Annotated in this window: 62 protein-coding genes and 2 CRISPR repeat arrays (2 of these 64 running past the window's edge); of the genes, 58 read left to right on the top strand and 4 right to left on the bottom strand. The window is 41.7% G+C overall.

The window, feature by feature from the left end:
• The 22 genes from cas10 to DW650_RS07045 form a co-directional block, all read left to right on the top strand.
• Positions 1-1819 carry the 3' portion of a type III-A CRISPR-associated protein Cas10/Csm1 gene (cas10, locus tag DW650_RS07150; RefSeq protein WP_118209467.1) on the top strand. Its footprint begins 491 nt before the window's first position, so only the last 1819 of its 2310 coding nucleotides appear in the window; its start codon lies off the left edge, out of view; the stop codon is at positions 1817-1819.
• Entirely contained in the window at positions 1820-2212 is a 393-nt protein-coding gene (csm2, locus tag DW650_RS07145; RefSeq protein ID WP_006855567.1) for a type III-A CRISPR-associated protein Csm2, read from the top strand.
• A 15-nt stretch (positions 2213-2227) separates the two neighbouring features.
• Positions 2228-2890 carry a type III-A CRISPR-associated RAMP protein Csm3 gene (csm3, locus tag DW650_RS07140; RefSeq protein ID WP_118209466.1) on the top strand — a complete coding sequence of 221 codons (663 nt, stop codon included), beginning with the start codon at positions 2228-2230 and terminating at the stop codon, positions 2888-2890.
• Between the two features lie 55 nt (positions 2891-2945).
• A complete protein-coding gene (gene csm4, locus DW650_RS07135) occupies positions 2946-3860 on the top strand; it encodes a type III-A CRISPR-associated RAMP protein Csm4 (RefSeq protein WP_243102883.1) in 915 nt (304 codons plus the stop codon).
• Positions 3857-4978, top strand: coding sequence for a type III-A CRISPR-associated RAMP protein Csm5 (csm5, locus tag DW650_RS07130; RefSeq protein WP_118209464.1), 1122 nt, complete (start codon positions 3857-3859; stop codon positions 4976-4978). Before csm4 ends, csm5 begins: the two co-directional genes overlap by 4 nt.
• Positions 4965-5108, top strand: a complete 144-nt coding sequence (locus tag DW650_RS19535; RefSeq protein WP_006855563.1) for a hypothetical protein — start codon at positions 4965-4967, stop codon at positions 5106-5108. The genes csm5 and DW650_RS19535 overlap by 14 nt, the downstream gene beginning before the upstream one ends.
• Positions 5109-5116: 8 nt before the next feature.
• A CRISPR array of direct repeats spans positions 5117-5513; the repeat unit is 36 nt; unit sequence ATTGAAATATAAGAACCCCGTGGAGGGGACGAGAAC.
• Positions 5514-5599: 86 nt separating this feature from the next.
• A complete protein-coding gene (gene cas1 / locus DW650_RS07125; RefSeq protein ID WP_118209463.1) occupies positions 5600-6604 on the top strand; it encodes a CRISPR-associated endonuclease Cas1 in 1005 nt (334 codons plus the stop codon).
• A 30-nt stretch (positions 6605-6634) separates the two neighbouring features.
• The gene (cas2, locus tag DW650_RS07120; RefSeq protein WP_243102882.1) at positions 6635-6955 is read left to right on the top strand and encodes a CRISPR-associated endonuclease Cas2; all 321 of its coding nucleotides are present in this window, start codon (positions 6635-6637) and stop codon (positions 6953-6955) included.
• A 151-nt stretch (positions 6956-7106) separates the two neighbouring features.
• Positions 7107-7307: a hypothetical protein gene (locus DW650_RS07115; protein ID WP_118209461.1), complete on the top strand. Its 201-nt coding sequence runs from the start codon at positions 7107-7109 to the stop codon at positions 7305-7307.
• A gap of 336 nt (positions 7308-7643) precedes the next feature.
• A complete protein-coding gene (csm6, locus tag DW650_RS07110; protein ID WP_243102881.1) occupies positions 7644-8987 on the top strand; it encodes a type III-A CRISPR-associated CARF protein Csm6 in 1344 nt (447 codons plus the stop codon).
• Between the two features lie 105 nt (positions 8988-9092).
• Positions 9093-10331 (top strand): AAA family ATPase, encoded by a 1239-nt coding sequence (locus tag DW650_RS07105; RefSeq protein ID WP_118209459.1) that lies wholly within the window; start codon positions 9093-9095, stop codon positions 10329-10331.
• Positions 10332-10333: 2 nt separating this feature from the next.
• Entirely contained in the window at positions 10334-11032 is a 699-nt protein-coding gene (locus tag DW650_RS07100) for a HEPN domain-containing protein (protein WP_242655460.1), read from the top strand.
• Between the two features lie 145 nt (positions 11033-11177).
• Positions 11178-12239, top strand: coding sequence for a PTS transporter subunit IIC (locus DW650_RS07095; protein WP_118209458.1), 1062 nt, complete (start codon positions 11178-11180; stop codon positions 12237-12239).
• A 124-nt stretch (positions 12240-12363) separates the two neighbouring features.
• Positions 12364-13023, top strand: a complete 660-nt coding sequence (locus DW650_RS07090; protein ID WP_117921982.1) for a GTP pyrophosphokinase — start codon at positions 12364-12366, stop codon at positions 13021-13023.
• Positions 13013-14953, top strand: a complete 1941-nt coding sequence (locus DW650_RS07085; RefSeq protein WP_243006895.1) for an EAL domain-containing protein — start codon at positions 13013-13015, stop codon at positions 14951-14953. The genes DW650_RS07090 and DW650_RS07085 overlap by 11 nt, the downstream gene beginning before the upstream one ends.
• Before the next feature lie 10 nt (positions 14954-14963).
• Positions 14964-15701, top strand: coding sequence for a LytR/AlgR family response regulator transcription factor (locus DW650_RS07080; RefSeq protein WP_055195497.1), 738 nt, complete (start codon positions 14964-14966; stop codon positions 15699-15701).
• The gene (locus DW650_RS07075) at positions 15698-16957 is read left to right on the top strand and encodes a sensor histidine kinase (protein WP_117921983.1); all 1260 of its coding nucleotides are present in this window, start codon (positions 15698-15700) and stop codon (positions 16955-16957) included. Before DW650_RS07080 ends, DW650_RS07075 begins: the two co-directional genes overlap by 4 nt.
• Positions 16958-17137: 180 nt before the next feature.
• On the top strand, positions 17138-17749 hold the full coding sequence (locus DW650_RS07070) for an isomerase (RefSeq protein WP_243006896.1): 612 nt from the start codon (positions 17138-17140) through the stop codon (positions 17747-17749).
• A 12-nt stretch (positions 17750-17761) separates the two neighbouring features.
• Positions 17762-18283 (top strand): LemA family protein, encoded by a 522-nt coding sequence (locus tag DW650_RS07065; protein WP_015521477.1) that lies wholly within the window; start codon positions 17762-17764, stop codon positions 18281-18283.
• Between the two features lie 20 nt (positions 18284-18303).
• Positions 18304-20133 (top strand): InlB B-repeat-containing protein, encoded by a 1830-nt coding sequence (locus DW650_RS20005; protein ID WP_243102880.1) that lies wholly within the window; start codon positions 18304-18306, stop codon positions 20131-20133.
• 222 nt (positions 20134-20355) lie between these two features.
• Positions 20356-21834 (top strand): DUF1846 domain-containing protein, encoded by a 1479-nt coding sequence (locus tag DW650_RS07050; protein WP_117921985.1) that lies wholly within the window; start codon positions 20356-20358, stop codon positions 21832-21834.
• A gap of 49 nt (positions 21835-21883) precedes the next feature.
• Positions 21884-23788 carry an ABC-F family ATP-binding cassette domain-containing protein gene (locus DW650_RS07045; protein WP_117921986.1) on the top strand — a complete coding sequence of 635 codons (1905 nt, stop codon included), beginning with the start codon at positions 21884-21886 and terminating at the stop codon, positions 23786-23788.
• A gap of 41 nt (positions 23789-23829) precedes the next feature.
• Here the strand turns inward: DW650_RS07045 and DW650_RS07040 are convergent, their stop codons facing one another.
• From DW650_RS07040 to DW650_RS07030, 3 genes are all read right to left on the bottom strand, one after another.
• On the bottom strand, positions 23830-25473 hold the full coding sequence (locus tag DW650_RS07040; protein WP_243006898.1) for a sensor domain-containing diguanylate cyclase: 1644 nt from the start codon (positions 25471-25473) through the stop codon (positions 23830-23832).
• Positions 25474-25661: 188 nt separating this feature from the next.
• Entirely contained in the window at positions 25662-26111 is a 450-nt protein-coding gene (locus DW650_RS07035) for a threonine/serine exporter family protein (protein ID WP_117921993.1), read from the bottom strand.
• Positions 26112-26116: 5 nt separating this feature from the next.
• The gene (locus DW650_RS07030; RefSeq protein ID WP_118209457.1) at positions 26117-26890 is read right to left on the bottom strand and encodes a threonine/serine ThrE exporter family protein; all 774 of its coding nucleotides are present in this window, start codon (positions 26888-26890) and stop codon (positions 26117-26119) included.
• An 879-nt stretch (positions 26891-27769) separates the two neighbouring features.
• On the opposite strand from DW650_RS07030, the gene DW650_RS07015 reads away from it, so the two are divergent.
• The 15 genes from DW650_RS07015 to cas6 all read left to right on the top strand — a co-directional run bounded on the left by DW650_RS07015 (position 27770) and on the right by cas6 (position 43791).
• Complete coding sequence (locus tag DW650_RS07015) at positions 27770-27937, top strand: membrane-spanning protein (protein WP_117921989.1); 168 nt, start codon at positions 27770-27772, stop codon at positions 27935-27937.
• Positions 27928-28581 carry a stage V sporulation protein AA gene (locus DW650_RS07010; protein WP_117921990.1) on the top strand — a complete coding sequence of 218 codons (654 nt, stop codon included), beginning with the start codon at positions 27928-27930 and terminating at the stop codon, positions 28579-28581. Before DW650_RS07015 ends, DW650_RS07010 begins: the two co-directional genes overlap by 10 nt.
• Positions 28571-29017 carry a stage V sporulation protein AB gene (locus DW650_RS07005; protein WP_117921991.1) on the top strand — a complete coding sequence of 149 codons (447 nt, stop codon included), beginning with the start codon at positions 28571-28573 and terminating at the stop codon, positions 29015-29017. Before DW650_RS07010 ends, DW650_RS07005 begins: the two co-directional genes overlap by 11 nt.
• Positions 29018-30106: 1089 nt before the next feature.
• A complete protein-coding gene (locus tag DW650_RS06995; RefSeq protein WP_118209453.1) occupies positions 30107-30442 on the top strand; it encodes a DUF3837 domain-containing protein in 336 nt (111 codons plus the stop codon).
• Between the two features lie 276 nt (positions 30443-30718).
• Positions 30719-31371: direct repeats of the CRISPR family, unit length 29 nt; unit sequence GTTTTACATTACCTATGAGGAATTGACAC.
• Between the two features lie 142 nt (positions 31372-31513).
• Positions 31514-32311 carry a reverse transcriptase domain-containing protein gene (locus DW650_RS06990; protein ID WP_117922348.1) on the top strand — a complete coding sequence of 266 codons (798 nt, stop codon included), beginning with the start codon at positions 31514-31516 and terminating at the stop codon, positions 32309-32311.
• Positions 32308-33420 carry a CRISPR-associated endonuclease Cas1 gene (gene cas1 / locus DW650_RS06985; RefSeq protein ID WP_158570891.1) on the top strand — a complete coding sequence of 371 codons (1113 nt, stop codon included), beginning with the start codon at positions 32308-32310 and terminating at the stop codon, positions 33418-33420. The genes DW650_RS06990 and cas1 (DW650_RS06985) overlap by 4 nt, the downstream gene beginning before the upstream one ends.
• A 286-nt stretch (positions 33421-33706) precedes the next feature.
• Entirely contained in the window at positions 33707-34039 is a 333-nt protein-coding gene (cas2, locus tag DW650_RS06980) for a CRISPR-associated endonuclease Cas2 (protein WP_330414608.1), read from the top strand.
• A 19-nt stretch (positions 34040-34058) separates the two neighbouring features.
• The gene (locus DW650_RS06975; protein WP_117922351.1) at positions 34059-34421 is read left to right on the top strand and encodes a hypothetical protein; all 363 of its coding nucleotides are present in this window, start codon (positions 34059-34061) and stop codon (positions 34419-34421) included.
• 11 nt (positions 34422-34432) lie between these two features.
• Positions 34433-35839, top strand: coding sequence for a TM1812 family CRISPR-associated protein (locus DW650_RS06970; RefSeq protein WP_117922352.1), 1407 nt, complete (start codon positions 34433-34435; stop codon positions 35837-35839).
• Between the two features lie 23 nt (positions 35840-35862).
• Complete coding sequence (locus DW650_RS06965; RefSeq protein ID WP_118209452.1) at positions 35863-37395, top strand: hypothetical protein; 1533 nt, start codon at positions 35863-35865, stop codon at positions 37393-37395.
• Positions 37367-39478: an RAMP superfamily CRISPR-associated protein gene (locus tag DW650_RS06960; protein WP_158576216.1), complete on the top strand. Its 2112-nt coding sequence runs from the start codon at positions 37367-37369 to the stop codon at positions 39476-39478. Before DW650_RS06965 ends, DW650_RS06960 begins: the two co-directional genes overlap by 29 nt.
• Positions 39475-40782 carry an RAMP superfamily CRISPR-associated protein gene (locus DW650_RS06955; protein WP_117922355.1) on the top strand — a complete coding sequence of 436 codons (1308 nt, stop codon included), beginning with the start codon at positions 39475-39477 and terminating at the stop codon, positions 40780-40782. Before DW650_RS06960 ends, DW650_RS06955 begins: the two co-directional genes overlap by 4 nt.
• Complete coding sequence (locus DW650_RS06950; RefSeq protein ID WP_117922356.1) at positions 40779-41180, top strand: hypothetical protein; 402 nt, start codon at positions 40779-40781, stop codon at positions 41178-41180. Before DW650_RS06955 ends, DW650_RS06950 begins: the two co-directional genes overlap by 4 nt.
• Before the next feature lie 2 nt (positions 41181-41182).
• A complete protein-coding gene (locus DW650_RS06945; RefSeq protein WP_118209450.1) occupies positions 41183-43066 on the top strand; it encodes a TIGR03986 family type III CRISPR-associated RAMP protein in 1884 nt (627 codons plus the stop codon).
• Between the two features lie 2 nt (positions 43067-43068).
• Positions 43069-43791: a CRISPR-associated endoribonuclease Cas6 gene (cas6, locus tag DW650_RS06940; RefSeq protein ID WP_118209449.1), complete on the top strand. Its 723-nt coding sequence runs from the start codon at positions 43069-43071 to the stop codon at positions 43789-43791.
• A 12-nt stretch (positions 43792-43803) separates the two neighbouring features.
• Here cas6 and DW650_RS06935 read toward each other — a convergent pair whose 3' ends face one another.
• Positions 43804-44865: a WYL domain-containing protein gene (locus tag DW650_RS06935; protein ID WP_118209448.1), complete on the bottom strand. Its 1062-nt coding sequence runs from the start codon at positions 44863-44865 to the stop codon at positions 43804-43806.
• Between the two features lie 458 nt (positions 44866-45323).
• On the opposite strand from DW650_RS06935, the gene DW650_RS19530 reads away from it, so the two are divergent.
• The 21 genes from DW650_RS19530 to DW650_RS06845 all read left to right on the top strand — a co-directional run.
• Positions 45324-45476: a hypothetical protein gene (locus DW650_RS19530; protein ID WP_158576215.1), complete on the top strand. Its 153-nt coding sequence runs from the start codon at positions 45324-45326 to the stop codon at positions 45474-45476.
• A 90-nt stretch (positions 45477-45566) separates the two neighbouring features.
• A complete protein-coding gene (locus DW650_RS06930; protein ID WP_199654214.1) occupies positions 45567-46049 on the top strand; it encodes a SpoVA/SpoVAEb family sporulation membrane protein in 483 nt (160 codons plus the stop codon).
• A gap of 140 nt (positions 46050-46189) precedes the next feature.
• The gene (locus tag DW650_RS06925; RefSeq protein ID WP_008396733.1) at positions 46190-46390 is read left to right on the top strand and encodes a helix-turn-helix domain-containing protein; all 201 of its coding nucleotides are present in this window, start codon (positions 46190-46192) and stop codon (positions 46388-46390) included.
• Between the two features lie 18 nt (positions 46391-46408).
• Complete coding sequence (locus DW650_RS06920; RefSeq protein WP_118209446.1) at positions 46409-46834, top strand: hypothetical protein; 426 nt, start codon at positions 46409-46411, stop codon at positions 46832-46834.
• Positions 46835-47251: 417 nt separating this feature from the next.
• Positions 47252-47404, top strand: a complete 153-nt coding sequence (locus DW650_RS19525; RefSeq protein ID WP_008396729.1) for a DUF6906 family protein — start codon at positions 47252-47254, stop codon at positions 47402-47404.
• A 19-nt stretch (positions 47405-47423) separates the two neighbouring features.
• Positions 47424-48143, top strand: coding sequence for a cell wall hydrolase (locus tag DW650_RS06915; protein WP_243102879.1), 720 nt, complete (start codon positions 47424-47426; stop codon positions 48141-48143).
• Between the two features lie 29 nt (positions 48144-48172).
• Positions 48173-48367: a hypothetical protein gene (locus DW650_RS06910; protein WP_118209445.1), complete on the top strand. Its 195-nt coding sequence runs from the start codon at positions 48173-48175 to the stop codon at positions 48365-48367.
• Between the two features lie 68 nt (positions 48368-48435).
• Complete coding sequence (locus DW650_RS06905) at positions 48436-48807, top strand: hypothetical protein (protein WP_008396723.1); 372 nt, start codon at positions 48436-48438, stop codon at positions 48805-48807.
• Positions 48804-49127: a hypothetical protein gene (locus tag DW650_RS06900; RefSeq protein WP_118209444.1), complete on the top strand. Its 324-nt coding sequence runs from the start codon at positions 48804-48806 to the stop codon at positions 49125-49127. The genes DW650_RS06905 and DW650_RS06900 overlap by 4 nt, the downstream gene beginning before the upstream one ends.
• Positions 49128-49141: 14 nt before the next feature.
• On the top strand, positions 49142-50089 hold the full coding sequence (locus tag DW650_RS06895) for a DNA cytosine methyltransferase (protein ID WP_243102878.1): 948 nt from the start codon (positions 49142-49144) through the stop codon (positions 50087-50089).
• Complete coding sequence (locus DW650_RS06890; protein ID WP_118209442.1) at positions 50076-51026, top strand: DNA cytosine methyltransferase; 951 nt, start codon at positions 50076-50078, stop codon at positions 51024-51026. Before DW650_RS06895 ends, DW650_RS06890 begins: the two co-directional genes overlap by 14 nt.
• On the top strand, positions 51013-51168 hold the full coding sequence (locus DW650_RS19520; protein ID WP_158576214.1) for a hypothetical protein: 156 nt from the start codon (positions 51013-51015) through the stop codon (positions 51166-51168). Before DW650_RS06890 ends, DW650_RS19520 begins: the two co-directional genes overlap by 14 nt.
• Positions 51152-52501 carry a DEAD/DEAH box helicase gene (locus DW650_RS06885; protein WP_008396717.1) on the top strand — a complete coding sequence of 450 codons (1350 nt, stop codon included), beginning with the start codon at positions 51152-51154 and terminating at the stop codon, positions 52499-52501. Before DW650_RS19520 ends, DW650_RS06885 begins: the two co-directional genes overlap by 17 nt.
• Positions 52501-53643: a hypothetical protein gene (locus tag DW650_RS06880; protein ID WP_117483658.1), complete on the top strand. Its 1143-nt coding sequence runs from the start codon at positions 52501-52503 to the stop codon at positions 53641-53643. The genes DW650_RS06885 and DW650_RS06880 overlap by 1 nt, the downstream gene beginning before the upstream one ends.
• Positions 53644-53648: 5 nt before the next feature.
• A complete protein-coding gene (locus DW650_RS06875; protein WP_118209441.1) occupies positions 53649-53867 on the top strand; it encodes a hypothetical protein in 219 nt (72 codons plus the stop codon).
• Entirely contained in the window at positions 53854-54420 is a 567-nt protein-coding gene (locus DW650_RS06870) for an MT-A70 family methyltransferase (RefSeq protein ID WP_118209440.1), read from the top strand. The genes DW650_RS06875 and DW650_RS06870 overlap by 14 nt, the downstream gene beginning before the upstream one ends.
• Positions 54421-54445: 25 nt before the next feature.
• Entirely contained in the window at positions 54446-54964 is a 519-nt protein-coding gene (locus tag DW650_RS06865; protein WP_147403008.1) for a gp33 family protein, read from the top strand.
• Between the two features lie 3 nt (positions 54965-54967).
• Positions 54968-55450: a hypothetical protein gene (locus DW650_RS06860; protein ID WP_118209438.1), complete on the top strand. Its 483-nt coding sequence runs from the start codon at positions 54968-54970 to the stop codon at positions 55448-55450.
• Between the two features lie 3 nt (positions 55451-55453).
• Complete coding sequence (locus tag DW650_RS06855; protein ID WP_118209437.1) at positions 55454-56227, top strand: hypothetical protein; 774 nt, start codon at positions 55454-55456, stop codon at positions 56225-56227.
• 54 nt (positions 56228-56281) lie between these two features.
• Positions 56282-56917: a DUF7768 domain-containing protein gene (locus tag DW650_RS06850; protein ID WP_118209436.1), complete on the top strand. Its 636-nt coding sequence runs from the start codon at positions 56282-56284 to the stop codon at positions 56915-56917.
• Position 56918: 1 nt separating this feature from the next.
• Positions 56919-57671, top strand: the 5' end (the start) of a protein-coding gene (locus DW650_RS06845; protein ID WP_118209435.1) for a DUF927 domain-containing protein. The gene runs 1998 nt beyond the window's last position; 753 of the gene's 2751 nt are visible here — the first part of the coding sequence; it begins with the start codon at positions 56919-56921; its stop codon lies beyond the right edge, outside the window.

Genomic DNA, 57671 nt, shown 5'->3' with positions numbered 1-57671 from the left:
AGAATACATCAATTCCCTGCTGGCTGTGCTTGAGGCAAATCTGACATACATTCCATCTTCTACTTCAAAAAAGGAGCTTGCAGATATTTCTTTGTATGACCACATGAAGATGACCGCAGCAGTTGCGTCATGCGTAATGCAGTTTCTGACTGCGAAAGGCGAAAAAAATTATAAGCAGAGCCTGTTTATCAATGCAGAGAAATCTTATGACGAGGAAATGTTTTTACTGTATTCCATGGATATTTCCGGTATTCAGAGTTTTATCTATACGATAGGAGAAAAAGGTGCATTAAAAGGACTGCGTGCGAGAAGTTTTTACCTTGAAATTATGATGGAGCATATTGTGGATGAACTGTTAGAGAAGTTGTCACTTTCAAGGGCAAATTTAATTTATACAGGAGGAGGACACTGTTATTTGCTTTTAGCGAATACGGATGATACCCGTGATATTTTAGAGCACTATGAAAAAAGTCTGAATCACTGGATGATGGAACATTTTGATACAGCGTTATATGTTGCCTGCGGATATGCGAAAGCAAATGCCAATGCGTTAAGAAATATGCCGAAGGGAAGTTATTCCGATCTGTATCTTACGATATCTAAGATGATTTCTGAGAAAAAATCGAATCGGTATAATGCAGATATGATCCGGAATCTGAATAGCAGAAAACATGAAGGAGAGCGGGAATGTAAAGTGTGCCGCAGGATAGCCCGCCTTACAGATGATAAATGTCAGGTATGTCTGGCATTAGAAAAAATGTCAGGAAGTATTCTGTATGAAAATTATTTTACTGTCATGAGTGAACCGGATAAAGATGCGCTGCCACTTCCGGAAAACAGGTACTTAGCAGCAGATACAAAAGAAAGTCTGTTAAAACGGATGGAATCAGAAAATTATGTCCGGTGTTATACGAAAAATGAAATTTATACCGGGAAACATGTTACTACAAAATTGTGGGTTGGAGATTATACGACAGGTGACACGTTTGAAAAACTGGCAGAACAGGCAAAAGGTGTGGAAAGAATTGGAATCCTTCGTGCGGATGTGGATAACCTTGGAACGACTTTTGTTTATGGACTGCAGAGACCGGATGGAGATGACAAATATGTAACACTTTCGAGAACATCTACATTGTCACGGCAGTTGTCTTTATTTTTTAAATGTTATATCAATGAGATACTTCGGAAAGGAACAGCAGACAATTTTGGTGGAAGTGGGGAACGAAAAGCGGTAATTGTATATTCTGGTGGAGATGATGTGTTTTTAGCCGGAGCGTGGAATGATGTGATCGCAGCTTTTATGGATATCAGAAATGCGCTTGAAAAATTTACACAGGGAACGCTGACAATATCAGGAGGTGTTGGTATTTACGATGCGAAATATCCGCTGAATGTTATGGCAAAAGAAGTGGAAAGACTTGAAGACAGATCAAAACATGTGGAAGGAAAAAATGCAGTTACGCTGTTTGATGAAACATATGCTTATCCATGGAATGTATTTATACAAAATGTTGTTACAGAAAAGATAGGTGTGCTTAAGAATTATTTTGATCAGAATGATGAGCACGGTATGGGATTTTTATATCATCTCATGGAATTGTTAAGGGAAAGTGGGAACAACATCAATTTTGCAAGATATGTTTATCTGTTGTCGAGAATGGAACCACAGGAACATGAAAATAAAGAAAAACGGGCGGCTTACCGGAGTTTTTCAAAAAAGATGTACGAGTGGAGCGGGAAAGAACAGGATAGAAAAGAACTGATCATGGCAATCTATCTGTATGTATATCTGAATCGCAAAAGAGAGGAGCAGGATTAAATGAAATTGACAGAAGAAAATTATGTGGGGATTGCAGAACAGGCAATCAAGGAACTGTGTAGTGAAAAAGACCAGAAAGGGAGACTGGTTGGTCCGGTAACAACATCCAAGATCAGAAATCTGCTTGCCATGACATCCGATATTTACAATGATGTGGTCAATAGTCAGAGCGACAAGCTGAATGCAGAAATAATTGGACGGATCAACTACATGAAGATTCGTTTTATCTATGAAGCAGGGCGTGAACCGAAGGTAAAGAAACTGGTAGATAAAGCAAAGATTTTAGAGCACTTAGAAGAGATCAAAGGCAGCAGAGACCAGTATATTTTATTCAGCCGGTATATGGAAGCCTTGGTTGCATATAGAAAATTTTATGGTGGACGTGATGAGTAGAGGGAGGATGAAATAATGTTTGCAAAGGTTAAAATCAGTGGGGTGTTAGAGACAGTAACGGGTTTACATATTGGCGGATCGAGCGCTTTTTCTGCAATTGGTGCAGTAGATTCTCCTGTCATCCGGGATGCAAGGACGAATATGCCGATGATTCCGGGTAGCAGTTTAAAAGGAAAATTAAGGACACTTCTGGCAAAAAAATATAATCAGACAGTAGCGAAAACACCGGATGAGGATGCGGTATGTCTGACAAGTCTGTTTGGAAGTGCGAAAAAAGGTCAGGTAAAGACTAGTAAAATCCTGTTTAACGATATGTTTCTTGAAAATATGGATGAATTAAAATATGCAGGGCTGACAGGTGCAACAGAGGTTAAATTTGAAAACAGCATCCAAAGAACAACGGCAGTAGCGAACCCCAGACAGATCGAACGTGTGGTAAGAGGAGCAAAATTTCCGATGCAGTTGATTTATGAAGTGACGGATGAATCGGAAATGGTTCATGATTTTGAAATATTAAAAGACGGGTTTCAACTTTTAGAATATGATTATTTAGGCGGCAGTGGATCAAGAGGTTATGGACGTGTCAAAATCATGGATATCCATGTGGAACCTGTGATAGGGGAAGTGTCGGAAGATGTTTTGTCTCAGTGTAAGAAAATCATGAGTGCAGTGGAATAAAATAAATTTGCAGAATTGATTTTTGACTACAGAGAGAAAAGAAATGAGGCGGGACATGGAATATACGATCTATCAGTTAGAATTTAAAACGGGTGTTCATTTTGGTACCGGAATGTTAAATGAAAGTGCCTGCACGTTTAAGGCAGATCAGTTATTTTCAGCACTTTATATAGAAGCTTTAAAATTGAATCTGCAACAGCAGTTTTATGATGCTGTGAAAAAAGGAAATCTGTTAATTTCAGATGCATTTCCATATATTGGACAGCAGTACATGATTCCAAAACCGATGATATATGTGGAGCCGGTAAACCGCGGGGAATCGAAGCAGAAAAAAGCATATAAAAAGATGAAGTTTATCCCGGTAGAATGTTTAAGTGATTTTTTGAGTGGAAAGATGGATCTGTCAAATGATCCGATGGAACATTATGGACATTATTTTCAGCAGACGATGGCAGCTGTCCGCACCGGGGAGGAGACTCTGCCGTACCGGGTTGGAACATTTTATTATGGAGAGGGATGTGGCCTGTATATCATTGCCGCGTATCAAAGCGAAAATGAAAAATGTCTTATGGAAAAATTGCTGACAGCATTGTCCTATACAGGAATTGGTGGAAAAAAATCAGGTGGACTTGGAAAATATAGATACAATGAGGGGCAGATTCCGGAACAGCTTTTAGAATGTCTGCAGAAAAAATCGGACAGATATATGTTATTGTCAGTTGCACTTCCTGCAGATGAGGAATTGGAAAATGCGATGGAAAATGCATCCTATTTGTTAGAAAAAAGATCTGGATTTGTGGCATCTTCAGATTATGCAGAGGAGTGGAGAAAAAAGAAGGATCTTTATGTATTTACAGCAGGTTCCTGTTTTGTAAATTGTTTTGCCGGAGATATCTATGATGTGTCGGAAGGAGGAAAACATCCTGTATACCGATATGCAAAACCGATTTTTATGGGGGTATCATTATGAGGGATTATTTGAAACATTACCGGGTGAAAATAAGTGTATTATCCCCAGTATATATAGGTTCCGGTGAAAAAACAGGAAAAAAAGAGCATATCTATATGCCGTGGAATCATCATGTGATCATACCGAATGTGGAGAAGATGTACATGGATCTGCAGAAAAAAGGACTCGGAAAAGAGTTTGCAGACTATATGATGGATGGGCGGCCGAAGGAACCTTCTCTATCCCAGTGGCTTGGACAGCATAAGATGCAGCGGGAAGATTATGAGAGATGGAAATTGTATGAGATGGATGCAGGGGAAGCATTTGTTTCACAGACAGCCAGACCAAAAGAGATTGAAGCCTTTGTGAAGGATGCATATGGTATGCCGTATGTTCCGGGCAGTACTTTAAAAGGCATGTTCCGCACGGCACTGATTGCAGATGAGATACAAAAATGTCCGGAAAAATATGAAAGAACAGGCAGGGAGATACAGTCTGCTTCCGCAGAACGCGCAAGCAGGAAACAATGCCTTGCAAGAGAGACAAAACGTTTAGAACAACAGATATTTTATACTTTAAACCGTGATGAAAAAAAGCCTGCAAATGCTGTTAATGATAATCTTTCCGGTCTGCATGTAGGTGACAGCCAGCCTATCAGTGTGGATCAGCTGACATTAAGCCAGAAGATCGATGTTACACTAGACGGTACAGAAAAACCGCTGAATGTATTGCGGGAGACACTGATCCCCGGAACAGAGATTTGCTTTGATGTATCAATTGACACGACAATCTGCCCGTATCAGATGGAAGATATCATAGAAGCACTGAATATTTTCCAGAATATCTGTAACCGGTATTTTTATGCAAGATTCCACTGGGAGGCAAAGGAAAAAAATACAGTATGGTTAGGTGGAGGATGTGGTTTTCTTTCAAAGACGGTTTTATATCCATTGCTTGGCAGTAATGCGGTAAAAGTCGTGGATAATGTGTTTAAAAATACACTGGGAAAAAATTATGTTGTGCATAAACATACCAAAGACCTGCAGCTTAAACTGGCACCGCATGTCTGTAAGTGTACAAAGTATCAGGGAAAGCTGTATCATATGGGGATGGGGAGGATTGAATTTGAGGAAATATAACAATTTTGCGCCGATAGGCTTAAAATCAGGCTTTGTGATCGGTATGATCCAGTTTGATATTGAGATTTCTCTCATTTGCGGGTTTGCCCCGCAAATGGGGGATGAAAGCCTTGTGTTTGGAGAGGTGTAAGGGACAGGATTGAAATATAAGAACCCCGTGGAGGGGACGAGAACAATTCAATTACCTTTGCTAACTTCTTCATAGACATATTGAAATATAAGAACCCCGTGGAGGGGACGAGAACATTCCTGTGTCTTTGCATAGTTGTGTTTTGGTTATTTTTATTGAAATATAAGAACCCCGTGGAGGGGACGAGAACATATTCTCCCTTCTGTGCAATAAAAAAGACAGCCTAATTGAAATATAAGAACCCCGTGGAGGGGACGAGAACTATAATGTCCGTATTCATTGGTTTGTTTTTTGAAATTGAAATATAAGAACCCCGAGGAGGGGACGAGAACTTGCCTGACTTATCTGTATAGTTAAAATCGGAGAATTATTGAAATATAAGAACCCCGAGGAGGGGACGAGAACCTTTAGCTGTTTTTGTTATATACTTACACAAGTATAATTGAAAAAATCTTCAGTAAGGGGACAAATAAAAACAAGGGAGGAAACACATGAGTTATCTTTATGTCAGTGAACAGGGTGCGAGTATCGGGATAGAAGCAAATCGTTTTCAGGTAAATTACAAGGATGGAATGATAAAAAGTATTCCAGCTGAGACGTTAGAGATGATCGAAGTATTTGGCAGTGTCCAGATTACGACACGCTGCCTGACGGAATGTTTAAAACGGGGGGTGAATATCCTGTTTTATTCCACAAGCGGGGCGTATTATGGAAGGCTGATCTCAACTTCCCATGTGAATGTGCAAAGACAGCGTATTCAGGCGGAAATTGGACACAATGAAACATTTAAACTGGAAATGTCAAAAAGAATCATTGATGCAAAGATCCGCAATCAGGTTGTTGTTTTGCGCAGATATGCGCGAGGCAGAGATGAAGATATTCATAGAATGATCATTGAGATGCAGAATATGCAGAAAAAACTGCCATATGCGAAGAGTGTGGAACAGGTTATGGGATATGAGGGAACGGCAGCAAAAATATATTTTAAAGTATTGGGGAAGTTAATTGATGAACAATTTGTTTTTGAAGGCAGGTCAAGACGTCCTCCGATGGATCCGTTTAATTCGCTGATCAGTCTTGGCTACTCGATTATCTTAAATGAATTATATGGAAAGATTGAGGGAAAAGAATTAAATCCATATTTTGGAGTGATGCATAAAGACAGAGAAAAGCATCCTACCTTAGCAAGTGATCTGATGGAAGAATGGAGAGCCGTATTAATTGACACAACAGCGCTTAGTATGTTAAATGGACATGAATTGGTAAAAGAAGATTTCTATACTGGAATCGATCAGCCTGGAGTCTTTTTAGAAAAGGATGGATTCCGGAAATATATTCAGAAACTGGAGGGAAAATTTCGTACAGAGAACAGATACCTTTCGTATATTGATTACAGTGTCAGCTTCCGGCGTGCAATGGATCTTCAGGTTAATCAGTTTGTAAAGGCAATTGAAACGGAAAATGTGAATGAATATATGCCGGTGATCATTCGGTAATTGGTTTGATAAATGTGGGGGGAAAGACAAATGGAAAATTATTTTTGGAATACTGGGGAAGAAAATAGCATAAAGAAGCTGTATATTCTCGTGATTTATGATATTGTTGATAATAAGCGAAGAGTCAGGTTTGCGAAGAAAATGAATGGATATGGTTTTTGGGTTCAGAAATCGGCATTTGAGGCGATGATTACGGAAAATTTATATCGACGTCTGTTACATGATATTCCAGAGCTGATTGACCGTAGATCGGACAGCGTAAGAGTTTACAAAATAAGAGGATACGGAGAGGTTAATCTTTTTGGGGCAAGTCCTGAAATTAAAAATGAAGAAGTGATTATTATAGGGTAATATGACAAAAGATATATTATAAATACACTGGGCAGAAATTATGTTGTGCATAAACATACCAAAGACCTGTAGCTTAAACTGGCACCGCATGTCTGTAAATGTACAAAGTATCAGGGAAAGCTGTATCATATGGGGATGGGGAGGATTGAATTTGAGGAAATATAATGATTTTGCTCCGATAGGCTTAAAATCAGGCTTTGAGAATGTTATACACCAGTTTGATATTGAGATTTCTCTCATTTGCGGGTTTGCCCCGCAAATGGGGGATAAAAAGCCTTGTGTTTTAGGAGGTGTAGGGGACAGGATTGAGATAAGAGACCCCCGTAGAGGGGACGAGAACTCTTTAAATTAATGCTTAACTTGTTGTTTTCATCATTGAGATAAGAGACCCCCGTAGAGGGGACGAGAACGTAAAGCCTTTATTCAATTATCAATGTACTTGAGAATTGAGATATAAGACCCCCGAGAAGGGGACGAGAACCAGATGGGTTTGATTTTTCTTGCATCTTCCTGAATTGAGATAAGAGACCCCGCGGAGGGGACGAAAACTTGAAAACCTGCCCCGGATAAATCAAATTAGGGTTTACTGAGATATAAGAACCCCGCTAAGGGGACAAAATTAGAATAAATTTTTACTAAATAACCATGCAGGAAAATTAAATCATTATTACGAAAGATGGAGGTTATTATGAACCAGACGATATTGTTTACACCAGTGGGAGGAACCGACCCGATTTCATTAAATAATTATCATGATGGATCAATATTGCATATTTGCAGATTCTATAAACCGGATAAAGTCATTTTGTACATGTCAAAAGAAATGTTGGATTTTCAGGAGAAAGATGACAGGTATCGTTATTGTCTGGACCGTCTGGCAAAGATGCAGAATCGTTCCATGGTTTATGAGATCATAGAACGCCGGGAGCTTACCAGAGTACATGAATTTGATTACTTTTACGAGGATTTCAGGAAGGTGATCAGCTGTATATATGAGACGATGGATGAATCGGATACATTGCTTTTAAATGTGTCATCCGGTACACCGGCAATGAAAAGTGGATTGCTGGTATTGCAGACATTAGGGGAGTTTCCTGCAAAAGTAATTCAGGTGGCGACACCAGTAGGAAAATTGAATGAGCAGGTGCATGAGGGATATGATGTAGAAACTTTATGGGAATTGGATGAGGATAATCAGGAAGGTACACAAAACAGATGTAAGGAAATACAGTGTCCGACACTTTCAAAGATAAAAAAAGAGGAAATTATAAAAAAACATATTTTTGTATATGATTATCAGGCTGCGCTTGATGTCACGGATTCATTACCAGCGGAGCAGACAGCGCAGTATAGGGATTTAATTTATCTGGCGGCAAGGAGAGTGTTATTAGATTTTGTGAATGTTGATAAGACAATCCAGAAAACAAATTTTCAATGTCTGCCGGTGCGGTCTTCTTCCCAGAGAAAATATTTTGAATATGCACTTACGATCGATATTCGATTAAAACGTGGTGAGTATGTGGATTTTATCAGGTCGATCACACCGATTGTGGTGGATTTGTTTGAGATGATATTAAAAAAACAGTGTGGTATCAAAGTAGACGATTATTGCGACCAGTATAAACGTGCAGGACAGTGGAAGAGAATGTGGTCAGCAAAAAAATTAAATGGAACGGAAGCAGGAGATGTACTGAATAGTCATTATCAGAAAATGGGAAAAAGATTTGAAGCAAAAGATGTGTATTCAGAACATCTGAAAATACTCACCGATCATTTTTCGAGTGATACCCGCTTAAAACAGTTGATGGAAGATCTTAGAAATGTGGAAAGTAATATCCGGAATCTTGCTGCGCATGAGATTGTGTCTGTGACAGATGAGACAATTAAAAACCTGACAGGTTTTTATGGCAGGGATATCATGAGTAAAATCAGGGAGCTTTTTGGATACACGGAGATTTCCATACGAAAAGAGTATTGGGATTCTTATGATGAAATGAACAGGAAAATCCTTGAGCAGATGTCAAATGAATAAAATATACAAACAAAACACAAAAAATGTGAATATTTCACAAAAGCAATGTATAAATTATTGACATGAAATATTTAGAAACATATAATGTGATTGGAGGTGTGGGATATGTTACTTGAATTTTCATGCAGTAATTATAAGGCAATTAAGGAGAAAATAGTATTTTCCATGGTTGCAGGAAGTGATAAATCACATCAGGAAGAATTGTATGAATTTGATGATTACCGGGTGTCAAGAATCACATCTGTATATGGTGCAAATGGTGCTGGAAAAAGTACATTGATTGATGCGGTAGGGTATCTAGGCTTTTTGGTGAGGGAATGTGTGAAATTTCAGGAAGGAGATAAGATTCCGAGAACACCACATAAACTTTCAGCAGAGAAACCGACAGCGTTTGATATTCAGTTTGTTGTGGATGGAATACGTTATGCGTATGGATTTTCCATGAATGATGTTGAGTTTCTGGATGAGTATTTGTATCATTTTCCATCTGGAAGACAGGCGAAGATATTTGAACGTGAAGGTACAAAGTTTTCATATGGAATAAAGTATAAGAAAGAACTGTCTCAACTGGAGAGTAAGACAAAAAGTAATAAATTATTTCTGACTACGGCAGAAGCGTGGTGCAGTTTAAAGGAAATCATTCATCCTTTCAGGTTTTTTAAAGAAGAATTGATTGTTCATGGAATTGGACCTGATAATTGGTTTGAATACTCTGCAGAACAGATTCGGACAAATTCTGGTATGAAACAAATATTAGTTGTGTTCATGCAAAAAATAGGAATTCCAATTAAGGATATCCAGGTAAAAATAGAAAACAGACAATTGACAACACAGGATATGCCGCTTGAATTATTAAATAAGGTCCAGATGTTAACTGGTATGGGTTCATTGCAGACAATAGAAGTAAAGTTTGTATATAAAGATTATATTTTGAATATCAATGAGGAGTCACAGGGAACACAGAAACTTTTTAAATTGCTATGTCCGTTTATAGATGTGCTAGTCAATGGAAAAGTGTTATTTTATGATGAACTTGAAGCTAGTCTCCACCCTGCACTTGTAGATGAATTAATCCACACATTTAAAAACTGGAAAAGTGAAAAAAATCCACAATTAATTTTTTCCTCCCATGATACAAGTTTGTTGGATCTGGATTTATTCCGCAGAGATCAAATATGGTTTGCAGAAAGAAATCCCGGGTTGTGCACGACAGAGTATTATTCTTTAGTGGAATTGAAAAATGTCAGAAAGGATGACAATATAAAAAAAGGATATATCAATGGTCGATATTCGACAATTCCGTTAAAGGGAAGCAGTTTGATCGAAGTTTTGGGAGGTGAATAAATTTGGAACGAAAGCTAGGACTCAGTTCCAGAAATGAAAATTCCAGAAATATGTTAGTGCCGGATATGCACGTTTCAAAACTTGATGAAATGTATGAACAGTTTTGCAAAAATGTGGAAACGGTAAAAGAAAAGTTTCATATTGCAGAACAATTAGATAACGTTCATGAAGAAAAAGCAGTAAAAGATATTTATCGGTCACAGATTGTGTTTTTGGAAAGTGCACTGGATTATTATATGCATTGTCTTGGAATTTATGCGATGGTACAAATGTATAATAATCACTGGGATAAAACACGGGGATATTCCGATTTAAAGGTGCCGATTGATAAGGTAATGGATGCTGTTATGCATCCCGAAAATACAGGGTGGATTGACGCGGTAATTGTGTCTTACCATGCATCAAAAACATATATGAGTGCGAAAGAGATTAAGGGGCAGTTATCATTAATTGTTGGAAAAGATTTTTTTGATAAAATAGCAAATGAAATGTTTTATGACAAGGAGAGCAGAGTGAAACCAGCAGACAAATTGGCAAGAGCATTGACAGATTTGTTTGAACGCAGAAACAAGATAGCACATCAGGCAGATAGAAATCACCAGACGGGAGATTTGTATGATATTAACCGGCAGGATGTGGAAAATGCAATAGGTGTTGTTGAAACATTTGTTACAACTGTTCATAAGTTATTAACGGAATAAGAGTACTGCATGACATAAAAAAGCAAGGGACAACATCCCTTGCTTTTTTCTCCCCTCTGTGCTACACTGTCACAAGCTGACAAGACACATGTTAACCACATGAAAAACAGCAAAGAGGAGTAAGAAACTCCGGATTGGAGAAATTATGGAAAAAGTAAAGGCATTTTGTAAACGGAAAAACATTGAGATATCCGTCAAGCGCTACCTGATTGATGCACTTGGTGCGATGGCACAGGGATTATTTGCATCGCTTTTGATCGGAACAATCATCAGTACACTTGGAACGCAGCTTCATATTCCGATTCTTGTGACAGTCGGAACTTACGCGAAAGCGGCAGTCGGACCGGCCATGGCGATCGCAATCGGATATGCACTGCAGGCAGCGCCCTTAGTACTGTTTTCACTTGCGGCAGTCGGTGCGGCGGCAAATGAACTTGGCGGGGCAGGTGGGCCGCTTGCGGTACTTGTGGTTGCAATTTTTGCAGCAGAATTCGGAAAAGCAGTTTCCAAAGAGACAAAAATCGATATTATTGTCACTCCGTTTGTGACCATTTTTGTCGGGGTCGCGCTTTCTATCTGGTGGGCTCCGGCGATCGGTGCGGCAGCGAGTGCAGTTGGCAATGCGATCATGTGGGCAACGGAACTGCAGCCGTTTTTCATGGGAATCATTGTATCAGTGATCGTAGGAATCGCACTGACACTGCCGATCAGCAGTGCTGCGATCTGTGCCGCACTTGGACTTACCGGTCTTGCAGGAGGGGCAGCACTTGCAGGATGCTGTGCACAGATGGTTGGATTTGCAGTGGCAAGTTTCCGCGAAAATAAATGGGGCGGACTGTTTGCACAGGGAATCGGTACATCGATGCTTCAGATGGGAAATATCGTAAAAAATCCACGTATCTGGCTGCCGGCGACATTGGCGTCTGCAATCACCGGACCGATCGCAACGTGTCTGTTCCATTTACAGATGAATGGTGCAGCAGTTTCCTCCGGTATGGGAACCTGTGGACTGGTCGGACAGATCGGTGTCTATACCGGGTGGATTGCAGATATTGAAGCGGGAAGCAAAACAGCCATCACACCAATGGACTGGATCGGACTGATCTTAGTCAGTTTTATTCTGCCGGGCATTTTATCATGGCTTTTTAGTGTGCTGTTCCGTAAAATCGGCTGGATCAAAGAAGGTGATATGAAGCTGGACTTATAAATCGGTAAAAGTTTAGAAATAAATCCCCAATAATAAGGAAAGTATGGTATACTGTAAATAGTAGTCATTACAGGGACGCTATGTATAAAATTACATTTTGCGCTGCAAAATAAGGAGGATTTTTATGGATAAGCCATTCACCTTAAGTGAGGGCGTTGACAGTTGGAACACGATTATTTTTTTATACAATTCCGCATTGAAGGAGGTACGTACCAAAGTTGAAATCTTAAACGATGAGTTTCAGCAGGTACATCAGTACAACCCAATAGAATATATTAAGTCAAGGATCAAGACGCCTGAGAGTATTGTGAAAAAGTTAAAGCGTTACGGATATGAGTCGTCGATCGACAATATGGTTAATTATGTCAATGACATTGCAGGTATCCGTATTGTCTGCTCTTTTACTTCTGATATTTATAAGCTTGCAGAGATGATTGGAAAACAGAACGATCTGACCGTTATTTCCATCAAGGATTACATTAAAAATCCGAAGGAGAGCGGTTATAAAAGTTATCATATGCTTGTAACTGTTCCGATATTTTTATCGGACTGCGTGATCGATACCAAGGTGGAGATACAGATCCGGACGATGGCGATGGATTTCTGGGCAAGCTTAGAGCATAAGATCTATTACAAATTTGAGGGAAATGCGCCCGGCTATATCAGCAGGGATCTAAGAGAATGTTCCGATATTGTTTCTATGCTGGATGCAAAGATGCTCCAGCTAAATGAAGCAATCATACAGGCGAAAGAAGCACAGGAGGAGCAGACGGGTGCAGTATAATTACGACTTCGAGATTATGTCACTCGTCATTTTTGTGGTTATCAGCGGTCATTTCCTGTTGATCAGACAGTTCCCAACGGTTAAGTCGAAAGTATTTGGCAGACTGCTTTGGGTGTGTCTTGGCGAGTGTATCGCAAATATTTTATCATGTATTGGACTGGCAAATGCAGCAATCGTTCCGCTAATCTGGAACGAATTGTTTGCGTTTGCTTTTTTTGCGTTGGAAGGAGCGGCTTCTTATCTGATGTTCCGCTATATGGAAGAGGTATGCAGCTTTTCCGGAGTAGCAGGTCGGATGATAAAATACATGGGAAAAGTCCCGTTTTTCTTTTTCGAGATCATGCTTTTAGCGACACCGTGGATGGGCTTTTTCTTTTATTTTAAAGATGGCAGCTATTATCAGGGAAATTTTGCATGGTTTGGCTATGTGTATATTGGATACTATTTTTTTATGAACCTGCTTCTTGTGTTTTTGGGGAGAGCGCGTATTGAGACGCGGATCAAGGTAATCGTTATCTTATACAGTATTGTGGCAGTTCTTATGGTGGTGCTTCAGTATGAGAGAAAAGAAATGCTGCTTACCAGTGCGGCAAATATGCTGTTTATTCTGATGATCTATATGGCAATGCAGAATCCGTCTGCTTATATTGACAGTGAAACCAGAACCAGTGATGAGCAGGCATTTCTGATCCAGATGAAAAATGTAACGGAGCAATCCGGCAAAAAAGTATTTTTTGTGGTACATATCAGACAGATGCATCATATCGAAATGCTTTTAGGATATGAAAACAGCAGGCGGCTGTTTGCCGAAGTGGGACATTATCTTACCGCACTGTGTGGAAAGTTCTGTGTGTTTCGCAATGCGGAGGATACATTTACCATTCTGCTGGATGAGGGAAAAGAAGAACACATAAAGGGGCAGATCAAAAAAAGATTTGAACAGGATTTTCATGTGTCTGGCAATTCGATTTCTTTAAATGAGATCATGATCACCCTGCATTATCCAAGAGATTTTTGTTCTCTGGCAGAGTACAGGGCACTGTATGGATATTTGCTGGAAGCGGCACAAAATTCAGGGAAACAGATCTTTTTTGAGGTGGATGAAGCCGTAAAAAAAGACTATTACCGAAGAAATAAGGTAGAGCAGGCGGTGGATCGTGCAATTACGGAAAACAGATTTGAAGTATATTATCAGCCGATCTATTCCCTAAAAGAAAAATGTGTTGTATCATTAGAGGCGCTGGTGCGTCTGAAGGATGAAAAACTTGGAGCCATTCCACCGGATGAGTTTATTCCGTTGGCGGAGCAAAACGGAACGATCACACAGATCAGTGAGATCGTACTTGAAGAGTGCTGCCGTTTTCTGGCAAAACATGTACTTCCAAATCCATCGCTTGGGATACGGACGATTCATGTAAATATTGCTGCAGCGCAGTGCCTGAACCGGAATCTGAAAGAAAGCATACTGCCAGTGTTAGAGCGTTATCATGTGCCGACACATATGATCACACTGGAGCTGACAGAGCGGACAGCGATTGAAGCGCCAAAGCTGATGTTATGGCACATGCAGGAGTTTGGCAAAATCGGCATGGGGTTTGCAATGGATGACTATGGAAACGGCAATTCAAACTGTTCTTATCTGATCCGTTTTCCATTTCGGGAAATCAAGATTGATAAAGACATGACCTGGTCCTATTTTGAAAATCCAACTGCAAAAATCGTGATTGAAAATGAAATAAAGACGATACAAAAACTTGGTATTCCGCTGATCATGGAGGGCGTGGAAAAGAAAGAACAGAGTGATGCCTTAGAGGCACTTGGTGTGGATATGATCCAGGGATATTATTACGGGAAACCGATGCCGGAGACGGAGTGTCTGCGCTATATCAGAAGAATGCATTTTGCCAAAGAGGATTACGGAAAGAGTTGATGGAAAGTTTATGCTAAAAATAGCATTTTGTGATGATGATTTAGAAATATTAAAAGAACTTGGTATCTTATTGGACAAATATAAAAAAGAAAGAGACGAAGACCTTACCTATACGGTATTTCAGAGTCCCTTAGAGTTACTGGCCGCGATTGAGAAAGGGTTTTCTTTCGATATTTTATTTTTGGACATTTTAATGCCGGGGGAAAACGGAATTGAGACTGCAAAAGAAATCAGACAGTATGATAATAATATGAAAATTATTTTTCTTACCTCATCTCCGGAGTTTGCAGTACAGTCTTATACGGTCGGGGCATATTTTTATCAGTTAAAGCCAGTCTGGGAGGAAAGCTTTTTCCGGCTGATGGATTCCGTGCTTGCAGAGTGCACAAAGACACAGGAAAACAGTCTGATTCTGCGGAGCAAAGAAGGAATTACAAGAATTGACCTTGAAAAGTTAGAATATTGTGAAGTGATAGGACGGACGCTCTTTTTTCATCTCGGAAATGGAAAAGTATTTGAGAGTGTCGGCAGTTTAGACGATTTATTTTTGCAGTTAAAGCCTTATGGCAATTTTTTACGGCCACATCGGTCATTTCTGGTAAATATGGATTATATACAGAATATTTCTTACCGTGCAATTAAACTGATAAGTCTTGCAGAAATACCAATCCCGCATGGGAAATGCTCGGAGATAAAGAATAAATATCTCGAGTATGCGTTTAACAGAAAGCAGGTATTTTTATCATGAATCTTCTTTATGTAACAAATGGTGCAGCAGTCGGGATATTCGGCATGGTTTTGTCCGGGGCTTTTTGTGATATTCACTGGACGAAAGAAAAACGGGAATTTCTTGTTGGAAGTATTTTTGTGCTGCTTGCCATACAGGGCGTGATGTATCTGTTGGCCGGGGCAGCGACGATCCGTTATCTTTATCCTGTGATCACACATGTCCCGATGTGTATTGCCCTTTACATTTTAACGAAAAAACGTCTGTGGACAGTGATTTCCGTGCTGACTGCTTATCTCTGCTGTCAGCTTCGCAGGTGGGTGGCACTTTTTATAATGGCTGTGTTTGTGAACAGTGAAACGGTGCAAAATGTGACGGAACTGATTGTTACACTGCCGTTATTATTTCTTTTACTGCGCTTTGTGGCACCCTCGGTGCGGGCAATATCAAATTATCCCGTGTCAATACAGCTTCAGTTCGGGTTGATTCCGGCATTGGGATACGGCTTTGATTACCTGACGAGAGTTTATACGGATTTACTTTCAGAAGGTATACCCGCGGCAGTGGAATTTATGCCGTTCGTCTGCTGTATTGCTTATCTGGTGTTTGTGCTTCGTACTTCAGAGGAGGAGCGGAAGAAAAATGAACTTGAGCAGATGCAGAGCTGTCTGAATCTCCAGATTTCCCAGGCGGTCCGCGAGATTGAGGCTTTGAGGGAGTCGCAGAAAGATGCCAGTACCTACCGGCATGATTTAAGACATCATATGCAGCATCTGTTATCATGTATCGAGAATGGAAAAATTGAACAGGCAGAAGGCTACATTCATGAAGTATGTGCGCAGATTGAGGCAGGCAGGGTAAAAAATTACTGTGAGAATGAGACGGTCAATCTTATTTTTTCCTCTTTTGCAGGAAGGGCGGAAAGTGCTGGTGCTACAATGAACATAAAAGCGGTGGTACCATATATTCTTCCGGTTTCGGAGACAGATTTGTGTGTGCTTTTATCAAATGCGTTAGAAAATGCACTCCATGCGTGTACAGCACAGGAACAGAAGGGAACGATAGATATTTTAGCGTATGAGAAGAACGGGAGGTTCTTTTTTCAAGTCACGAATCCATGCAGAAAAGAAGTAGCATTTGAAAACGGTGTTCCGGTTACCGACCGGCCGGGGCATGGAATCGGCGTACGCAGTATTTGTGCAATTGTTGACCGGTATGGCGGTATGTACAGCTTTCTGGTAGAAGATAATAAATTTATTTTACGCGTTTCTTTATAAGGTGCAGCTTTATGCTGCACTTTAAAAGAAACAATGAAACTACAAGTGAAGAATAAAAAGATGTCGATTGAGTGCACATTATAGTCGATTCAGAACAAGTTAATCCACTGCAGCACAAAATACGGTACATTAATGTCAACAGAGAGAAATGAAAAACAAATGACAAAGGAGAGAAAAATTATGAAAAGAAAAATTTTAGCAATTATGTTGAGTTCAATGCTGGCATTCTCTTTTACCGCCTGCGGGAATACCGAGGAGACTGCTGATGGCACAGTGACAAACGCAGAGGCAGATGTAGATGTGGCAGATACTGGCACTGATGTGGAGACCGATGCGGCAGAGAACGATGCAGCAGATATTGTTGTGGACACAGAGGCAGCAGATGCACAAAGCGAAGATGTGGAAACAGATTCTACCGAAGACTTATTCTGCCTGCTTGATGTGCCGATTTTAGAGATGCCGGACTTAGCAGGAACAACCTGGAGTTTCTGTGGGGGTAACATTGGCGGTGTGCAAATGACACAGGACGATTATGATGCTGCATTAGAGCAGTATGGCGGAAAATTGGAGATCGTGTTTAGCGATGATGGTTCCACTGTACAGATGGTACAGGGAGGTGGAACGTTAGACGGTGTCTGTGAATATCATTATGAGGATGAAGGTGTGCGTTTAACATTTGACAATAACGGCACAGATCTGGTATACGCCTGCGTGTTTGCAGATTTTGACGGACTGACAATGGTAGCATTGTCCGATACTTCCGGATACAATGCAGTATATTTTGTACAGTAAAGGAGTATTTGAATGGAAATCTCTGTAATTGTTTGTTTGCTTGTGATTTTGCTTGCCATATGGATTGTTTCTGTACGGAAAAAATTAGCGATCATGGATGAAAATATCAATCATTCCATGAATCAGATCGGAGTGCAGCTTTCGTCACGGTTTGATGCGTTACTTTCCCTGCTTGATTTTACAAAAAAATATGCAGGATACGAGGCACAGACACTTACAGATGAAGTAAATGAAAAACGGTGTATCATTATGGAAACTTCCACACCGGAGGAGGTTTTGCGCCAGGAAGGTGTGATAAACGAGGTGCTTTTCCGGACACAGACGGTTTTAGAAGAATATCCGGGTTCGACTGATGAAAATGAATACATCAAATGTATGGACGCGGTAGAGTGTTATGAAAAAATGGTGCAGACCAGCCGACTGATTTATAATGATTCGGTGACAAAATTAAACAGAGAGCTTCACATTTTCCCAACCAGTGTACTTGCACATATGCTCGGATTTGAAAAACGGGATTATCTGGTAGAAAATTAGCAGAAAAGGAGATGCAAAGGATGAATAAGTTACACAGAAGCAGGTACATAAATGTAGTTGTATCAATGATGATGGCATTTTTGATGCTTGCTGCAATGGGAACGACACAGGTACATGCAGCACAATATACAACGGGAACGATTGATCCTGCCGAATTGAAAGCTGGAGATGTGGTTTACAGGGGGGTTCAGTTAACGGTAGACAGACAGATTGTGGTTTGTAAAAAGTGCAATATGATATGGATTACGACGGGCACGGATTACGGTACTGGAGACATGAAACGCTCTGAGGTGGTGGCTACGGAAGCCCATAAGGATCATCCGGATAAGGTGGGGTATAGCGAGTTTAACTGGTATTTTAATCTTGACAGCTCCGGCCCATTGTTAAAAAATACGCCATATACGATCGTAGAAAATGCTAACATTAAATATAAGATTATCTACAATACAAACGGTGGCAGTCAGATAGCAGAGGGAAATCAGACGAACCTGCCAGATCCGCTGCCAGCTGCGACGAAAGATGGATATGATTTTGTCGGCTGGTATACAGATGCAGATTTTACGACGATTGCGCGGCCGGGACAGGCACTTACTGCCGATACGACTCTTTATGCAAAATGGGTAGAACACAGGCACACATTTAGGGATGAGTGGAGCAGCAATGATACGTCCCATTGGCATGCTGCCACGTGTGAACACACCACAGAAAAAAAGGATGAAGCAGCTCATGTTTATGGAACAGCAGGTGTGGAAAGATATACCTGTAGTGTCTGCAAATATGTAAGTGAAACAAGAAAAAAAGAAGCTGAGGCTGCAGATAAAAACATTAAATACAAGATTACCTATAATACAAACGGTGGCAGTCAGATAGCAGAAGAAAAGCAGACGAGCCTGCCTGATCCGCTGCCGGCTGCGACGAAAGATGGATATGAGTTTGCCGGCTGGTATACAGATGCAGATTTTACGACGATTGCGCGGCCTGGACAGGCACTTACTGCCGACACGACTCTTTATGCAAAGTGGGTAGAACACAGGCACACATTCAAGGATGAGTGGAGCAGCAATGATACGTCCCATTGGCATGCTGCCACGTGTGAACACACCACAGAAAAAAAGGATGAAGCAGCTCATGTTTATGGAACAGCAGGTGTGGAAAGATATACCTGTAGTGTCTGCAAATATGTAAGTGAAACAAGAAAAAGAGAAGCTGAGGCAGCAGATAAAAAGAATACGGAAAGTAAACCGGTAAAAGTAAAAAGGACAGAGGCAAAAGACGCAGCATTAAATTCGAAATTTAATGTGAAAGCAGGAAAGACGGTCAAGGTAACTTGGGGAAAAGTTAAAGATGCAGATGGTTATGATGTTTATATGGCATACTGCGGAAAAGATAAGGAAAAGGTTGTAAAGTCCGTAAAGGCAGCGGATAGTTTATCTGTTGAGATCAGCAAATTGAAAAAGAAAGGAATCAATCAGAAAAAAAATATAAAATGTCATGTTCTTGCATATAAGATGGTTGATGGCAAAAAAGTAACAGTTGCGAAATCGATCACGATACATGCAGCAGGAAAGAAGAATAAATCAGTAACAGATGCAAAAAGCATTAAACTGAAAAAGACTTCTTATGTATTGGCAAAAGGGAAAAAAGCTGTCGTAAAAGCTTCGATTGTCAAGAAGAATAAGAAACGTCCGATCATTAATCATATATCGGAATTCCGATATGCTACATCAGACAGTAAAGTGGCAGTGGTATCTAAAAATGGTAAGATCACCGCGAAAGGAAAAGGATCCTGTTCTATATATGTATATGCAACAAACGGATGTGCACAAAAAATAAAAGTTGTGGTCAAATAAGAGAGACAGGTATAAAGTGAAAATGAATGTGTAGGAGAAAAGCTGCCAATGATAGTGATAATATCATTAGGCAGCTTTTTATAATGAACAAAGGAAAAAGAAAACGTGTATTTTGACTGGATTATATAGTATAATATATTCCGTGTCTGAGAGAGAAATAAAACATAAGAGGATAGTGCGTGTGAAAAATAAGATTTTTCACACGCAAGAATGGGGATTAAGATGAGAATAGGATTTGATAATGACAAATATTTAAAAATTCAGTCGGAGCATATCAAAGAACGCATCAGCCAGTTCGGTGATAAGCTGTATCTGGAATTTGGTGGAAAATTATTTGATGATTACCATGCGTCGAGAGTATTGCCGGGATTTGCACCGGACAGTAAACTTCAGATGCTGATGCAGCTTTCGGATGTTGCAGAAATCGTAATTGTAATCAGTGCGGCGGATATTGAGAAAAACAAGGTGCGTGGAGACCTTGGCATTACTTATGATGTGGACGTTGTCCGTCTGATCGGAGAGTTTGAGAAAAAAGGACTCTATGTTGGAAGTGTGGTCATCACACAGTTTGCCGGACAAAATGGTGCAGTGCAGTTTCGGGAAAAACTCGAAAAACGTGGAATCAAAGTATATCAGCATTATAAGATCGAGGGGTATCCGTCGAATATTCCACTGATCGTCAGCGAGAATGGTTTTGGAAAAAATGATTATATTGAGACGACAAGACCGCTTGTGGTTATTACTGCGCCGGGGCCTGGAAGCGGAAAAATGGCAACCTGTCTTTCACAGCTTTATCATGAAAATATCCGCGGAACAAAGGCGGGCTATGCGAAGTTCGAGACATTCCCAATCTGGAATCTTCCGTTGAAGCACCCGGTCAACCTTGCATATGAGGCTGCAACAGCAGACTTAAATGATGTGAATATGATTGACCCGTTCCATCTGGAAGCATATGGAAAGACAACGGTAAATTATAATCGTGATATAGAAATATTCCCTGTTTTAAATGCCATTTTTGAGGGAATTTACGGTGAAAATACCTATTACAAATCGCCGACTGATATGGGAGTAAATATGGCAGGAAACTGCATCATCGATGATGAAGCCTGCTGCGTGGCATCTAAAATGGAAATTATCAGACGTTATTACACCGCAGTGAATAAGCTGGTAAGAGAAGAAGCGACCGAAAATGAAGTTTACAAGATCGAGCTTCTAATGAAACAGGCGAAGATTACAACAGACGACAGAAAAGTTACCGTTGCCGCAAAGAAGCGTGCGGAGGAATCAGGTGTTCCGACCGCAGCAATCGAACTTTCTGATGGAACAATTATTACATCAAAAACGTCTGATTTCCTTGGAGCATCAGCGGCATTGCTTTTAAATGCTTTAAAATATTTAGCTGGAATTGAACATGACGAGAAGCTGATCCGCCCGGAGGCAATTGAGCCAATCCAGGATTTAAAAGTACGTTTCTTAGGAGGAAAGAATCCAAGACTTCACACAGACGAGGTTTTGATTGCGTTATCTCTCGCGGCGGTTTCCAATGAAAATGCAAAATGCGCCATTGAGCAGATCCCTGCACTCCGTGGCTGTCAGGTGCATACGTCGGTTATGCTTTCCGAGGTGGATATTAAAATCTTCAAAAAACTGGGTGTGGATCTGACAAGTGAACCGGTACGCAGTGGATTGAAGCTGTACTAAATTTATTTGATGTATCATGAGCCATAGAATAAAGTGAAAGAGGAAATACATGAATCTGATTAATATAGAGAATCTGACAAAGGTCTATACCGAAAGAAAGTTATTTGATGGCGCGTCATTTTCGCTGCAGGATGGGGAGAAGGTAGGTATCATTGGTATCAATGGAACCGGAAAGACAACACTTCTGCGGATGATCATGGGGGAAGAGGAGACAGACGAAGGAACCGTTACGACGGCTAACCATGTGGTCATACGTTATCTGCCGCAGCATCCGGAATTTGATCCGGAAAAAAGCAGTCTGGAATGTGTACTGGAAGGAAATGTGACAGATGAAAACCGCTGGTCTGTTGAAAGTGATGCCAAGGCAATGATGACCCGGCTTGGAATTAAAGATTTCATGCAGCCTGCGGGACAATTATCCGGTGGACAAAGAAAGCGTCTGGCATTGATATCGGTACTTCTTTCCCCGGCAGATATTCTTTTGTTAGATGAGCCTACGAACCATTTAGATAATGATATGGCAGACTGGCTGGAGGATTATCTGAAAAAATGGAGAGGTGCGCTTATCATGGTAACACATGACAGGTATTTCTTAGACAGTGTGTGTAACCGGATCGTGGAGATTGATAAAGGAAAAATTTACAGTTATCAGGCGAATTACTCCGGGTATCTGGAACTAAAAACCCAGCGTCAGGAAATGGAAACAGCCAGTGAACGAAAACGTCAGTCGATCCTGCGTGTGGAACTGGAATGGATACAAAGGGGAGCAAGGGCACGTTCTACGAAACAGAAAGCACGCATCCAGCGTTATGAAGAGCTGAGAGATCGTGAAAATCCGGCGCAGGATTCACAGATGGAATTAAGTTCTATTTCTACAAGAATGGGAAAAACGACCGTGGAGCTGGAAAATATCTGTAAGGCTTATGGAGACAGAAAACTGATCGAGGATTTTTCTTATATCTTTTTGAAGGGAGACAGAGTTGGATTTATCGGACCAAACGGTTGTGGCAAGTCTACTCTGATGAAAATTATTGCAGGTATTATTCCGCAGGACTCCGGACAGGTCATTATCGGACAGACTGTGAAAATGGGATATTATGCGCAGGAAATAGCCTCAGAAAAAAATGAGGATGAAAATGAAATTGATCTGTCATATATGAACCCGGATCAGAGAGTGATCGATTATGTAAAAGATACGGCAGAATATATCCAGACTGTGGACGGAGTGATATCCGCAACCGTTTTATTGGAGCGTTTCCTATTTCCACCGGAAAAACAGTACAGTCCGATTGGAAAACTGTCAGGCGGGGAAAAGAAAAGATTAAATCTGCTCCGGGTATTGGCAACATCCCCGAACTTTATATTGCTGGATGAGCCTACAAACAACCTTGATATAGCTACGCTGACGATTTTAGAGGACTATCTGGACCGTTATGAAGGCATCGTTGTTACGGTATCGCATGACCGTTATTTCCTCGACCGGACAATGAAACGTATCTTTGCCTTTGAGGGAGACGGAAAACTGAAACAATATGAAGGCGGCTATACAGATTATGTAAACCGTCTTGCAGAAGAGGGCAGGACACCGGGAGAAACCGGACTGAATCAGTCTGCAGGTGCAGCAGGTAGTACACCGGGAAATTCAAAAAATCAGGAATCGGGAGAAAATGGAACCGTGAAAGCCGATTCGACTGCAACCTGGAAGCACGAAAAGAAACTGAAATTCAGCTATAAAGAGCAGAAAGAATACGAGACGATCGAGGATGATATTGCAGCACTCGAACTAAAGTTAGAAGATTTAGATAACGAGATGGCAGCGAATGCCACCAATGCAGCAAAGCTGCGGGAGCTGGTTGAGGAGAAAGAAAACGCAGAGAAAATGTTAGAAGAAAAGATGGACAGGTGGGAGTATTTAGAAGAGCTGGCGGCAAAGATCGCAGGGCAGCAGAGCTAGTGTACTGAATCATTGATACAGTACACTGGAAAGCCTGCCTGTCAGTCCACGTTCAGGACAAATGTATTCTTGCCGTTCTCTTTTGCCTGATACATTGCCAGATCTGCCTTGCGGATTAGCTGTGTATAGTCAAGTGTATCGCCCTGGGACATGACAATGCCGATACTGCACGGCACCGGCAGCACCTCGCCGGTCTGTTCGTTTACATGCTGCGTGCGCAGAATCTCAAGAATTTTGCCGGCATTATGCCGGATGCGTTCCGGTTCTAACTCACCGGCATAGCAAAATGCAAACTCGTCCCCTCCGATCCTGCCGACTGCACCGTGTATGTTTTCTTTAAGTGTCTGCGCTACGAACTGGATGACAGCATCGCCCTCCTGATGACCGTAATTGGTATTATAATCCCTGAAATCATCGATATCGACAAAGCCGAATGTGATCTGTTCATGGCTTTCAACCGCCCTTTGCACCATCGAAAGCATCTCTTTTTCAATCGCTTTTTTATTTTTGATACCGGTCAGAGGGTCGTTCTCTGCCATCTGTAAAAGTTTCTGCTGACGCTCTTTTTCTTTCCGGTCTGCCTGTTCCACATAGTCTAACAGCTCGTTGATACCCGCAGCCAGTTCACCTGTCTCATGTTTTTCCTGAATGTGAACGCGCAGGGAATAATCCTCACTTTCCCTGATTTGCGCAAATACCTGCAGAATATGGGTAATCGGTGCGAAAATTTTCTTTGTCATAAAATACTGTGTACAGCACACGCCGATGATGAGTGCAGAAAGACCGAGCGTGATCAGCATGCCATAGGTTCTTCCAGTCTGCTTCTGTGCACTCAGATTTTCAGTCACACGGATGCCCCAGCAGGTATTTTCCACATCGGAATAATATGTAATATAATCCTGTCTGTGATAGCGGTAGCGCACATAACCGGACGGATTTTTCTCATGGTCGATCGCATCCCATTTTTTCTGAAAATCATTGCGGTCGGAACTTTTAGAGACAAATGTCTTTAAGCTTCTCTTGTTTTTTGTGTCACCTGCCGTGATGATCGCCCCATTGCCGTCGAGAAGATAGAAAGTTCCATCTGCAAGCGTGTCCATATTCAGCCGCAGGTCGTCAAAATATGCCGTATCCAGCTCCTCCATCACATAGCCGATCAGTTCATTATTATAATAGACGCCGGTATAGGCGGGCACGACATTTTTCCTGCCGTCATCTGTTATACGCTCATACACGTCACCGATAATAAATTCGCCGGTCTGATATTTAGGATCGACATCTTTCATTGCACTGACAGTGCCCGGTTCGTACTCTTCACTTGAACTGACCACATGAAAATTCCGGTTTACCACAGAGATGCTCGCTACAAAGATACTGTATTTTTTGCGTTCCTTCAGCAGATTGTCTACATAGTTTTGTGCCAGAGGGCTTTCATTTTCCCTTAGACTGTAAAGGATCGCGTTCTGCGTCAGCTGATAACTCGCGATCATGTCCATCTCGTTATTGCGGTCCTGCGTAAAGTTTTTGATATTCATCACCTGATTTTCGCTGATCGCCCGCACATTCTGCTCCGTCAGCTCATCAATCTTGCGGTTCGTTTCATAAATGGAAAATATTCCGAAGATACCAAGCGGTATCAGGGTAAAAAGTAAAAGTAACCCTAAAATACTATGTTTTAATTTCATGTTTGCAGCTCCCCCCATCTGTTATCTATTTTATAGCGAAACTGTTGTTTACGTCAACTGTTGTCCACAACACCTGAAAAGATATTGATATTAGATGTGTATGATAAGACCATAGAGGTATTCCGGGAAACAATTGCAAATGCTTTGATCCATAGTGTGTGGGATGTAAGCGGAACCTTCCTGCGTTGTCAGGTGTGTCTGCTTTTTGTCCGGTGTTTCAATGCATTAAACCATGTCTGCGGCAGGGAGAATCCGAAAATGATACCCAGTACGATCGCACCGGCAACCTTGATCGTTTCCATGCCATAGCGGGAGAAATCTTTCATCTGGTTCATGATAAAGTAATAGGAAGTATAATAAATTCCCGCTCCAGGTACAAGAGGGAAAATACCAGCGATCAGATAAATAGTTACCGGATTTTTCCGAATGGCAGCGACAGTTCTTGAAAAGACTGTGAGAGCAAGTGTTGCGACCATATTTGCAATGACAGTACCGGTATCAAACTGCAGGCAGATCAGATATACGATCCATCCGATCGCACCGGTAAGTCCGCAGAAAATAAGCTCTGGTTTTGGCGCACAAAACAGTACTGCAAAAGAAAGTGTTGCGATCATACTGACAATAAACTGGATAAACATGGTTGTCATAAAATACCTCCTATTGCAAGATTGTAGATCGTCATGACAGTTCCGACGCCTGCCGCAATACAAAATGCCGTAAGAACAGCGTCAATCATGTGGATCGCACCGGAGAGATAATCACCGTTGAAGAAATCCCGGATCGAGGTCGTCAGCGCAATTCCAGGTACTAAGGGCATGATTGCACCGATAATGATCTTGTCATATAAAACAGGCAGTCCGACTGAAAATGTAATCAGACTGACGAGTGTCACAAAAGCACTGCCGAAAATGTTGGTGATAAATTTTGAGGTTTTCCGCTGTGCAAATTTTTTTAATATCAGATTCAAAAGCGCACCGGCGATAAATGCGATCACGCTGTCTAGCGGAGTTCCGCCAAACAGGTAGGCAAAACCACCGCTTCCAAGCCCGCAGAAAAATACTTCTGTCCATTTCTTACAGGTAGGAATCGCTTTGCATTCATCCAGACGCGTCCAGGCATCTTTTAAGGAGCATTCATGAGAGCAGATCTCTCTGGAAAGTTGGTTTAAGGCTGCAATACGTCCAAGATGCGTCTGACCGAGCGGAATGTGCCGGATCATACTGCACGCGTCATCTTTATTTTCATTTGCACTTGCAAAAATTCCATTTGAAAGTACATAGACATCATATTCTTCGATTTCATATGCTTCTAAGATATGCATTACGGTATCTTCCACACGGTACACTTCCGCACCATTTCTAAGAAGTGCATCGCCGGTCTCCACCGCTAAAGATAAAATTTCCTTTGTGACTGCCATGTTGCAGTTCCTTTCTACTATATGATAGGTCTGATAATGATAGCTGTTAAAACAGGTTTTTTCTTAATAACACTCATGAAAAAATAACATGTTTTTTTGTAAAAAGCAATCTGTCGTGTGAAAAAAATATATATTCAGATTAATATATGAGCTGTCCGCCAAATAATGGTTTGTTGGGCTATGAGTTCCCCGGCGAAGGGTGGCGTCGCAGTTTTGTGAGTGGCAAATTGCATCAAGCCGGGAATGTTTTGTTTCCGTTGTCCGAAAATAAGACAATCTAAATATGCCTGATGTAGGTTTTCTCGGAGTGACGTGTGCGTCTTAAATGCCCCATCCAGGGGCATTAAGACTTGTGCTGCCATCCGTGGCAGCACAACACTGTATTACGAACAGGCATATTAAGATTGTCTAATTTTCTTCCAAAGTCACAAAACGAGTCCCGGCTTGATGCGATTTGCCAGCCACTAAGTTGTGAACCACCCTTTGACGTGGAACTCATTTTATAACCTTGGCGGGTGCGTAAATTTTTAGGGTTTTGTGTCTGAATCTGATTAAAAAAATATTTCCAAATAACTATGTTTAATAGATTATTATTGGTTTGATAATACTGGCAAAACCGCAATGTATCCCGTTATGCCCGTGTTTATTGCCATACATATTTGAAAAAATATTCTGTGTTATTTGGTCTGGCAATTTACGCCCCCGATTTTGCGCAAGACGCCACTCACAAGCCTACGAAACACCATTTGGACGGGCGACTCATGTCCATACATAATATCCCAAAAAAGAGAAATAATAATTCGCATAGTCGGTGAAATATCAGATTTGCACAAAGAACGCAGAGTATGAAAAATTTTACAGGAAAAATGGAGGATTATGATGAATTGTAAAAAATACAGAGCTGTATTACTCGGAGTGATTGTCATGGCGCTGGTGGTCGGAGTATGTTTTTACACGAAATACAGGAAAGAAAATGAGATACCGACAGATGGCATATTGGTATATGACAGTTTGAACGACGGGGATGTGGATGAAACATGGGCGTAAATAACGAGACACTTTATTTAAAGATCGAGCAGAACACGATCGTTTTTGACCGGCATGTTGTGTTAAACGACATTGCAAAAATGGAGTGCACGAACGAGGCAGTCCTTCGTCAGCTGAAGCAGAAAAAAATATATAGTTTTACAGACCGGAAAGATGAAAAAAAACAGAAAAATCAGATGCAGGTTTTTTCGGTGTTAAAGATCATTGAGCAGATTCATGAGGATTATCCGTCATTGACAATCTCCAACGAGGGTGAAAGTGATTTTATCATAGAATACGTACCGGATCCGAAAAAGCCAAAGGTGATAAACGCGGTCAAAACAGTGCTACTTTGCATTATCATTTTTTTTGGTTCGGCATTTACGATCATGGCATTTAATAATGATATTTCTGTAACGGACGTATTTGATAAATTATATGGTCAGGTGATGGGAACAAAAGCAGGCGGTGTGACAGAGTTAGAAGTTTGTTACTGCATCGGGCTCGGACTTGGCATTATTTTATTTTTTAATCATGTGGGCAGGAAGAAGATCACACCTGATCCGACACCAATTCAGATCGAAATGCGTAAATATGAGAAAGACGTGGATACCACATTTATTGAAAATGCAGGAAGAGGAGGGCACAGCATAGATGTTTCTTAAACATATTCTGCTCGGCTTTTTAGGACTTGCATTTGGCGGTGCAGTTGCAGCAGGAACATTTGCTTTTGTGATCGTCATCGGTGTGGTGCCGCGTATGATCGGAAAGTGTAACCGTGCAGCAGGAACGCTCTGCTTTGAACAGGCGATCATCCTTGGTGGGATACTTGGAAATATTGTTTCTGTATTTTTGCAGATGCATCTGGCGTTTGGTCAGGTGTTTGGACATATTTTTCTTGGATTGTACGGACTATCTGCGGGAATATTTGTCGGCTGTATCGCAGTTGCCTTAGCTGAGATTCTGAACACATTCCCAATCCTGTTCCGCCGGGCAAAGCTGAAAGTCGGACTGCGGTGGATCATGTGGGCAATGGCAGCCGGCAAGACCTGTGGGGCACTTTATTACTTTGTAAGGAAGATCGGGGAAGGTTTGACGTAAGATGGATTTCAGATTAGAATAAGGTGTGAGCTATTTTTATGGGATGATCGACAAATGCTGTTTTGTGGGTGACATGAGTTTCCTCGTGTAGGGTGGTTCTGGGGGGTTACGATTGGCAAATTGCATCAAGCCGGGACTGTTTTGTTCCGTTGTACGAAAATAAGGCAAGTCTAAGTCAGCCTGATTTAATGTTTCTCGGAGTGACGTGTGCGTCTTAAACGCCCCGTCCGGGGGCATTAAGACTTGTGCTGCCGTCCGTGGCAGCACAACACTGTGTTACGGACAGGCAGACTAAGATTGCCTAATTTTCTCCCAAAGTCACAAAACAGGTCCCGGCTTAATGCGATTTGCCAGCCACTAAGTTGTGAGCCACCCTTAGCCGGGAAACTCATTTTACAACCTTGGGGTGCGTAAATTTTTGTGACGTTCATTTTAAAAATGTCGAAAAATCTCGACGAAATCTGTTATATCTATGCTTTTAACCATACATACTTGGAATAATAATCTGCATTATTAGTCTGGTAATTTACGAAATGATTAATGTAATGCAACATAGCAGATGAAACTTCAGACAAGTCATCAGGCTGAATATCCGTGATACAGCACATTAGGATTTTAAGCATATTTCCATTCGTGCAAATGTCAAAAATTCACACCCGCGCCCCCATTTTGAGATGAACCGCCAACCCAAATGGTGTTCACAACCTGACGATTGGCATCTTGCGCAAAGCCTGAGCTGATTTTGTGACTTTGGGAGAAAATTAGAAAATCTATCTCAATCTGATAATGGTCAGATTGAGATTGTGTGTCTGTAGATACACAGTGATGTTCTGCCACGGATGGCAGAACAAGGCTTCACGAGCCACGGATGGCTCGTTGAACGCCGGTCACGTCACTCCGAGAAAATCTAACTCAGACACACTTAGACTTTTCTTATTTTCGTACAATGGAACCAAAATTAACTCCGGCTTTGCGCAAGATGCCACTCACAGACCTGCGACACACCATTTGGACGGGCGACGCATGTCAACCACAAACCAGCATTTGGAGGATGCTTATTTTTACAATGAAGAAATGGAGAAATGAATCATGGTTACATCTATCGCACGCCAGAGTGTTATCATAAAATGCAACATGCAGAAATCTGTCCTGACCGGTAATTACGAATTTTACTATGCGGCAGGTCTTGTCACAAAGTTATCCGGAATCGGGTTCTCAGAGGATATCAGACCGGTTGAACTGGCAAATTTGTTACATGAAGAAATGAAAAAGACAGAACCAAAGGACGAACAGGAGAAGTATCTGTTTTCCATGTTGAAGGATTACAAACCGACAGAAGAGTACGATGAACAGATGAAAGAACTGCTGCTGTGGGGAAAAGGGGAGCAGTATCTGTGGACGGTGACAGTGCCGGAACAGGGATAGACACAGAAAAAAGTCCGTCGACCTCAAAGCCACTGTTTATAAGGCATGAGGGGATTTTTTTGTAAGTAAAATCACGGATTTATCAGGAAAAAAAAGAAAAAATCGTTCTAAAAGTCCGTCGATGTCAGTAGGTTTTTTTAAAAGAGCAGGAAATATTGGATTTATGCGGATTGCATGGTTTTTTAGAAAATAGGTCGACGGACTTTTTTGAAAAAAATGGGTTGAAATAAGGAAAATTTGAGAGTATGATATGTAAAGAAGCTGATAAAATCAGTTGTTTTACATTACCTATGAGGAATTGACACTTACAGCGTCCAAATTTTCATTGAACATTTCAAGTGCGTTTTACATTACCTATGAGGAATTGACACTTATGTGACAGATTCGTAATACTATTTTTAGCAGCATCTAATTTGTTTTACATTACCTATGAGGAATTGACACTTTTCCAATCTTTCCATCAAGATGGAATCTTAACTCGTTTTACATTACCTATGAGGAATTGACACCTGTTGCCAATCCCTGAAGATCTACATCGACAGTTAAGTTGTGTTTTACATTACCTATGAGGAATTGACACTACTTAGAGGCATATATATAGGTGTCATGCACATACCTAGTCCCGTTTTACATTACCTATGAGGAATTGACACATTTAATATTTCTACTGTGTTATCATGATTGGAATAGTTTTACATTACCTATGAGGAATTGACACCATCAATTATTTGCAGCATTGCATTTTTCGACGCAGCCACTTCAAGTTTTACATTACCTATGAGGAATTGACACTATAACCACTTATGAACATCATCATCCGTCCAATCTCCACGAGTTTTACATTACCTATGAGGAATTGACACCCTATGCCACAAATTCCCTTTAATGTTCCTAAAATACGTTTTACATTACCTATGAGGAATTAGCACATAAATCCGTGACGGTTGTTTTGCCTTTGCAATCTTATATTTACATGTATTACATTACATAAGCAAAATTGATACTGAAAATATTGAAACGAGTTTTACGTTCCTAATTAATGTTTATCCCTGAACAAAGGAGGATTGACGTATGGAATTAAGTATTGGTGATGTCCTTTCAGATGATAATATAAATACTGCTATGGAATCTCTGATGGAAAAAAGAGATAGTTGTGGCGTTGATGGGGTAAAGTTATCGGAATTGCCAGTATATTGGAGCGCAAATGGAGACAGAATAAAAAAGGCGATACTGGATGGAATCTATGTACCGGGCATGATCAATCAGATTGAAATTATAAATCAAAAGGGAAAACATCGTAAGATTTCTTTGATGAATTCGGTTGACCGTCTTATTTACCGTGCATTATTTCAGAAAATGAACCTTCTTTGGAAAAATGAATTTTCTGCCTGTTCATATGCTTATCAGGATGGAAAAGGGGTATTGGCGGCTGTAAAACAGGCAGCACAATACATAGAAGAGGGGAATATATGGTGTATTGAACTTGATATACACAATTTTTTTGACAATATAAATCAGGAATTACTGCTTGAAAAAATTCGGGCAGAGATTTCAGATGAAAAAGTGATGAATCTGATCATTGTATATTTAAGATGTACAATACTGGATGATCACATTACATATCAGAAAGAAGAAGGAATACTTCAGGGTGGACCTCTGAGTCCGCTGCTCAGCAACATATACATGGATGCGCTTGACCATTATATGGAAGAGAAGAAGTATTCCTTTTGCCGCTTTGGAGATGATATTAATGTGTATGTAAAGACTTATGATGAGGCGGCTGCCTGTCTGAATACTGTCAGGGAATATATTATAAATGTGGAAATGCTTCCACTGAATCAGAAAAAACGGGAATATTTCAGGGCTTGAACCGCAAATATTTAGGATACCGGTTTGAGGAAAAGAATAAAAAAATTCTTATAAAAAAAGAAAAGAAAGCGTATCGGAGTGTTTACAGAGACTGGTATACGACAGGAATACAGAGGGTTGATAGTAACTACCATCTGATCAATGAGGGAATCCTTACGAAAAGAGATTTTAATGTCTTATTTGAAAGTAATGAGGGGAAAAAATATATTCCGGTAGAAGCAACCGATGCATTGTTTATTTATTCGAATGTAATAATTACCGGTGGATTTCTGGAGTTTATGAATCAGGTGGGACTTAATGTCTGTCTCATAGACAAATACGGGGAAAAGATAGGCAGTTTTGTCCCTCAGAATAATCGAAGAAATATCAAAACAGAATTAAAACAGTTAAGGATATATGACTCAGAAACAGAACGACTTGCCATGGCGAGAAAAATTGAAATAGCTGGGATATCGAATATCCGTGCAAATTTGAGATACTATGAAAGACGTAAAACATCAAAAGAACTGCAGGAAAATGTAGATGTGATGTCTGCCTGTATCAAACAGATGAATGAGGCAAAGAGTATCAACGAACTGATGCTGATAGAAGCGCAGGCGCGTCAGAGATATTACCAGTGTTTCAATTATATATTGGATAATAAAGATTTTCATTTTGAAAAAAGAACCAGACGTCCGCCACAAGATTCGATCAATGCAATGATAAGTTTTGGCAATACGTTGCTTTATCAAAGGATTGCCAATGAAATTAACAGGACAAGTCTTGATATCCGAATTGGAATAATTCATGCAGCAGGAAGCAGACAGGAAAGTCTGAATCTTGATCTTGCTGATCTGTTCAAACCGATACTTGTTGACAGGGCAATATTTACATTGATAAATCGTAAGGTGATCAGCAGTTCGGATTTTATTGAAGTGGAAAATAATGGAATATACCTTAGCAAAAGTGGAAAAAAGGCATTTATCAAAGAATTTGAAAATAAAATTTATCAGAAAGTAAAAATCGATGGAATTGATAGAACGTATGATTATATTATCAAAAGAGAAATACAAAATTTGAAGCGTGAGATTGAAACCGGCGAGGTGTATAAACCATATAAATATGTATGAGCAAAAAAGTCCGTTGACTTTAAAGTCGCTGTTTACAAGGCATCAAGAGAAAATTTCTGGTGTAAAGTCATTGATTTTCGTGGGAAAAATGGGTTGAAATAGAGGAATTTTAAGAGTATGATATATAACAAAGCTGATAAAATCAGTTGTTTTACATTACCTATAAGGAATCAACACAAGATGAGCCTTTATCACTATTACACAATAAAGGCTTATTTTTGTTGCGCTTATTTGCTGATTATACCTGTTGAAACCTTGAAAGATCAGAATAACTAAAGTATAATAAATGAATACAAATGTTTTACCAGGTGGAATTTTTATTAACCAGTTCATTGCCACACAGAGGATAAGGAACCGCATGTTTGTCATTCTTGTCTATGATGTAAATGTAAAAAGGACAAATAAGATACTGAAAATCTGCAGAAAGTATCTGATTCATGTTCAAAAATCTGTTTTTGAAGGAACGATTACAGAAGCTAAGTTGAACAAACTTAAATCAGAACTGGGACGTACCTGTAAAAAAGAGGAAGACAGCATTATGATATACAGGTTTGATTCTCTGCGTTATTCCAGCAAAGAGGTAATAGGACTATATACAACGGACGATAATTTTTTATGAAAGTGCTTTGATAAAACTTATGGACGATATATTTATTAATTTGACAAACCATCCTTCTGAAAAATGGGAAGAAAGTCAGCGGGTGGAAGCTCAGAAATATGGGAAGATCGTAGATATCCCCTTTCCAAATGTGGATGCATATGCGACAGAAACACAGGTTGAAGATTCAGGCAGAAAGATTGTTGAGAAGGTGTTAGAATACTCACCGGCGGCAGTGTTGTGTCAGGGAGAGTTTACACTGGCATTTCAGGTCATAAATATGCTGTTGGATCAGGATATAACAGTTGTAGCTGCATGCAGTGAACGGATTGTAAAAGAGGTTGGAAATAAAAAAGAGTCGTATTTTAATTTTAAAAAATTCAGAAAATATACGAGAAGATAAAGGGTGGAAATATGAATATTTTGCTGTTGTCCATGAGCAAACTGTCGGTAAGAGAGGGAATTATAGAAGAGAGTAAATGTAAATGGACAGATGAAAATAATACTGAGCATGAAATTGAATATTACAGTCAGTTAGAACCGATCACAAGAATGCTGATAGAAGCGGGCGAGATACCGGATGAAGTGATCATGCTCTGCACACGGGAATCTGTGGAGCAGGTGTCATTTATGCTTAAGGATGAGGAAAAAATAATGTCTCCGTGTGAGTTTTATCAGGAACGGATCAATCTCCAGTTGAAAAATGAAAAAGAGATCCATTATATAACGATGCCCCAGCGAAGAACGTTAAATTCAACCGATCTGGAAAGCAAAAGACAGGCGATTGCAGAGATCGCAGAATATGTTCTGAAAAAGAAAAAAGAGGCTGGAGATTTGAATCTCTGGATTGACACACAGGGCGGGCTGCGTGATATTTCATTACTTATGAATGCGGTTTTTTCATTATTGAAGACCAGCGATGTTGTTCCAAAAGGAATCTACTCCATCAATTTTGAAGGTGGAAAAGGAACAATTCAAAAGCAGAATGTTACCTATCAGATTTTTGATTTTGTCTCCGGAATGAATGAGTTTATCGAGTATGGACGGGCGGATCAGCTTCTGACCTATTATAAGAGTATTAAAGAAGAGATTCCGCCGGTAGTGCAGACAATGAATGATCTGTCTGAGGCGATCATGCTTTGCAATACAGATGAATTTGACAGACAGTTAATAGAACTCAGAAAGCAGATCAGAAAGGCAGATAAAAGCGACCCTCTATTTTCAGTTTTTATTGAGCAGATTAAAAATGATTATAAAAAAATATTAGATGATAATGCCACAAGTCTGGATATTGTTGAGTGGCTTGTGTCAAAGAAACTGTATCAGCAGACACTTACTTATATCGAGTCGAAAGTGCCGGCAGAATGGGAAGAAAAATATATCATACATTTTGAAAGTAATAAGGAAATACCAGAAGAAGTATTTCCGAAATATAATACGAACCCGTTTCCAAACGAATTGAACTATTACATAGGCATGTTACTGGATGTCAGTAAGCTGGATAAAGCTGAAAGTAAAATCAGTTTGATCAGTTCAGTGAATGAAATTCTTAAAATGAGATGGATGCAGATAGAAAAAGGATCCGATGCAACCTTTGATTATCCGAAGAAAGGAAGTCCGTATGTGATTACGGTAAGTACGAATGCGAATAATAAAAAGTTACTTTCGAAACAGATTTTAATGTACCGGATTATTAAGGATGAACGGAATAAATGGAATCATATGATGAATACAAAGCGCATGACACGGAAAGAATTAACTACCGTCATCAATGAATTCATTCAAAATGGCCGCAGACTATATGCGGATATACAAGCGTAGCACTGGATACAAAAGGAGAATGTATGAGGGAAGAACTATTAGATAAAGAAGTATTGGCAATGTATGATGTTAGGGGAATACAGTCTTATATTTTTAAGACAAATAAGGCAAAAGAAATCATTGGGGCATCTGTACTGGTTGCAAACATTATTACGGATGGATTGGAAAAATACAAAAAAGAGTTAGATACTGCAGAACAATCCCACTATATGACAGACTGGCAGAACGATGATCCGACGGCATTTCTGAAAGATTTGTCCATAGAGATGCAGGTCATGTTTATCGGGGGAGGCAATGCATATGTCTTATTCCGGCATGGCGCGGTCTGCCAGAAGGTAAACCGTTTTCTTGCAAAGCATGTTCTGGATGAAACTTATTCTTTAAATCTTGCAGTTGCCGTCATCGAAAAGACGGAGTCTTATAACAAGGATTATAATCATATCAATGATGAAATGCGGCGTATCAAAGCATACATGCCGCTTGCACAGCCGGTTGGTGCAATGCCGTTTATGGCAGTCGATTCTATTACCGGATATCCCATAACTTACATGGAAAATAATAAATATTACTGTACGGAATCAAAATTAAAACGTCAGGCATTCCCGAAAGACGAGCGTGAAAAGGTGTTTGACGATATGGTGACCGGAAAAGGGGATAATTCGCTGCTTGCAGTATGCCATATTGATGGAAACAGTATGGGAAAACGTATAAAAAAAATCATGGGAGGGGAAGGTAAAAAACACAAAGTTATCGAATACTATGGAGAAGCAATTTTGACAATGCGGAGTCTGTCGAAAGAGATCGCAGATACATTCCGTCATACGTTCGATAAAATGACAGAATATATGGAGCGTTTGTCGCCGGAGGTTAAAAAAACGCAGCACAAGCTTTACCGGGAGATCATTGTTGCTGGAGATGACATTACATTTGTCTGCAATCCGAAGCTGGCAATACCGGCAGTCCGGTATTTTCTTGGGAATATCGGTAATGACAGCGAATACAGTGCGTGTGGAGGTATCGCTTTTTTCAACAGCCATTTTCCATTTTCAGATGCTTATCAGGCTGCGGAAGAATGCTGCGGCAGTGCAAAGAAAAGAGCGAAACAGAAAGAAAACCATGGCGTAGATGATGAAATTGGCAATTTTTTTGATTATCAGATGTGTTCAAACATAAGAGCTGCCAATCTATCTGCTTACAGAGACAGACAGTATTGTTCTGATGCCGGATCATTTATGGCACGTCCGTATTATGTACCGGCAAAGAATGACCGGTACGGACTGAATCAGAAGAACCAGCGATACAGTATCAGCCGTTTTGATGAATGGAAGGGGCAGATATTGTCCATGCCAAGAAGCAAGGCAAAGCAGCTGCGTGATGTGATCACGATGGGAAAGAATGCTATGGATGAATATGTTTCTTTTCTGGAATCAAGGGGGTACGGCAGTTACCGCGCCAATATAGATCAATATCCGGTCTGGTATGATGTGTTAGAGGTTATGGATCTTGTCATGGAAGGAGGGAATGAAAATGAAGATAACGATCAGGCTTTTAAGTGATCTGTCAACAACGGCGGGAGAGACTTATAATAGTCTTGTGGATACGGATGTTGTTTATGATAAATATGGTATTCCTTATATTCCGGCAAAGAGGATCAAAGGATGCATCAGAGAGGCTGCACTTGAAATGTGTGAGATGGGAATCATGGAAAAATCACAGTATACAAGGATTTTTGGGGAGGCAGGTTATCAGTCTTGTGAGTTCTGGCTCTCGAATGCATATATCAGGGATTATAAAAAGACGGTAGAGGATCTGGAAGCATTTGAAAGCGAGCTTACGGCACCTCAGAATGTGCTTGCACAGTATGCATATACAAGGACGCAGACAGCAGTTGACCAGAGAACCGGTGTAGCGGATGAAAATTCGCTGCGGACAATACGAGTGGTACGGAAAGGACTTGTTTTTGAAGCGGATTGCGGAATGGAAAACAGGGAAGATGAGGAAATTTTGAAAAGTGCAGTTTCTTTGGTAAAACATATTGGTATGGCAAGAACAAGGGGACTCGGGCTCGTTACCATGCGTTTGGAAGATGGAGATGAGCAGGAATGTAAACATGTGATGTTTCCTTCAAAGCAGTTTTATGACAGAAATAAAATCTCTTACACGATCCATTTAAACTCTACGCTGATATGTAAAACGGAAAACGGTAATCAGGCAGAAACAGAAGATTACATTGCGGGAAGCAAAGTATTGGGACTGATCGCAGGTGCGATGGGACAGACTGCATATCGCGAGATGATGTCAAAAGAAAATATGGTAGTTTCAAATGCTTACATTAAGTGCGGTCAGACCAGATGTATACCGGGGCGTGCATCCTGGCAGAAGGAAAAAGATCAGTCCTATGATGCAGACGGAAAGATGATGATATTTGATCTGTTGTATGAGCCGGATTGTGGCAGCCGTCAGATGACATCTTCCGGAATTGATTATATAGCAGATGATAAAAAGGTTATGACGGTTGATACAGAGATCAGCTACCATCATCAGAGACCGGAGGATAAATCAATCGGAAGGGCAACCGGAAATGAGGATGGATCAAGTTTTTATCAGCTGGCAGGCATCAGTGAGGGACAGTCGTTCGGAGGCTTTATTTATGCTGGAAGAGAGGTTGCAGAAAAGATCATTGAAGCTGTCGGAACTTTGAAACATGTCCGTATGGGATATGGAAAGTCCGGTGAGTTTGGAGACGTTGACTTTACATTAGACAGCTTGGAAGAAGTTTGCGATAAAAATCCGCAGGATACGGTAAAGGATGCCGTCATAACGGTATTGTCTGATCTGGTTTTATATAATAAGCAGGGAATCCTGACAGCAGAGCCAGAGGTCTTAAAACAGTATTTGGAAGATATACTTTCGGTATCAGATCTTGAGATCAGGAATCCTTTTTTTAAGTTTGATACGGTCGGTGGATTTAATGTTACCTGGAAGCGTCGCAAACCTGTCTTTTATGCGATCGGGAAAGGTAGTTCGTTTATCCTTCATTCTGAGTGTGGATTTGACATTCAGCTGTTAAAGAACTGTTTTATTGGTGAACGCACCACAGAAGGTTATGGTGAGATTATTGCAGAAAAGTTTTTGAGAGGAAAATCCGCTTCGGAAGGAAAGATATATATATCGAAGTATTCTGATGAAGCAGATCATCGGAAATTGGATGGTAAAACAGGAATTATTTATACACTGCTGCAGGATGATTTTGAAAAAAAAGCGGAAAAAAATATCCGTGAGAAAGCTGGGGAATTTACCAGTGATATCAAAAATGAATCCGGCATAAATTTGTCGGTATTGAATGCAGCTGTGGCAAAGATCAGGGTACTTTTCCGGACAGAAAAATCATACGAAGCCATGTCAGAACAGATCAGACAGATTGAAGATGAAAAGAAAAAGAACATTTGCATTAAGATTCTGGAAAAAGCAGATCCGAAGAGTATTGCAGCTGAAACAGAACGGGAAATCCAAAAGAACTATGGAATAGAGTTCCACAGTGACATGGATGATAATGAGAAGTACAGGTTTATGTATCGCAGTTACATCATAGATCTGAAATACTGTGTAAAGATATTGCAAAAGGAGCAGGATGCATGAGTAATAGGATTTTAAAAAGAAAAGTTCTAAGAATACAAGTACGGTTTACCGCTCCGCTTTGTGTTTCGTCAGGAGAAGAAAAGTGGACGGATTCAGATGTTTTAAAAGATGCAGATGGAAGACCGTTTGTCGCAGGAAGTTCTGTTGCAGGTGCTATGAGGGCATATCTGGAAAAGGAAAAAGACTCTCCGTGTATGATGGGGTATTTAAGTGCGGATGGAAATGGCAGGATGAGTTCTGTCTATATATCAGATATGGTTTTTGACGAAAAAACAGTCGCGTTTTCCGTTCGCGATGGTGTTTCGTTAAACGATAATAAGACTTCGAAAACGGAGAGTAAATATGATACAGAGATATTGGAGACCGGAGCGGAGGCATATTTTTTTATAGAACTTGTAATTCGCGAAGCGGATGACGAGCCTGAAATGGCAGGTGGGATAAAAGCTTTTATTTATGGAATCGATCAATCAGAGATCCGTCTTGGAAATAAAAAGACCAGAGGGTTTGGTACATTTGAAGTAACAGTTGTAAACAGCAGATGCTATGATAAAACAAACTATCTGGAATATGCACAGGCTTATGATGATAAGACATGGCTTGATGTCCAAAATGAGATTGAAGAATATAAAATGTCTGTTGATCCTCTATATGCAAAGACGATAAAAATTGAAATTCCTCTGCGTATGAAAGGAGGAATCAGTATCCGTCAGTATGCTGCCAGAAAGGGAGAACCGGATTATGTACATCTGACAGATCATGGTATGCCGGTCATACCGGGAACAAGTTTTGCAGGAGCGATACGGCACAGGGTAAAAGAAATTTTATGGGAGTTAGAAAAAAATGGTACAAAAATGCCGTTAAATATCGCAGGTATCATGGACTATGCGTTCGGTTTCGTGGATAAAAAAGAAGCATGCGCATCTAATATCATTATCAATGAAGCGGTTATTTGGCATGCCAGACCGCTTACGATGACAAGGACAGGAGTAAGCCGTTTTGAAGGAGCAGTCAAAAAAGGCGCATTATATACAGACAGAACTTATGTTGATGGAGACCTTACACTTAAGATGTCTGTCCGTATCAAAGAAAATCCGGCAGATGCCAGATGGATCATGGGTATTTTAATGCTTGCCGTCAAAGATCTGCAAAATGGTTTTCTGGCAGTTGGTGGTCTTACCTCTATCGGGCGTGGCATATTTTGCGTAAATGGTCCGGTTCTGATCAATGGTGAAGCAGGAAAAGAGGATGGATATATCGCAGATATTTTTAAAAATATGAGTCCAGATGGAGGTATGAGAGCATGAATTTAGCAAAAGCACCGGAGCATGGGATAATGTATGCTCTTTATACAGGGCGGGTTGTTTATGAACCATATGACCGCGACCGTCTTCCATCTGCAGAAGAGATGCAAAAGGGACTCTTAGAACTGCATTTGTTTGATGAGTACAAAGAATACCGGTTTATCAGATCAGCGCGCGGGGATATCGAATTGTGTGTGGATGATAAAATCATCAGTTATTGTGACCGGGATGAAAAAAATGTTCATTCGGATACATACACAGAGGGAAAAATAATCACGCTTACAAAGGGACAGGAATCACCGGATGAGAGTAAGGATTATGTGGAGATTGTAAATTATATATCTTATGATGAAAACGATCTTATGACTATAAATAATTATAGGCTGAAAGAGGTGAGATAAGTATGAGGGGATTTGTAAATCCATATAATTTTATTCGTTTTCCAAAGGAAAAAGCGAAAGCATATGAAGATACGGACATCCATACTGGCGTGATAGAATATACGGTTACAACCAAAACACCATTGTTTATTCCAAATTCAAGTTCGGATCACGCTTTTAAGGAATCCGAGGTAAAGGATCATAAATCTTATGACTTCTTTTCTTATACGGAGCTTGAGACAGATCGCACATATGATAACGAGTACCATGTTCCGGTAATACCGGGAAGTGAGATCCGCGGTGTTGTAAGGCAGGTATATGAGACATTGACGGATTCTTGTATGGGAATATTAAATGTAGATGCGTATCCGGTAAAAAGAACGATGGGACAGTTTAAGCCTGCTTTGATCCACCGTACGATCAATGGAAAACTTGAACTATTAAATGCAGATTCTTATCGTATCGAAATGGCTTGTGGAGAAAAAGAAGACGGGTCTGAAAGATACAGTAATGGAACGATAGTATATTTTAATAGGATAAGACCGGGTGGATTGATAAAATATTACAGCTTTTCAAAGGACGGAGATTTTAACGGCAGCGGCTGTCTGATCAAATGGGGAATGGGCTGCAGAAAGAAGCGGTATCATATTTTTGCCGGTAAAAACGCACAGAGTCCGGAAGAAAGATCGTTATCGAAGGATGTGATCGAAAGAAAACTGCTTCCAGTGATAGAGTCATATCTGTCGCAGCCAAATGTATCTTCTTTGAATGAGAAGGCATATCAGGAATACAAGCAGGATCTGCAGCTTTTTTTGAAGGAAAAAGGAGAAGGGTATTTTCCTGTCTGCTATTCAAAACTGGGGAATGAAATTCTGTATTTAGCTCCTGCAGTATTTTCCAAGGAAATATCAGATCATAACATTGAGACACTTGCAGGTTCGTTTTCACCATGTAAGGAAGAGGTATGTCCTGCATGTGATCTTTTCGGATATGTGAGAAAAAATAATGAAAATTGCAAGGGTTCTAAAGTGAGATTTTCAGATATGTATGTCAGAGAAAAATTGGATGTGAAAGAATACTATCTCAATTCCCGGATCACTTTGCAGAATTTAGGAGAGCCTAAGCTTGGAAATGTAGATTTTTATCTGAAAAGACCAGCAGGGGCACAATTCTGGACATACGATTATTACTATGCAGATCAGAAGCTTAGCGTTTATCCGGGTGAACTGCGGGGACGTAAGTTTTACTGGCATCACCAGAAGGTCAATCTGCCAAAAAATATAGTGCCTGTAAATCTGAATAAAACGGTGCGGATGGTAAAAGAGGGAATTGAATTTTCAGGAAAACTATATTTTGAATCAATCTCGCAGAAGCAGTTAGATCAGCTGATCTGGATCTTAAACAGTGGTACGGAGGAACTTGGACTGAAACTTGGTGGAGCAAAGCCGCTTGGAATGGGAAGCATTATGTGTTCCGTTGACAGAGTGACAGAGCGCAGGATAACAGTGGATGACGGAAAAATAAAATATATACTGGATGAAGCAGACCAGTTTGATGATATTACATATGAAAGTGTTGGCTTCAGCAATACGGTAAAAAAAGAGTTTTATAAGATCGCAGGATTAAAAACTGTTCCTGCTGATGTGGAGATCACTTATCCGAAAGAAAATGAACAAAAAGGTAAGCTGTTAGATGAAGGGTATAAATGGTTTACGAATAACCTTACATTTGTAAAAGGTGGAATGGTAAGAAATCGTGAGAGTATGAAAATAAGTGAAGCATTACCACAGATTCTCGACCAGGACTTTTCGCTGCCGTATAATGACAAACCAGTGAAAAAGAATAGTTATAAAAATAATGGAAGAAACGGAAAGTATGGTACACGGCCAGCAGGCAGAATAGGATAATTATGCAGTTATTAGTACATATCCGGCTTGACAGACCACTTGTATTGCCGATCAATTATAATCATATTTTACAGTCGGTTATTTACCGGGCAATCTCTATTGTGCCGGATTTTGGTGATTTTGTTCATGATTGCGGGTACAACAGAGGTGGTCGTCAGTATAAGATGTTTCAGTTTGGACAGTTAAATGGCTCCTATCAGATCAAAGCCCGGAAAATCATTTTTGATTCACAGGTATCTTTTGAGGTAAGAAGCCCGGAGCCACTATTGATAAGGCTCATGGCAGACAGTTTTCATTATTATGGGATCACATTTGGAAAAACACTGTATCGTGATGTGGAACTGGAACTATTTGATTATACAGTGGAAGAGTCAGAACTTGTGATCCGGATGAAGTCTCCGGTAACAGTTTATGCAACGGATCCTGTTACTGGAAAAACATATTATTATGATCCGGATGAAGCTGAATTTTATGGCAGGCTCAATGACAATTTTTATCGTAAATATCAGGCATATTATGGAATTGCGCCGTATAAACCACTGGACATTTCAAAAAATGAAGGAGTAAAAACCAGAAAGATCGTCACAAGATATCAGAACAGCTATGTGACAGCATGGTTTGTACAGCTGAATTTAGCAGGTGAACGCAGATATCTGGATTTTTTGTATCAGACGGGGCTGGGAGCAAAAAACTCCCAGGGGTTTGGAATGTTTGAGATTGTGTAAGTAAGAAAGCAGTTATTTTGCTTGATAGAGCTTTGAAACCGCTGCATAGGAATCTGCGAACTTTTGTCTTAGGGATGGAGGAGAAAGAATTTCGGCATCGGCTCCAAAGGAAAAGAAGTAATTATATGCCTGGAGTTCAGAACAGTCGAATACATACTCGTATTCCGTGGATTTTTCTTCATTTTTTACAGGCCGTGAGTGAAGTTTTTTTAAGAAAGTCTGCGTTCCTTTTTCGGTTAGTTTTACATGTATTTCTTCCCCTTCACCAAGCAGATAGGCAGGTGAATATTTAGCCAGTTTATCTTCAATGTCCTTTATCTCTTTTTGGTTCAGATGAAAAGTGCGGCTTCTGGAAAGCCGTGAGATATTAATTCTCGACATGGAAAATGAAGCAATGACTTTATTCTTTTCGCTGTATTCTTTTTTTCTTGAATAGCAGACCAGATAGTCTTGTGTGGACATTGGATCTGCAACGATTTTATAAGGATAGACACAAAAAGTCTGTTTTGTGTCATTAATGGAAACAATAACATCTAAGATGTAATTGTTTTCACATGCAATATTTATCTGGTCATAAATATCTTTTCTAAAAATCTGTTCTCTTTTTATAAATGGAAGAGATGCGTACTCTTCAATCAGGCATTTTATATACAGCCCTGAACGATCACCATATGGAACTGATTCCATACATTCATCTCCGAATAAAAAATCTGCATTTTCATCATTAATATAATACAGTTTCGAGTGAGCCTTATTTTTTTTGAATTTTTCGATGTGGCATTTAAGCTCAGTTTCCTTTTGGGCAACAAGTATATCGATGACTTTATTGAGTTCAATTTCAGGAAAGCCAGATTTGGAATCTTTCAGACATCCGGTAAGTTTTGAGCGGTATTTTTCCAAATAGGTAAATATGGATGAAGCTGCTTCATCATGGAAATTTGTTATAACGGTATTGATGAAAGCTGTCATGGATGTAACACCAAACACAGTCATATCGTCTTCTATCGTAAATATAGCTTTATCGCTAAAAGAAATTCTTATTTTTTGCGCATCATTTATAGCAGTAAATCCCATATAGTACCATCTCCCTTTTTATATAAAAACTCTTGTTGTTCCTATCATCGTAACATTTTTTTGAAAAAAATACAATTATACAAGCTAATTTCGTAACAGTTTGATGAAGAAATGATTCCGTTGTTTATTGCCATATGAAGAGTTATAATAAACTCAGTCAAGGGGAAAAAGAACAGATTCGCAGGGAGGTGATAGTATGGAAGAGCTTTTTAAGGTTATCGGTTACGCTGTAGTCGATATTCTGGTTGAAGCTGTTGCCAGTGCTGATGAGTAGCAGCTGCCAGGAATGTTTTGACTGTGAGGAGGTGATAAGTGATGGAGGATTTTGATTTCCGAGTGTTAGGTCATGTGCTTGTCGACATTTTTGCCGATATTTTTGAGGGATAAGGCATAGCCTTATTTCTCTCAATGCTGGATGAAACTGATGGTTTGTTTTTCGATTACAGGAGGTAATGGAGATGGAAGGGATGAGAAATGATATGGTTAATTTTGGTATCAGTGAGCTTGTACCTGTGAAGGTTACAAATGTTCAGCGGGAGATCATCAAGACCAAGAGCAGATGGTTCCTGCTGGCGGAGGATGCATTACCTTTAGCGGAAAGAAGTGCGTGATCCGCATAAAAAACAGACTACCGTGTCATACTAATCCGGTAAAATTCAGATTATTTTACGGGAGGGAAAAACATGGAGAAGCAGAAAAACATGGAGAAGCAGAAAAACTTATCTGAAGTATCAGCCGGTGCAGATAAAAAGGTAAGGGATCAGGCATACAATGAGTATGTGGAATCAGTAACACCCAAACATAATCTTGCTGCGAATATGGCAAAAGCATTTGTGATGGGAGGGATTATCTGCTGCATCGGACAACTGATCTTAAATACCTGTAAAAATTTAGGACTTGATAAAGAAATGTCAGGGAGCTGGTGCAGCATCCTGTTGATCTTATTATCTGTGATCTTAACCGGACTGAATCTGTATCCGTCACTTGCGAACTGGGGAGGAGCAGGAGCACTTGTGCCGATCACAGGGTTTGCAAATGGTGTTGCAGCACCGGCGATTGAATTTCAGAAAGAGGGACAGGTTTTTGGAATTGGCTGTAAGATATTTACAATCGCAGGACCTGTTATTTTGTATGGTATTTTTTCAAGCTGGGTTCTGGGACTTATTTACTGGCTGCTCTCGTGAAGTAATAAGATAAATGCGAAATGAGTGATATAACTCACTTCGCATTTTTAATTTTTATAAGAAATTGATAAATGCGTTAGAGTGAATAATCACTCTGGCGCATTTATTTTTTTGCCTAAAAACAGAGGAGGTGGAGAGCAATGGCAACCAATAAGCGACCGAGAAAAGCGTATAAGCGCATCGGATTCGAGGACAGAAAGAAAATCGAAGCACTGAACGCACAGGGCAAAACAGTAGATGAGATGGCGATGGCAATCGGTGTCCACTCGGCTACCATGTACCGTGAACTCGCCAGAGGTGGAGAACCGTACAAGGCAGAGGTCGCACAGCATTCCATCTAACAGAGAGGAGCAAGTGGAATGGAAGAACTGGATATCAAGACTGCCATACAGATAGCAAAAATACTGGCAGCGGCCCCGGATGAAAGAATCCCCATGATACTGGATGTGTTCAGCAAGGCACAGGTTGATATCAACGGACTTGATGAACTGGCAGAATGGAGAGCACTGGACAAGCAGGCCGCACTGATTGACACAGATGCCTTTGTAACAGAACTGACCAAGGGTAAGGAACTAGAGGACGGAGAATACCGCATCAGAGTTCCGGAGTTTAATCACTTCTGTAGCACAAAGGGAGTGAGTGCCAGATACGCAAGGAAGCACCTGTACGAAAGCGGAATGCTCCGAAGCAGCACTGACAATGGCAAAATCAACTACACCTGCCCGGTGCAGGCAATAGATACCAAAAAAACAGAACGATGCGTATGCATCACACCTAAAAACTGAATACCGAAAAAACACACTGGCAAGCATCGACCAGGATAAAAACCGATAGGTAGGAGCGAGCCGCCGCAGTAAATCGCTCCGGCAGCAGGACATGAGCCTGCATGAATAGCTGTCGTAATTGGGGTAGGGAACGCAGACCCAAGTAAAACAACAACGGTTCGGAGGCAGATGAGAAACACGCAGAGAGAGAATACCGAGAGCATGGATGCGTGGGTGCGATTTAACACTCGGTAGCGGGGAATGAAAAAGACCGCACTGCAGGCGACTAGTACAGCTACCCCAAAGAATACTCAGGGAGCATGAACGGAACAGTTACTCTTCAAAGCCTTGGAGAACCTGTTCCATGCCAGACCCAAGAAGCCTAGAGAGCATAATGAGGTACTGGTAAAAGTCAAGTAAGTATAAAGGAGAGAGCATATGAAACAGCCAAAAAAACTGACAAGAAATCAGAAAGAGATACTGGTCAAAAAGGGAATGAATCCAGATGACTATATGCTCCATTCAGAGGATGAGAAAGAGATGATCCTCTACAACAGGAAGGAAAAGAGACTGGAAGCAGTCGAGAAGTAAGCAGGAGGTGCATGACGATTTGAAACTCAGTAGGAGACAGAAGCGAATTCTGAAAAGAAAGCTGAAGCGCATAGTAGGGGATGCAGTAGCGGTAATAGTGGGAGCGGGAATGTTTGTCGGATTGTTTATCGCATGGGCAAACGAACCGATGTCGGACTGGAGCGAGTACATAGAGGAAAACCACATAGGCATGGTGCAGGTGGAAGGCTCGGACACATGGCTGACGCAGGAAGAATATGAACAGATGTGTAAAGAGCGTGACGCATACAAGGCAGCAGAGCAGGCAGAGGAACAATCCTACTACAACGCAATCCTTCAGAGTACTGAGACACCAGTACCGACAACGACCGCAGCAATCGGCAGTCTGGACTGGGATGCAGATGACTCCTACAGATTAGCGAAAATCGCCATGGCGGAAGCAGAGGGCGAGGACACCGAGGGCAAGGCACTGGTCATACTGGTAGTGCTGAACCGAGTATGGAGCGATGACTTCCCAGATACCATCGAGGGAGTGATCACGGAGGATACCCAGTTCGCAGCATATGAAAATGGAAGATACGACAGGGTAGAACCAGACGCAGACTGCTACCGGGCACTGGAAATGGTGCAGGTAGAGCACTGGGATGAGAGCCGGGGAGCGACATACTTCGAGAGAACCACGGATGAAACCACATGGCACAACACCACACTGAAAAAATTATTCACACACGGTAACCACACATTCTACACGGAAGAATAGATGAACAGTTGCAGGAAGGGGAAGCAAGCATGGACAATATAACAATGTCGCTCGGAATTTACTTCGAGGTAAAGGACGCAGAGATATATGGTGGAGAAGGCACAGTCGGATACGCAGCAACGATTGTAGATATTTCACTCAGCGGATTACAGAAGGCTGATTTCACGAAATACGCAGAGAGCCAGAAGGAAGGCATGGCGCAGTTCTGCCACGTCCCGGTTTAAAAGGTAAGAGTAATATCCAGAGACGAATACGAAGAAAACACGGACTAACAGGAAGGAAGTAACCAACAATGAAAATGGCAATGAAGGACGGACAGATACTCATAAGAGAAGCAGACAATGTCCAGTTCACAATCATAAAGAGTTGGGGAAAGATGAAGTGGAGCAGGCAGACGCAGACACTAAGCGGACCGGCTGACATCGAACTGCTGAACAGACTGGCAGGACTGGTAAACTTGCCACCGTCCATCGAAGCAGAGCGGAAGAAGCTGAACGAAGTAATGGCAGCAGTCGATCGAGAACGCATGAACCCGAAGCCAGAGCCACTCATCCCACCGCCAGTCAAAGTGTCGCCATTCACGCACCAGGTGCGAGGATACAACATGGCACTCATGACATTCGGACTGGTAGACCCACCGAAACCAAAGGAGGCGGAGAAGTGATACATATCAAGGAAACGGAGATCATCCCACTTCTTAAGAACGCAAAGGCGGAATACTCACAGAAGATAACTGAGGGAGATCCGAAAGATGCGGAGATGGCAGAAAGAATAGAGGAAGCACTCACACAGGCGATGGACATCGTGTACGACTACCAGAGCATGGCAGATGAGCATAAGCGGATGGTCGAAAAATACGAGACAGAAGCACCAGTAATCAAGAGAGGTATGGACTTTTACTGCTGCCCTGCCTGCGAAAAGAGAACCTCCCGAAATCATACGCACTGCCACTGGTGCGGAAAGAAACTGGGGTGGAGCAGATGAAGCAGGAAATAACAATGGGGTCTTTGTTCTCCGGGAGCGGTGGCTTTGAACTGGCAGGATCGATATTCGGAATCAGACCAATATGGGCAAGCGAGATAGAGCCATTCCCGATACTGGTAACCACAAAGAACTTCCCAGAAATGAAACACCTCGGAGACATCAATAAATTAAACGGCGCAGACTTAGAGCCAGTGACCATCATCGCAGGCGGCTCTCCATGCCAAGACATGAGCATAGCCGGAAAGCGTGAGGGTCTGGACGGTTCACGAAGCAATCTGTTCCGTGAGCAGATACGGATCATAAAGGAGATGAGAGAAAGTGACAGAGCAGCAGGCAGAACAGGAAAGCAGATCAGACCGAGATACATGGTCTGGGAGAACGTGCCCGGAGCATTCAGTAGCAACAAGGGCAAAGACTTTCAGGCAGTCCTCCAAGAAATCGTCAGCATCACAGACGAAGAATCCAATGTACCTCTCCCTCCGAAGGGAAAATGGCAGACAGCCGGATGCATCATGGGCGACCATTTCTCCATCGCTTGGCGAGTGCTTGATGCCCAATACTGGGGAGTGCCCCAAAGAAGAAAGCGTATCTACCTTGTCGCAGATTTTGGAGGAAACACCGCACCAAAAATATTATTTGAGCGAGAAGGCTTGTCTGGGAATTTTGCGGAGAGCCGAGAAGCGTGGCAAAGAACTACCGGAGATATTAAGACTGGCACTCATAAGACAGGCACAGATGATGTCGAGTGCTATGACATCAGCGACAGACGCAGGGTAGCTGATAAGAGCGAGGTATCGCCCACGCTCACAACAAAGATGGGGACCGGCGGTAACAATGTACCCATTGTATTGGAAAACCACCCACAGGACAGCAGAGTGACGATAGCAGAGGACGGCAATGTACCAACGCTGACCAGTCGAATGGGAACAGGGGGGGGGCAATGTGCCAATGATAATGAATGAAGTTAGAGCAGTGGATCAGAGAAACCTCTCACTGGGAAACGATAAATCGGAGACGCTCCATGGAAGCGGTCACGGGAGTTCGGTTGGAACAATCATCGAGCCAATGGCACTTCATATCACACAAGACCCGACTGTATTCGAAGGAAAAACTCCATGCCTTACACAGGGCAATCCAAAGACCGGACAAGCGACAGTTGGAGTCGCTATTCCGATAGCAGATAAGGCGACCCGATACAAGGGTGGTGGGAGCACCAGAAACAATGACGGCTCTGCAAATGGACTTGGCATTGGAGAACCGGGAGCACCCGCAAACACGCTCACGGCCGCAGACAGGCACGCAGTGGCATACGCAATAGACCGTGCAGCATTCAACCAGGGAATGAATGCACAGTACGATATCAGCGTGCAGGAAGAAACAGCACAAACTCTGGTCGCAAGAGGACCGGGGGGGGTATGCCACAAGATGCAGATGGAGAGGAGCGTAGCAACGATGACGGAGAATATGGGTAGCGTAGGAACATACCAGAAAGTGAGTGGACCGCTCATGGCAAACTCGCATCCCGGAAGTTATACAGGACAGGACGCATTCAGCGATATGCTCGTGGCAACAGAATACATCGTCCGCAGGCTCACACCATTGGAATGCTGCAGACTGCAAGGCTTCCCAGATAACTGGGCAGAGGAGTTGGGAATACCAGAACCAACACAGGAAGATATCAATCACTGGCGAAAGGTGTTCCGAACGCAGATGGAAGCCATGGAAGAGAGCAAAAAGGAAAAGACAGACAACCAGATCCGCAAATGGCTGAAAGACCCGGAGAGCGACTCAGCCAAATATAAGATGTGGGGCAACGGCATAGCACTTCCGTGTGCAATGTTTGTGATGGAAGGCATCGCCATGATACTAAGCGAGGAGGATGCAGATGAGCAGCAATAATAGAGATTACATATCCTGTCGAAACCCCGCAACAACCAAGCAGCAGGAGGCAGGTTGGAACAGGATGGTGCGAGATTTAGAGCACCGCAAAGCAAAAGAAAATCACAGGAAGGAGGTAAAAAACAATGGCAGAAACGCATAAAGGCTTCGGTCTGCTTTTTGAAATGGGATGTGGAAAGACGCTAACAGCAATCATGATAGCAGGCACAGCTTACCAGATGGGTAAGGTGGAAAAGGTACTGGTGGTAGCACCAACCTCCGTCTGCTCCGTATGGCCCAAGGACTTCGCAGAATTTGCAGACTTCAAGGCAAACATCAAGGTACTGCTCGGAGACAAGAACCGCAGGCTGAAGCTGTTAAACGATCTCGACAACTTCCCATTCAAGGCATTAAAGGTAGCCGTTATCAATTACGAATCCACATGGAGAGAAGGCATCTTTGACGCACTGTATGAATGGAACGCAGACATGATCATCTGCGATGAGAGCCAGAGAATCAAGAGCCACGATGCAGAGCAGTCCAAGGCAATGCACAAACTGGGCGACCAGGCAAAGTACAAACTTATCCTGTCCGGAACTCCGGTACAGAATAATGCAATCGACCTGTATAGCCAGTACCGCTTCCTTGACCCGACAATCTTCGGAACGAACTTCTATCAGTTCCGAAACAGATATGCCATCATGGGCGGATTTAACAGACACCAGATCGTGGGATACAAAGACCTCGACCAGTTAATCCAGAAAGAGCACTCCATCGCATACCGAGTGACCAAGGACGAAGCACTCGACCTGCCGGAGCAGACATTCCTGCAGAGATACATAACGATGTCGGCAAAGGAAAAGAACATCTACGACCGCATCAAGCGTGAGAGTTTCGCAGAACTGGAAAGCGGCGGGCAGATCAGCGCAACGACCGTGCTGACAAAGCTGCTTCGCCTTCAGCAGTTCACTGGCGGATTTTTAGTGGCAGACGGAGAGGAAAAGCCGGAACTGGTCAGCAAGGGCAAGCTGAACGCACTGGAAGAAATCGTGGACGATTATGTGGTGGACGCAGGAAAGAAACTGGTAATCTTCGCACGTTTCAGACCGGAGATAGACATCATCGGGCAGATGCTGAAAAAGAAGAAACTCCGCTACGGAGAAATCTATGGAGATGTGAAACTGGAGGACAGGGGCGACATCGTCAAGGACTTCCAGACGAACCCGGAAACGATGGTATTCCTCGCACAGATCGATACTGCAGGACTGGGAATCACACTCACGGCCGCAGACACCTGTGTGTATTATTCGGTCAACTTCAACTATGCAGCATATAGTCAGAGCCTTGCCAGAATCCACCGTATCGGGCAGAAGAATGCCTGCACTTATATCCACCTCATCACAGAGGGAACGATAGACGAAGTGGTGCTGAAAGCACTGGCAAAGAAAGAGGATCTGGCAAAAACAGTCGTGGATACATGGAGGGATTATTTTTAATGAAGAAAGATATAGATGCAAAATGCTATGAATTAACACTGACACCAAATTATGTGTCAGATTGGACTTTTAATGATGCGCTTAGAGAATTAATCCAGAATGGCACAGACCAAGAAGTACTGGATAAGGAGAATAAGTTCCAGATCATTTACAACGGAAAAGAAAAAACACTCAGACTTGTAAATCAAAAATCTGTCCTTAAGATAAATACCCTGCTTTTAGGACGAAGCAGCAAAGCAAACAATGAGGACACAGTTGGACAGTTTGGAGAAGGGTATAAAATTGCTGCTCTTGTTTTGAACAGACTTGGGAAAACCTTCACGATTTACAACAATGAAAAGGGGGAAATCTGGGAGTCCAGATTTAAAAACTCTGAAAAATGGTTGGAAAAGATCCTCGCATTTTATGTGTACAAGCATGATACAGATAACTCTGGTTTATGTATCGAAGTTGGAAATGTTACACACGAGGAATTCAATAATTTATACAAGGTGTGGCTTCATTTGGAGAACTGCGATTATAGCAAAGCCGACACAGGGTACGGCGAAATTATCTTGGATGAAGAATATGCCGGAGAAGTATATGTCAATGGATTGTTCGTGGATTGCAACAGTGATTTGAAATACGGGTACAACTTTAAGCCTAAATACATACGACTGGAGCGTGACCGAAAGACTTGCGATAGTTGGAATGTTGAAGAAATTACATCTCTTATGATTGCTGAAGCAATGGTAAAGGGAGACATTCCAATAGAGCAGGTTAGGAAAATGATTGAGGAACGTGCGGATGATGTATATCATTTTGAGTTCAATACTTACAAAAACGATGTGAAAAAAGTACAGGAAATGCTAATAGAATCGTTTGATAGTCAAAATCCACAGCCATACTCCATCCCAGTAGACTCACAGGAAGATGTGAAAAAAGTCAAAGCATATGGTGGAAATCCGGTAGTAGTTCCATCCGGAGTAGCGAAGTTGCTTAAAGAGGAAAAGGAAAAGCGTATTAAAACACTTATGGAAATACCATGCGCCAGTGTTATGACCTTAAAGGATAAATTCAATAGATGGTATGACATTTACGCTGAAAAACTTCCGCCAGAAGCGCAGGTGGAAATCAGAAACCTCATCGAAGAATTGGAGTGATTGATATGGACAAAATCGTAATCTGCAAGCAGTGCGGTAAGCCAGAATACTGGGGAGAAATGAGATGGCTGTCGGGAAGATGTACTTGCAGGAATTGTTACAAAGCAAACTGGCAGGACGAGAATCATTGCTTATACACATGGGATGATTTAGACGGAAAACGTCCAACAATGAAAGAGTACCAGGAACAGCAGGACGAGAGGTATCGCAATGGCAAAGATTGATATTTTTAACCCAGAAAGTAAATACGACATCCTCTACACGGACCCACCTTGGCAGCAAGGCAGGGGAGGAAAGAAAGCGGCCAGACCGAACAGTACCGGAACGACAGTACCATACGAGACAATGGACGTCCCCGGAATTATGGAACTGCACCGCTATGTCACAAACGAACTCATGAATAAAAAGCACAATGTATTCATGTGGACGATAGACAAGTACCTGCCGCAGACAGAGGAAATCATGAGCCTGCTTGGATATAAACTCCACGCAAGGCTGATATGGGATAAGGGCAACGGACCGGCACCCGCCTACACGGTGCGCTTCGCACATGAGTATCTGCTCTGGTTCTACAAGAAGGGAAATATCATCCTCCCAGACAAGGACAAGCGTGGAGCTTTTTCCACGGTACTCAGAGAGAACAACAAACGGCATCACAGCCAGAAGCCGGAATGTGCCTATCAGATGTTAGAAACATTCTTCCCACAGGCAAAGAAACTGGAACTCTTCGCAAGAGCGGAGCGTGACGGTTGGGATCAGTGGGGAAATGAATTATAAAACCAAAGAAGGAAGGAGCAAAGCAATGAAAACAGAACAACGGCTTCAGTCAGTCAATGAAATTTTAGACAAAAAAATTCGAGAATATAACAAAATTCTTGAAGAAAAAAAGAGACTAGAGAAGCAAACCAAAGAAAACAATGCTGCAAAAGAGAAAAAGGAACAGGAGATAGCACAGATAATGGTGGATAACGAGAAGCCAAGTACTATCGTGGATGGATATACCTACTCTTTACAGGAAACCAAAATGTATTCCAAGAAGGCGGAAGAAAAGCTAGAGCAGTTAAAAATAGAGGAGGGGATAGAATTCTTCGAGGTATTGAGAGAGCAGGGACTTGGTTCAATCATAAAGGAAACAGTCAATGCGAAAACACTACAGTCCACAATGAAGGCTCTTGATGATGAATTACCAGAAGGCGAAGATTTACCAGAGGATTTAGCAAAATGTCTCAATATTTACTCGAAACTTGGAATCAATAAGACAAAAGCAAGCAAAAACGCACAGCAGGCTTTAAGCAGAGCAAAGAAAGCACGGGAGGTATAAGCCATGGCAGATTATGAGCAGATGGAAATTGATGTAACACTGGAAAGCGACCGTGACCTCAAAGAGAATATGCAGGCAACAGCCAAATTCGCACTGGGTCAGATCATGGAGTATCAGCACCCGACCAAGGTAAAGAACCGCCATGAGGGATACGGAATCGCAGCAGAGGGATATGCGTCTCTGCAGGGCAAGATGAAGTCCACCAAGACGGATATGGATGACCTCTTGAAACTCCTTCCGAATGGAGATGGCGATGTGCTCAATGTAATCGGCAGCCTTTACAACTCAGCGGTCGAGGTAGCCGTGGAGTCCATCAAACTGGCAGCGCAGGCACAGAGAATCATGGACGACCTCTACTATGGAGAGAGCGGAAAGCCGACACCAGTGGAAGAATATCTGGATGAGCAGGAAGCCGGAGAGCAGACGGACGATGGCTTCGAGGAAGCCGACAACAACAAAGAAAACGCAGAGGAAATGGAGGATTAAACTATGGCAAAGAATGAGGTAGCAACCACAGAAAAGAATTTTAATCTGGTCACATTGACCGGAGAACTGAAGGAAGCAGTCGCAGAGGAAATGGACGGACTGGGCAACCTTCCGTTTGACAGAGCAAAGATTCCAAGCGGTGGCGGTCTTGCATTTGAACTGCCGGGAGAAACTGAGGACGAACCTGTCATGAGCACGGATATCACAGGAGTCATCCTGTACCACCACCCAATGAATTCCTACTGGGCAGAGCAGTACAATGGCGGAAATGCACAGCCGGACTGCTCAAGCATTGACGGAAAGCAGGGAATCGTGAGAGAAACCGGAGAGATCTGCGACTGCAGCAGATGCCCGCATAACCAGTTCGGAAGTTCCGGAGCAGGAAAAGCCTGCAAGAACATTCACAGATGTTACATCCTGCAGGAAGGAAACCCTGTGCCGATCATCCTTGCACTTCCTCCGACATCCCTCAAGTATCTGAGAGATTACATCGGAAAGAGAATTCTGCTCAAAGGACTCCGCTGCTATGATGCGGTAACCAAGATCACTCTGAAAAAGGAAAAGTCCGCAGACGGAATTACATACTCCAGAGCAGCGTTCTCCTTTGTCGGAAAGCTGACGGATGCGCAGAGAGCAGAAGCCAAGGCAATGGTAGAAATCGCCAAGGCATTCGCAGGAAACCTCACAGAGGTAGATGAAGCCGACTACAACACCGGAGCGGTAGATGCGTCAGAGTTCCAGAATGTGGAGGGAGACGCAAATCTGCCATTCAACTAAGGCAGACAAGCCGGGAGCAGAAATGCTCCTGGCATTATCCAAAGGAGGCACAGTATGCAGATATTGTTTGATAACTGGACCGGCAGATACGATGACGAATGCTTAATGCCGGGAGATATCGTGGAAGCGGCCATGATTTACAACTTTAGAGAGAATGCGGGCAACCAGAACGACCTCATGATCCAGATGAGCGAGGTCGCAGACATTGTCGGTAACGCACCTATCTATGACACCATATACAAGGAAAACAGATACTCTCCATGGAGATATGCAGGACAGTGTTATCCGGGAGAGTTGAGAAACAGAAATCCGGCACTCATGCCGATGTGCTATGTCTGCAGCAGATACAGAGCAGACACCAGGGAAGAACTGGAAGAAAATATCATGATTGCAAAGTGGGCGGCAAATAAACTGGTCAGCGAAGGAAAGATACCGATCGCACCGCACCTTTACTTCCCACGATTTATGGATGACTCCATCGCAGAAGAACGGTACTTCGGAATGGAAGCAGGCAAGCGTCTGATGATGCAGTGCAAAGAATTCCTCGTAGTAACCGTGGAAAATGTGATCAGCGAGGGGATGAATGAAGAAATCGACTACATGACGAACAGGCTCATGATGCAGGGCAAGTCAATCAACTTTACAAGGCTTGGACTGGAAACGGTAATACATAGTAGATTGGAGCGATAATATGCAGCAGACAGCAGAGGTCGACTTAGACCGACTGGTAGATTATAGAACTGAATACTGCTCCGTTATCAAGAAGCATAAGATCACAGGCGACAACCTCACAGGACTGTGCCCATTCCATGACGACAGGGCAAACTCGTTCTCGGTAGACCTAAAGACAGGAAAATGGCATTGCTTCGCAGAAAATGATGGCGGAAACTTCGTCACATTCTACGCAAAGCTGCACGGACTGGACACCAAGGAAGCCTATAAGCAGATACTGGAAAAGTATGGAGCATTGAGTGAGCCGCAGGAGAAGCCAAAGGAAAAGAAACCAGGACTGGATCATTACACCGTATCCCAGTATTCATTCGAGAAGCGTCTCCCAGAAGAATGGCTGAAAGAGCAATGCTGTCTGCAGACAAAGAAAGACCGAAACGGAGTCCAGTATTTATACATACCATATTTTGATGCAGAAAAGAATCTGGCACTGCACCGCAAGAGATATGGCGGAAAGCAGTTCCGGTGGGAATACGGAAAGACCGAGAAGTTGTGTATGTATGGACTGTGGCAGATAGAAGCCATTCGGAACATCGGATACGCAGCACTGGTAGAGGGCGAGAGCGACTCCCAGTCCATGTGGTACATGGGAATCAGCACACTGGGAATACCGGGGGCATCCATGATGCGTGCGGACTGGGCAGGAGTCCTGCAGGATTTGAAATTATATATCCATGTAGAGCCGGACAAAGGCGGGGAGACATTCCTCGCCAAA

Source organism: Roseburia sp. AM23-20 (genome assembly GCF_003470905.1).
Taxonomy (GTDB): Bacteria; Bacillota; Clostridia; order Lachnospirales; family Lachnospiraceae; genus Roseburia; species Roseburia rectibacter.
This window is presented reverse-complemented; position numbering and strand designations above follow the sequence as displayed.

Excerpts from the sequence above, each read along its gene's own strand:
- DW650_RS06880 (WP_117483658.1), top strand. The coding sequence starts at position 52,501 with ATGAAGAAAGATATAGATGCAAAATGCTATGAATTAACACTGACACCA.
- DW650_RS06950 (WP_117922356.1), top strand. The coding sequence starts at position 40,779 with ATGAATTTAGCAAAAGCACCGGAGCATGGGATAATGTATGCTCTTTAT.
- DW650_RS06945 (WP_118209450.1), top strand. The coding sequence starts at position 41,183 with ATGAGGGGATTTGTAAATCCATATAATTTTATTCGTTTTCCAAAGGAA.
- DW650_RS07070 (WP_243006896.1), top strand. The coding sequence starts at position 17,138 with ATGAAAAGAAAAATTTTAGCAATTATGTTGAGTTCAATGCTGGCATTC.
- DW650_RS06995 (WP_118209453.1), top strand. The coding sequence starts at position 30,107 with ATGGTTACATCTATCGCACGCCAGAGTGTTATCATAAAATGCAACATG.
- DW650_RS06875 (WP_118209441.1), top strand. The coding sequence starts at position 53,649 with ATGGACAAAATCGTAATCTGCAAGCAGTGCGGTAAGCCAGAATACTGG.
- csm2 (WP_006855567.1), top strand. The coding sequence starts at position 1,820 with ATGAAATTGACAGAAGAAAATTATGTGGGGATTGCAGAACAGGCAATC.
- DW650_RS06935 (WP_118209448.1), bottom strand. The coding sequence starts at position 44,865 with ATGGGATTTACTGCTATAAATGATGCGCAAAAAATAAGAATTTCTTTT.
- DW650_RS06930 (WP_199654214.1), top strand. The coding sequence starts at position 45,567 with ATGGAGAAGCAGAAAAACTTATCTGAAGTATCAGCCGGTGCAGATAAA.
- cas2 (WP_330414608.1), top strand. The coding sequence starts at position 33,707 with ATGAATACAAATGTTTTACCAGGTGGAATTTTTATTAACCAGTTCATT.
- DW650_RS06990 (WP_117922348.1), top strand. The coding sequence starts at position 31,514 with ATGGAATTAAGTATTGGTGATGTCCTTTCAGATGATAATATAAATACT.
- DW650_RS06910 (WP_118209445.1), top strand. The coding sequence starts at position 48,173 with ATGGACAATATAACAATGTCGCTCGGAATTTACTTCGAGGTAAAGGAC.
- DW650_RS06870 (WP_118209440.1), top strand. The coding sequence starts at position 53,854 with ATGGCAAAGATTGATATTTTTAACCCAGAAAGTAAATACGACATCCTC.
- DW650_RS06855 (WP_118209437.1), top strand. The coding sequence starts at position 55,454 with ATGGCAAAGAATGAGGTAGCAACCACAGAAAAGAATTTTAATCTGGTC.
- DW650_RS06925 (WP_008396733.1), top strand. The coding sequence starts at position 46,190 with ATGGCAACCAATAAGCGACCGAGAAAAGCGTATAAGCGCATCGGATTC.
- DW650_RS06860 (WP_118209438.1), top strand. The coding sequence starts at position 54,968 with ATGGCAGATTATGAGCAGATGGAAATTGATGTAACACTGGAAAGCGAC.
- DW650_RS06920 (WP_118209446.1), top strand. The coding sequence starts at position 46,409 with ATGGAAGAACTGGATATCAAGACTGCCATACAGATAGCAAAAATACTG.
- DW650_RS07030 (WP_118209457.1), bottom strand. The coding sequence starts at position 26,890 with ATGGCAGTCACAAAGGAAATTTTATCTTTAGCGGTGGAGACCGGCGAT.
- cas2 (WP_243102882.1), top strand. The coding sequence starts at position 6,635 with ATGGAAAATTATTTTTGGAATACTGGGGAAGAAAATAGCATAAAGAAG.
- DW650_RS06965 (WP_118209452.1), top strand. The coding sequence starts at position 35,863 with ATGAGGGAAGAACTATTAGATAAAGAAGTATTGGCAATGTATGATGTT.
- DW650_RS06865 (WP_147403008.1), top strand. The coding sequence starts at position 54,446 with ATGAAAACAGAACAACGGCTTCAGTCAGTCAATGAAATTTTAGACAAA.
- DW650_RS07075 (WP_117921983.1), top strand. The coding sequence starts at position 15,698 with ATGAATCTTCTTTATGTAACAAATGGTGCAGCAGTCGGGATATTCGGC.
- cas6 (WP_118209449.1), top strand. The coding sequence starts at position 43,069 with ATGCAGTTATTAGTACATATCCGGCTTGACAGACCACTTGTATTGCCG.
- DW650_RS06975 (WP_117922351.1), top strand. The coding sequence starts at position 34,059 with ATGGACGATATATTTATTAATTTGACAAACCATCCTTCTGAAAAATGG.
- DW650_RS06905 (WP_008396723.1), top strand. The coding sequence starts at position 48,436 with ATGAAAATGGCAATGAAGGACGGACAGATACTCATAAGAGAAGCAGAC.
- DW650_RS07095 (WP_118209458.1), top strand. The coding sequence starts at position 11,178 with ATGGAAAAAGTAAAGGCATTTTGTAAACGGAAAAACATTGAGATATCC.
- DW650_RS07045 (WP_117921986.1), top strand. The coding sequence starts at position 21,884 with ATGAATCTGATTAATATAGAGAATCTGACAAAGGTCTATACCGAAAGA.
- DW650_RS19530 (WP_158576215.1), top strand. The coding sequence starts at position 45,324 with ATGGAAGGGATGAGAAATGATATGGTTAATTTTGGTATCAGTGAGCTT.
- DW650_RS06885 (WP_008396717.1), top strand. The coding sequence starts at position 51,152 with ATGGCAGAAACGCATAAAGGCTTCGGTCTGCTTTTTGAAATGGGATGT.
- DW650_RS07005 (WP_117921991.1), top strand. The coding sequence starts at position 28,571 with ATGTTTCTTAAACATATTCTGCTCGGCTTTTTAGGACTTGCATTTGGC.
- DW650_RS06970 (WP_117922352.1), top strand. The coding sequence starts at position 34,433 with ATGAATATTTTGCTGTTGTCCATGAGCAAACTGTCGGTAAGAGAGGGA.
- csm3 (WP_118209466.1), top strand. The coding sequence starts at position 2,228 with ATGTTTGCAAAGGTTAAAATCAGTGGGGTGTTAGAGACAGTAACGGGT.
- DW650_RS07105 (WP_118209459.1), top strand. The coding sequence starts at position 9,093 with ATGTTACTTGAATTTTCATGCAGTAATTATAAGGCAATTAAGGAGAAA.
- DW650_RS07010 (WP_117921990.1), top strand. The coding sequence starts at position 27,928 with ATGGGCGTAAATAACGAGACACTTTATTTAAAGATCGAGCAGAACACG.
- DW650_RS06960 (WP_158576216.1), top strand. The coding sequence starts at position 37,367 with ATGAAGATAACGATCAGGCTTTTAAGTGATCTGTCAACAACGGCGGGA.
- DW650_RS20005 (WP_243102880.1), top strand. The coding sequence starts at position 18,304 with ATGAATAAGTTACACAGAAGCAGGTACATAAATGTAGTTGTATCAATG.
- DW650_RS19525 (WP_008396729.1), top strand. The coding sequence starts at position 47,252 with ATGAAACAGCCAAAAAAACTGACAAGAAATCAGAAAGAGATACTGGTC.
- DW650_RS07080 (WP_055195497.1), top strand. The coding sequence starts at position 14,964 with ATGCTAAAAATAGCATTTTGTGATGATGATTTAGAAATATTAAAAGAA.
- DW650_RS07040 (WP_243006898.1), bottom strand. The coding sequence starts at position 25,473 with ATGAAATTAAAACATAGTATTTTAGGGTTACTTTTACTTTTTACCCTG.
- DW650_RS07050 (WP_117921985.1), top strand. The coding sequence starts at position 20,356 with ATGAGAATAGGATTTGATAATGACAAATATTTAAAAATTCAGTCGGAG.
- DW650_RS19520 (WP_158576214.1), top strand. The coding sequence starts at position 51,013 with ATGAGCAGCAATAATAGAGATTACATATCCTGTCGAAACCCCGCAACA.
- DW650_RS07035 (WP_117921993.1), bottom strand. The coding sequence starts at position 26,111 with ATGTTTATCCAGTTTATTGTCAGTATGATCGCAACACTTTCTTTTGCA.
- DW650_RS06890 (WP_118209442.1), top strand. The coding sequence starts at position 50,076 with ATGATAATGAATGAAGTTAGAGCAGTGGATCAGAGAAACCTCTCACTG.
- DW650_RS07015 (WP_117921989.1), top strand. The coding sequence starts at position 27,770 with ATGAATTGTAAAAAATACAGAGCTGTATTACTCGGAGTGATTGTCATG.
- cas1 (WP_118209463.1), top strand. The coding sequence starts at position 5,600 with ATGAGTTATCTTTATGTCAGTGAACAGGGTGCGAGTATCGGGATAGAA.
- csm5 (WP_118209464.1), top strand. The coding sequence starts at position 3,857 with ATGAGGGATTATTTGAAACATTACCGGGTGAAAATAAGTGTATTATCC.
- DW650_RS07090 (WP_117921982.1), top strand. The coding sequence starts at position 12,364 with ATGGATAAGCCATTCACCTTAAGTGAGGGCGTTGACAGTTGGAACACG.
- csm4 (WP_243102883.1), top strand. The coding sequence starts at position 2,946 with ATGGAATATACGATCTATCAGTTAGAATTTAAAACGGGTGTTCATTTT.
- DW650_RS06955 (WP_117922355.1), top strand. The coding sequence starts at position 39,475 with ATGAGTAATAGGATTTTAAAAAGAAAAGTTCTAAGAATACAAGTACGG.
- DW650_RS06850 (WP_118209436.1), top strand. The coding sequence starts at position 56,282 with ATGCAGATATTGTTTGATAACTGGACCGGCAGATACGATGACGAATGC.
- csm6 (WP_243102881.1), top strand. The coding sequence starts at position 7,644 with ATGAACCAGACGATATTGTTTACACCAGTGGGAGGAACCGACCCGATT.
- DW650_RS06895 (WP_243102878.1), top strand. The coding sequence starts at position 49,142 with ATGGGGTCTTTGTTCTCCGGGAGCGGTGGCTTTGAACTGGCAGGATCG.
- DW650_RS07065 (WP_015521477.1), top strand. The coding sequence starts at position 17,762 with ATGGAAATCTCTGTAATTGTTTGTTTGCTTGTGATTTTGCTTGCCATA.